General features: G+C 34.1%; 51 protein-coding genes and 1 pseudogene. 31 read left to right on the top strand and 21 right to left on the bottom strand.

From position 1 onward, the window contains the following. The 4 genes and pseudogenes from B0B05_RS10635 to aroC all read right to left on the bottom strand — a co-directional run. Positions 1-222, bottom strand: a pseudogene (locus B0B05_RS10635) (IS5/IS1182 family transposase); the annotation flags it as partial. A 232-nt stretch (positions 223-454) separates the two neighbouring features. Further along, on the bottom strand, positions 455-1,684 hold the full coding sequence (locus B0B05_RS10630; RefSeq protein ID WP_084173938.1) for a site-specific integrase: 1,230 nt from the start codon (positions 1,682-1,684) through the stop codon (positions 455-457). Positions 1,685-1,921: 237 nt separating this feature from the next. Beyond that, positions 1,922-2,752: a thioredoxin family protein gene (locus tag B0B05_RS10625; RefSeq protein ID WP_245799302.1), complete on the bottom strand. Its 831-nt coding sequence runs from the start codon at positions 2,750-2,752 to the stop codon at positions 1,922-1,924. Positions 2,753-2,754: 2 nt separating this feature from the next. Continuing rightward, a complete protein-coding gene (gene aroC / locus B0B05_RS10620; protein WP_076783624.1) occupies positions 2,755-3,816 on the bottom strand; it encodes a chorismate synthase in 1,062 nt (353 codons plus the stop codon). A 138-nt stretch (positions 3,817-3,954) separates the two neighbouring features. On the opposite strand from aroC, the gene B0B05_RS10615 reads away from it, so the two are divergent. After that, positions 3,955-4,683 carry an SDR family NAD(P)-dependent oxidoreductase gene (locus B0B05_RS10615; protein WP_076783623.1) on the top strand — a complete coding sequence of 243 codons (729 nt, stop codon included), beginning with the start codon at positions 3,955-3,957 and terminating at the stop codon, positions 4,681-4,683. A gap of 12 nt (positions 4,684-4,695) precedes the next feature. Beyond that, positions 4,696-5,169: a cupin-like domain-containing protein gene (locus tag B0B05_RS10610; RefSeq protein ID WP_076783622.1), complete on the top strand. Its 474-nt coding sequence runs from the start codon at positions 4,696-4,698 to the stop codon at positions 5,167-5,169. A 40-nt stretch (positions 5,170-5,209) separates the two neighbouring features. On the opposite strand, the gene B0B05_RS10605 is transcribed toward B0B05_RS10610, so the two are convergent. Beyond that, on the bottom strand, positions 5,210-6,169 hold the full coding sequence (locus tag B0B05_RS10605; RefSeq protein ID WP_076783621.1) for a Fic family protein: 960 nt from the start codon (positions 6,167-6,169) through the stop codon (positions 5,210-5,212). A 184-nt stretch (positions 6,170-6,353) separates the two neighbouring features. Beyond that, positions 6,354-8,528 carry a DNA helicase RecQ gene (gene recQ, locus B0B05_RS10600; protein ID WP_076783620.1) on the bottom strand — a complete coding sequence of 725 codons (2,175 nt, stop codon included), beginning with the start codon at positions 8,526-8,528 and terminating at the stop codon, positions 6,354-6,356. A gap of 141 nt (positions 8,529-8,669) precedes the next feature. On the opposite strand from recQ, the gene B0B05_RS10595 reads away from it, so the two are divergent. Genes B0B05_RS10595 through B0B05_RS10585 form a run of 3 tightly spaced genes read left to right on the top strand, consistent with a single transcriptional unit; the run spans position 8,670 to position 11,335 of the window. Continuing rightward, the gene (locus B0B05_RS10595; RefSeq protein WP_076783619.1) at positions 8,670-9,407 is read left to right on the top strand and encodes a CPBP family glutamic-type intramembrane protease; all 738 of its coding nucleotides are present in this window, start codon (positions 8,670-8,672) and stop codon (positions 9,405-9,407) included. 60 nt (positions 9,408-9,467) lie between these two features. Further along, complete coding sequence (locus B0B05_RS10590) at positions 9,468-10,631, top strand: sensor histidine kinase (RefSeq protein WP_173786367.1); 1,164 nt, start codon at positions 9,468-9,470, stop codon at positions 10,629-10,631. Continuing rightward, positions 10,631-11,335 (top strand): LytR/AlgR family response regulator transcription factor, encoded by a 705-nt coding sequence (locus tag B0B05_RS10585; protein WP_076783618.1) that lies wholly within the window; start codon positions 10,631-10,633, stop codon positions 11,333-11,335. The genes B0B05_RS10590 and B0B05_RS10585 overlap by 1 nt, the downstream gene beginning before the upstream one ends. 45 nt (positions 11,336-11,380) lie before the next feature. Here the strand turns inward: B0B05_RS10585 and aspS are convergent, their stop codons facing one another. Further along, positions 11,381-13,135 carry an aspartate--tRNA ligase gene (aspS, locus tag B0B05_RS10580; RefSeq protein WP_076783617.1) on the bottom strand — a complete coding sequence of 585 codons (1,755 nt, stop codon included), beginning with the start codon at positions 13,133-13,135 and terminating at the stop codon, positions 11,381-11,383. A 365-nt stretch (positions 13,136-13,500) separates the two neighbouring features. Here aspS and B0B05_RS17120 point away from each other — a divergent pair, with 365 nt between their 5' ends. Then, on the top strand, positions 13,501-13,719 hold the full coding sequence (locus B0B05_RS17120) for a 30S ribosomal protein THX (RefSeq protein WP_076783616.1): 219 nt from the start codon (positions 13,501-13,503) through the stop codon (positions 13,717-13,719). 74 nt (positions 13,720-13,793) lie between these two features. Here B0B05_RS17120 and B0B05_RS10570 read toward each other — a convergent pair whose 3' ends face one another. The 6 genes from B0B05_RS10570 to B0B05_RS10545 all read right to left on the bottom strand — a co-directional run bounded on the left by B0B05_RS10570 (position 13,794) and on the right by B0B05_RS10545 (position 17,103). Then, the gene (locus B0B05_RS10570; protein WP_076783615.1) at positions 13,794-14,447 is read right to left on the bottom strand and encodes a DUF937 domain-containing protein; all 654 of its coding nucleotides are present in this window, start codon (positions 14,445-14,447) and stop codon (positions 13,794-13,796) included. Between the two features lie 170 nt (positions 14,448-14,617). Continuing rightward, the gene (locus tag B0B05_RS10565; RefSeq protein WP_076783614.1) at positions 14,618-15,088 is read right to left on the bottom strand and encodes a nucleoside deaminase; all 471 of its coding nucleotides are present in this window, start codon (positions 15,086-15,088) and stop codon (positions 14,618-14,620) included. Between the two features lie 83 nt (positions 15,089-15,171). Further along, on the bottom strand, positions 15,172-15,681 hold the full coding sequence (locus B0B05_RS10560) for a DUF2480 family protein (protein ID WP_076783613.1): 510 nt from the start codon (positions 15,679-15,681) through the stop codon (positions 15,172-15,174). Continuing rightward, on the bottom strand, positions 15,666-16,472 hold the full coding sequence (locus B0B05_RS10555) for a hypothetical protein (protein WP_076783612.1): 807 nt from the start codon (positions 16,470-16,472) through the stop codon (positions 15,666-15,668). Before B0B05_RS10555 ends, B0B05_RS10560 begins: the two co-directional genes overlap by 16 nt. 79 nt (positions 16,473-16,551) lie before the next feature. Beyond that, positions 16,552-16,878, bottom strand: coding sequence for a hypothetical protein (locus tag B0B05_RS10550; protein ID WP_076783611.1), 327 nt, complete (start codon positions 16,876-16,878; stop codon positions 16,552-16,554). Positions 16,879-16,893: 15 nt separating this feature from the next. Beyond that, a complete protein-coding gene (locus B0B05_RS10545) occupies positions 16,894-17,103 on the bottom strand; it encodes a hypothetical protein (RefSeq protein ID WP_076783610.1) in 210 nt (69 codons plus the stop codon). Between the two features lie 146 nt (positions 17,104-17,249). Here B0B05_RS10545 and lpxB point away from each other — a divergent pair, with 146 nt between their 5' ends. The 5 genes from lpxB to B0B05_RS10520 all read left to right on the top strand — a co-directional run bounded on the left by lpxB (position 17,250) and on the right by B0B05_RS10520 (position 22,169). Then, positions 17,250-18,356, top strand: coding sequence for a lipid-A-disaccharide synthase (gene lpxB, locus B0B05_RS10540; protein ID WP_076783629.1), 1,107 nt, complete (start codon positions 17,250-17,252; stop codon positions 18,354-18,356). After that, entirely contained in the window at positions 18,356-18,811 is a 456-nt protein-coding gene (locus tag B0B05_RS10535; protein WP_076783609.1) for a hypothetical protein, read from the top strand. Before lpxB ends, B0B05_RS10535 begins: the two co-directional genes overlap by 1 nt. Before the next feature lie 88 nt (positions 18,812-18,899). After that, positions 18,900-19,316 (top strand): GxxExxY protein, encoded by a 417-nt coding sequence (locus tag B0B05_RS10530; RefSeq protein WP_076783608.1) that lies wholly within the window; start codon positions 18,900-18,902, stop codon positions 19,314-19,316. Positions 19,317-19,331: 15 nt separating this feature from the next. Continuing rightward, positions 19,332-20,270 carry an IS1595-like element ISCrsp1 family transposase gene (locus tag B0B05_RS10525; RefSeq protein ID WP_076783607.1) on the top strand — a complete coding sequence of 313 codons (939 nt, stop codon included), beginning with the start codon at positions 19,332-19,334 and terminating at the stop codon, positions 20,268-20,270. A 102-nt stretch (positions 20,271-20,372) separates the two neighbouring features. Further along, complete coding sequence (locus B0B05_RS10520; protein ID WP_076783628.1) at positions 20,373-22,169, top strand: ComEC/Rec2 family competence protein; 1,797 nt, start codon at positions 20,373-20,375, stop codon at positions 22,167-22,169. Positions 22,170-22,243: 74 nt separating this feature from the next. On the opposite strand, the gene B0B05_RS10515 is transcribed toward B0B05_RS10520, so the two are convergent. From B0B05_RS10515 to ppk1, 3 genes are all read right to left on the bottom strand, one after another. Continuing rightward, a complete protein-coding gene (locus tag B0B05_RS10515; RefSeq protein ID WP_076783606.1) occupies positions 22,244-23,263 on the bottom strand; it encodes an LLM class flavin-dependent oxidoreductase in 1,020 nt (339 codons plus the stop codon). A 266-nt stretch (positions 23,264-23,529) separates the two neighbouring features. Further along, the gene (locus B0B05_RS10510) at positions 23,530-24,417 is read right to left on the bottom strand and encodes a Ppx/GppA phosphatase family protein (RefSeq protein ID WP_076783605.1); all 888 of its coding nucleotides are present in this window, start codon (positions 24,415-24,417) and stop codon (positions 23,530-23,532) included. A gap of 42 nt (positions 24,418-24,459) precedes the next feature. Next, positions 24,460-26,529 carry a polyphosphate kinase 1 gene (ppk1, locus tag B0B05_RS10505; protein WP_076783627.1) on the bottom strand — a complete coding sequence of 690 codons (2,070 nt, stop codon included), beginning with the start codon at positions 26,527-26,529 and terminating at the stop codon, positions 24,460-24,462. Between the two features lie 212 nt (positions 26,530-26,741). Here ppk1 and dnaK point away from each other — a divergent pair, with 212 nt between their 5' ends. The 16 genes from dnaK to B0B05_RS10425 all read left to right on the top strand — a co-directional run bounded on the left by dnaK (position 26,742) and on the right by B0B05_RS10425 (position 44,897). After that, positions 26,742-28,634, top strand: a complete 1,893-nt coding sequence (gene dnaK / locus B0B05_RS10500) for a molecular chaperone DnaK (protein WP_076783626.1) — start codon at positions 26,742-26,744, stop codon at positions 28,632-28,634. A gap of 227 nt (positions 28,635-28,861) precedes the next feature. After that, entirely contained in the window at positions 28,862-29,428 is a 567-nt protein-coding gene (locus B0B05_RS10495; RefSeq protein ID WP_076783604.1) for a helix-turn-helix domain-containing protein, read from the top strand. Further along, entirely contained in the window at positions 29,425-30,672 is a 1,248-nt protein-coding gene (locus B0B05_RS10490; RefSeq protein WP_076783603.1) for a site-specific integrase, read from the top strand. Before B0B05_RS10495 ends, B0B05_RS10490 begins: the two co-directional genes overlap by 4 nt. Positions 30,673-30,674: 2 nt before the next feature. After that, positions 30,675-31,502: a hypothetical protein gene (locus tag B0B05_RS10485; RefSeq protein WP_076783602.1), complete on the top strand. Its 828-nt coding sequence runs from the start codon at positions 30,675-30,677 to the stop codon at positions 31,500-31,502. A gap of 130 nt (positions 31,503-31,632) precedes the next feature. After that, the gene (locus B0B05_RS10480; protein WP_076783601.1) at positions 31,633-31,971 is read left to right on the top strand and encodes a helix-turn-helix domain-containing protein; all 339 of its coding nucleotides are present in this window, start codon (positions 31,633-31,635) and stop codon (positions 31,969-31,971) included. A 5-nt stretch (positions 31,972-31,976) separates the two neighbouring features. Then, the gene (locus tag B0B05_RS10475; protein WP_076783600.1) at positions 31,977-33,149 is read left to right on the top strand and encodes a VapE domain-containing protein; all 1,173 of its coding nucleotides are present in this window, start codon (positions 31,977-31,979) and stop codon (positions 33,147-33,149) included. Positions 33,150-33,397: 248 nt separating this feature from the next. Continuing rightward, entirely contained in the window at positions 33,398-34,285 is an 888-nt protein-coding gene (locus B0B05_RS10470) for a toprim domain-containing protein (protein WP_076783599.1), read from the top strand. Between the two features lie 123 nt (positions 34,286-34,408). After that, positions 34,409-34,858, top strand: coding sequence for a plasmid mobilization protein (locus B0B05_RS10465; protein ID WP_076783625.1), 450 nt, complete (start codon positions 34,409-34,411; stop codon positions 34,856-34,858). After that, positions 34,851-35,756 (top strand): relaxase/mobilization nuclease domain-containing protein, encoded by a 906-nt coding sequence (locus B0B05_RS10460; protein WP_076783598.1) that lies wholly within the window; start codon positions 34,851-34,853, stop codon positions 35,754-35,756. The genes B0B05_RS10465 and B0B05_RS10460 overlap by 8 nt, the downstream gene beginning before the upstream one ends. Before the next feature lie 5 nt (positions 35,757-35,761). Then, the gene (locus B0B05_RS10455) at positions 35,762-36,355 is read left to right on the top strand and encodes a hypothetical protein (RefSeq protein ID WP_076783597.1); all 594 of its coding nucleotides are present in this window, start codon (positions 35,762-35,764) and stop codon (positions 36,353-36,355) included. 210 nt (positions 36,356-36,565) lie between these two features. Next, positions 36,566-39,574, top strand: a complete 3,009-nt coding sequence (locus tag B0B05_RS10450) for a type I restriction endonuclease subunit R (protein WP_245799298.1) — start codon at positions 36,566-36,568, stop codon at positions 39,572-39,574. Continuing rightward, entirely contained in the window at positions 39,567-40,691 is a 1,125-nt protein-coding gene (locus B0B05_RS10445) for an AAA family ATPase (protein ID WP_076783595.1), read from the top strand. The genes B0B05_RS10450 and B0B05_RS10445 overlap by 8 nt, the downstream gene beginning before the upstream one ends. Positions 40,692-40,693: 2 nt before the next feature. Next, on the top strand, positions 40,694-42,319 hold the full coding sequence (locus tag B0B05_RS10440) for a type I restriction-modification system subunit M (protein WP_076783594.1): 1,626 nt from the start codon (positions 40,694-40,696) through the stop codon (positions 42,317-42,319). 12 nt (positions 42,320-42,331) lie between these two features. Further along, complete coding sequence (locus B0B05_RS10435; protein WP_076783593.1) at positions 42,332-43,078, top strand: DUF3800 domain-containing protein; 747 nt, start codon at positions 42,332-42,334, stop codon at positions 43,076-43,078. Beyond that, complete coding sequence (locus tag B0B05_RS10430) at positions 43,075-43,560, top strand: hypothetical protein (RefSeq protein WP_076783592.1); 486 nt, start codon at positions 43,075-43,077, stop codon at positions 43,558-43,560. The genes B0B05_RS10435 and B0B05_RS10430 overlap by 4 nt, the downstream gene beginning before the upstream one ends. 137 nt (positions 43,561-43,697) lie before the next feature. Next, complete coding sequence (locus tag B0B05_RS10425) at positions 43,698-44,897, top strand: restriction endonuclease subunit S (protein ID WP_076783591.1); 1,200 nt, start codon at positions 43,698-43,700, stop codon at positions 44,895-44,897. On the opposite strand, the gene B0B05_RS10420 is transcribed toward B0B05_RS10425, so the two are convergent. Continuing rightward, positions 44,890-45,444 (bottom strand): restriction endonuclease subunit S, encoded by a 555-nt coding sequence (locus B0B05_RS10420; protein WP_076783590.1) that lies wholly within the window; start codon positions 45,442-45,444, stop codon positions 44,890-44,892. The two genes, B0B05_RS10425 and B0B05_RS10420, sit on opposite strands and share 8 nt — an antisense overlap. Positions 45,445-45,514: 70 nt before the next feature. Here B0B05_RS10420 and B0B05_RS10415 point away from each other — a divergent pair, with 70 nt between their 5' ends. Next, positions 45,515-46,000: a restriction endonuclease subunit S gene (locus B0B05_RS10415; RefSeq protein ID WP_221406972.1), complete on the top strand. Its 486-nt coding sequence runs from the start codon at positions 45,515-45,517 to the stop codon at positions 45,998-46,000. Here the strand turns inward: B0B05_RS10415 and B0B05_RS10410 are convergent. Further along, entirely contained in the window at positions 45,993-47,171 is a 1,179-nt protein-coding gene (locus B0B05_RS10410; RefSeq protein ID WP_262488151.1) for a restriction endonuclease subunit S, read from the bottom strand. The two genes, B0B05_RS10415 and B0B05_RS10410, sit on opposite strands and share 8 nt — an antisense overlap. Positions 47,172-47,311: 140 nt before the next feature. Here B0B05_RS10410 and B0B05_RS10405 point away from each other — a divergent pair, with 140 nt between their 5' ends. The 3 genes from B0B05_RS10405 (at position 47,312) to B0B05_RS10395 (ending at position 49,918) form a co-directional block, all read left to right on the top strand. Beyond that, positions 47,312-48,235, top strand: coding sequence for a tyrosine-type recombinase/integrase (locus B0B05_RS10405; RefSeq protein WP_076783587.1), 924 nt, complete (start codon positions 47,312-47,314; stop codon positions 48,233-48,235). Between the two features lie 146 nt (positions 48,236-48,381). Beyond that, positions 48,382-48,663, top strand: a complete 282-nt coding sequence (locus tag B0B05_RS10400; RefSeq protein WP_076783586.1) for a helix-turn-helix domain-containing protein — start codon at positions 48,382-48,384, stop codon at positions 48,661-48,663. A gap of 1 nt (position 48,664) precedes the next feature. Next, positions 48,665-49,918, top strand: coding sequence for a type II toxin-antitoxin system HipA family toxin (locus tag B0B05_RS10395; protein WP_076783585.1), 1,254 nt, complete (start codon positions 48,665-48,667; stop codon positions 49,916-49,918). Between the two features lie 431 nt (positions 49,919-50,349). Here the strand turns inward: B0B05_RS10395 and rpmA are convergent, their stop codons facing one another. The 3 genes from rpmA to B0B05_RS10380 all read right to left on the bottom strand — a co-directional run. Next, a complete protein-coding gene (gene rpmA, locus B0B05_RS10390) occupies positions 50,350-50,607 on the bottom strand; it encodes a 50S ribosomal protein L27 (protein ID WP_076783584.1) in 258 nt (85 codons plus the stop codon). Between the two features lie 28 nt (positions 50,608-50,635). Beyond that, positions 50,636-51,031 (bottom strand): 50S ribosomal protein L21, encoded by a 396-nt coding sequence (gene rplU, locus B0B05_RS10385; protein ID WP_076783583.1) that lies wholly within the window; start codon positions 51,029-51,031, stop codon positions 50,636-50,638. Positions 51,032-51,492: 461 nt separating this feature from the next. Then, positions 51,493-51,820, bottom strand: a 328-nt coding sequence (locus tag B0B05_RS10380; protein ID WP_143745997.1) for an IS1595 family transposase, incomplete at its 5' end; no start/stop codon positions are given.

Below are 51,820 nucleotides of genomic sequence, written 5' to 3'. Positions count from 1 at the left end.
ACTTTCTTTAAACATTTCCTTGAGCAAAAGCATTCCTGCTATTTTGCGAACCGCAATAGAGGGTCTTCCTTCTTTTGAAAATAAACCCTCGAACTCAGCTTCTATTTTATCCCAAGAAATCTCATGCGCTAATTTTACAAGTGGATGATCCATATTAATAAGCTCGGTAAGTCTGGTCTTGAATAAATTTTGCTGTAAATCCTGTTTTATTTTTCCTAACATTTTGCCACTTTTTATACCCTAAAAATACGATTTTCTGCAATTTTATACAACATTTTTAAGCGAAATTTGATAATAAAATATTGAATATCAAATCGTTGTATTTATTTTAAGGAATGACTAAATATATTCATCTAACTAATTAAATTATAAGTAAATATACGAAATTATGTGTAATTACGGATATTCATAAATCCTTTTACTGGATTTAACAAAACGAGAACTTCTAATCAATTTATCCCCACGCTTTATTCATTTGTTCGTCTGTAAATGCTTCCGTCACTTTCATATATTTGTCCAAAACTGCATCTTTTTTGATGTTTGCAATCTTCTTAATGGCTTTAGGTTCCATTCCCAAAAGTAGAGAATTGGTTATGAATGTTTTTCTTGCGGTGTGACTTGTAATAAACTTACATTTTGGTTGAGTTAAAGACTTTTTCTTGTTGCCAACAAACCAATGAATAGTAAATGGTTGTGTTATTTCTGCCAATTCGCAACATTCCTTGATGTATTCATTAAATTTTTGTGATGAAATTATAGGTAAAGGTTCATAGATTGTTCCTTTGTATTTTTCCAAAATAGCTTTTGCATATTTATTGAGTTTAATGGCGTGATTTTGGGTTTTAGTTTTTTGGATAGAAAGAACAATATGATCTTCAGAAATATTTGCTAAATGTAATTTCGACAAATCAGAAAATCTTAATCCAGTGAAACATCCCATACAATAGAAGTCTCGGACTTGAGATAGTCTATCATTATCAAAATCTTTTTCATAAAGTTTCATCAACTCATCAAATGATAGATAAACAATATCAATATCGTGTTCAGTTGCTCTGAATTTTTCAAACGCTCGATTCGTGTTATATCCTTTTTCAGTTGCCCAATTTAAAAATGACTTTAAAACCTTAATTACTTTAGCAAAATAATTTTGTTTCATTTTTTTGGTTTCGTAAGAGTAGTCTCTCAATTGTTCAAAAAAAGCATCGTCAATATTGTCAAATGAAAGCGAAAATCCATTTTCTTTACAAAAGAATTCCAAATAGTTTTTTATTGTGTTTTGTCCCTTAATTGTATTAGGGGTTTTAGTAAGTTTTCCTTTTTCGATGTACTCATTAAAGCAATTAAAAAAATCGAACTCATCAGATAGAGTAGTTTCATCTTCTGAATCAATCTTTTCAATAAACAAATCTTTAGTTGGTTCAATTTTATTAGCCCTGAAATAAAGAGATATATCCTGAATTTTACTCTCTATTTCCTGTAGTTTTTCATTTATTTCATCATAGCCGTAATACTTTTCTTTTTTAGAATTGGCTTTGACACGATTATTTTGCCAATCCTGAAGTTTGCAGCTCAATCCTGTATTTCTTTTAATTACAGAACTATTTATTCTAAACAAAATTCTAATAGGCATTAAACCTTCTTGATTTATTTTGTCTTTTCTTAATTCAAAAATATATTTTATCATCGGCTTAAATAAAATAAAAATTACAAAAGGGGGAACAAAAAGGGGGACAAATTTGAATTTAAAATCACGAAATTTTAAGAAACAAAAAATATAAAAACCTTTTATGAGCCAAATATACTGAATACAAACGGATTAAAAACAAGAAAAATTGAGAAAAGTATTGTGGTAGTCCCGTCTGGGGTACTTAAAAAGCTGTTAATCTTTTGATTAACAGCTTTTTTGTTTTTGATCTGTTCACTACAGTAATTCTAAAAGTTCCTCTATTGTGTCGAAACCTCGATTTTTTGCATAATAGGTCTGAAGTTCTACATAAAACTTCTCTTTTGGATAAAGTTCAGGATCAGCTTTATGCTTTTCAAGCAATTCCCTGCCATGCTGTGGGCGCGGTCCCCAATGTGCAATCTCATTAAAGTTTTCATCCATAAAAATCACAATAGGAATCGATTTTCCACCGTTTGTCAGGTAGCTATCAATAAGGGAGGGATCCTGGTCCCGGTATGTAATTCGTACTTCAAACTGCTCAAAGAACTTGACAACAACCGGTAAAACCTGGCTGGCATCGCCACACCACGGTTCTGAAATAATTAGGATTTTACCGTTAAAGTTTTTGTTGGCTAACTTTTTTACCTGATCAGAATTAGGAATATATTTTTCCCACATCCTGTTCATCCTTTGGATGCCTAAGCGGTAGTATTCTGCATATTCAGCCTCGTGTGTATTTTTTGGATTACCGAGCCTTTCCCCGGCATCCCGTAGGTACTCGGTGTATGATACGGCATTGTCCCAATAGTTTTTGATATCCATTTTATAAGTTATAGAATTAATGAAATACATGTGGCGAAGTTCATCCGTACTTCTGTAGTATTCGCTTAGTTTATTGTCAATCAGGTTTTTGATGAATGATTTTAGATCCTGATATTGAGAATCTTCGCTAAAATAATAGTGATTTTCGTAATGCCAAAAAAGGGCTTTAGGATTTGAAAAATTTAGCGAATTTTCATCTCTCCTACAATAAGGATTTTCTGACTCTCCTTTATAATAGCTAAATTCTGATAAGTCTAAGATCACAATTATATTTTCCTCGTTTTATTAATTAATAACATATCAGCCAAAACAAAAGCTGCCAAACTTTCTACAATAGGAACGGCTCTCGGAACTACACAAGGATCATGTCTTCCTTTGCCTTCTACAACTACAGTTTCGCCATCTTTATTAATGCTTTCTTGTGGTCTTAGAATAGTAGCAACTGGTTTGAAAGCCACCCGAAAGTAAATATCCATCCCGTTGGAAATGCCTCCTTGGATACCGCCGGAAAGATTGCTTTTCGTTGTTCCGTCTTGGTTGAATAGGTCGTTGTGCTCTTTACCTGTCATCTTTGCGCCACAAAATCCGCTGCCATATTCAAAACCTTTGCAGGCATTGATGTTCAGCATTGCTTTCCCTAATTCTGCGTGCAGTTTATTGAAGATCGGTTCTCCCAATCCGGCAGGGACATTTTTTATTGTGCAAGTCACTGTTCCGCCGATAGTATTGCCTTCTTTTTTGATTTCCTTGATCTTTTCGATCATTTTTTCAGCGGTTTCCTCATCCGGGCATCGGACGATATTGGTTTCGGTTTTAGAAAAATCCAGATCCTGATATGGTTTTTCACAAAAGATTTCTCCAACGGAAGAAACATACGCATTGATTTTGATCTCGGGAAGAAGCTGTTTGGCCAAAGCACCGGCAACAACCCAGTTCAGCGTTTCGCGGGCAGAAGATTTTCCACCACCACGATAATCGCGGATTCCGAATTTTTGATCATAAGTATAATCGGCATGGCTTGGCCTGTAGGCCTTAGCAATATGATCGTAATCTTTTGAGCGTTGATTTTCGTTTTCAACAATAAAACCAATCGGTGTCCCGGTAGACTGCCCGTCAAAGATACCTGATAAAAATCTCACTGTATCGCTTTCTTTACGTTGAGTGACAATGGATGATTGCCCCGGTTTTCTGCGGTCCAGCTCAAGCTGAACTTTCTCAAGATCTAGCGAAAGGCCAGCCGGGAAATTAGTAATCACACCACCATAGGCTTCTCCGTGGCTTTCACCAAAGGAAGACAGCGTCAGAAAGTTTCCTAAAACATTGTACATATATAGAAATTAAGGGTTAGAAACTGGACTTTTGGAATGCGTTTTTCCTCGGTTCAGGTTTCTTTAATAATTACAAATTTATGGATTTTATAATGCGCAAGTATCTTTATTCTGATTTCTAATATTTATTTTTACCAAATGGATGTTTGTAAAACTGTTCTTATACTTGGAGCCAATTCTGATGTTGCAAAGCAAGCAATTAAACTTTATCTGGAGAAAGGTTTTAGGGTTATCGCTGCTTCCCGAAACTTAAAGTCTCTGGAAGACTTTGTCGGCAAAAATCGTCTGGATCAATCTAGGATAGACATTCAATATTTTGATGCCAATGACTTTTCGTCCCATCAGGATTTTTATGATGGATTGGTTATACAGCCCAATATTGTTGTTTATGCCGCAGGATTTTTGGTTGAAAATAATACGGCCATGCAGGATTTTGATGCCAGTTTTGAAATGATGAAAACCAACTATATTGGTGCGGTTTCTATTCTCAATATTATTGCAACGGACAAATCAAACCAAAATTTAGAAAGAATAATCGGTTTGTCATCGTTGTCGGGCGTTCGCGGAAGGAAAAGTAATTTTGTTTATGGAAGTACTAAAGCTGCTTTTAATCAATATTTTGCAGGACTCCGTCAGGAATTGTCTCCTAGGAAAATTATAGTGAATGTTTTGGTCATTGGTTACATCAATACGAAAATCAACGCAGGGCTTGAACTGAACAAAAATCTGATTATGGAGCCGGACTATGTTGCTAAGTTTATCATCAATGCAGGAAACTCTTTTGAGATTGTGCCCAACTGGAAGTGGAAAATCATCTATTGGATTCTTAAATTATCACCCGAGTTTTTGGTTTCTAAATTACCTTAATATAAAATATTTATGTCTCACGTTTTTTTAACACAGTATCGTGGCATAAAACGGGTTTGGCTTTTTCCGCTTAGCCAGTCTGATTTGCTTTATAAACTGCCATACAATTTTCACAGTATTGCCAATCTTAAAACTTCCAGCCCGGAAGAATTCCCCGGACTGAAATATCTTAAAGGTTACGAAGCTGTTCTGGAACCGGGACAAACACTTTATATGCTTTCCGGCTGGTGGCATTTTATCCAATATGAGACCGAAGGCTATTCGATTTCTGTAAGGGCATTACCTTTTAGGTTAGTAGAAAGATGGCGGGGATTTAGAAACCTGGTCATCACACAACATTTTGATAATCTGATGCGAAAAATTTTTAAAGAAAAATGGTTTGCCTATAAAGTTTCTGTAGCAAAAAAGAGAGCCCAAAAAGCAATTGACAAAATAGAAGGGAAACATATTTTAGACGATATCCCTGATATTCCGATACATTTTTAAAACAAAAACGAGGGAATTTTTTCCTCGTTTTTGTTTAGAATTATTTCAATTTTCTTTTTCTGTCCCGGTTTTCTATATAATCCAAAACGGCATCTTTTGTTGTAAGCCAGTTTCGTCCTTCTTTGAAAGCGTCAATTTTGCCTTTTCTTGCCAACAGACTGATATATTCTTGCCCGTAAGGTAATTTTTCTTCTTCCACAATGTCGGAAATCGGCAGGTAATTATCATACGTGTTATTCAGCGAACCAAGATAAATATCCAGACTTCTTTCCAGAGCTTGCAAAATAAGCAATGCAAGTTTAGAGTAATTCCCATTATTGGCAAAGTTAAGTGCATCATAATATTTCTTTCTGTCATTTTTGAGGATAATAGCCGGCGGAAAACCTTCTTTCATTAATAAAAGATTAAAAAGCAAACGAACAGTTCTCCCGTTACCGTCAAAGAACGGATGGATCCAAACAAACCTGTGATGAAAGATGGTTGATTTTATGATAATATCCAAGTCAGAGGTATTGACCCAATCTACCAACTCGTTGATATATCCGTCAATTTTGAGTGCATTGGGCGGGACAAAATTAGCTCCTGAAATCCTGACGCCAGAAGTCCGGAAACGGCCTGCAAAATCTTTCTCTATTTTTTGAAGAACCAATTCGTGGATGTTCAGGATATCTCTTTCTTTTAGCAAATAATTATCAGAAACCAAGTTTTCAACAAATTCAATAGCTTCCTGGTGGTTAACAGCTTCGAAATGTTCTCGCAAAGATTTTCCCTTAATTGTAAAGCCTTCTTCAATGACCATTTTGGTTTCCTGAAGGGTCAAAGTATTCCCTTCAATACTGTTAGAATTGTAGGTCCATTCTATCATCAGGCTTTCTTTGATGCTTTTCAAAGCATAAGTGGGAATTGGGCGCAGTTTGTCCAACTCTGCCTTTTTTTCCAGAATTCTTTCAAGTTGTTTTTCTAAACCTTCAAACTGATATGGATAGTCTTGCCATTTCATTCAACAAATTTATGATTTTTATTTTAATATCGGATACACATAATTATAATTTTATCCGATATTAATGAAAATTTAATAGCATTATATTTTCCCAGATTTGGCAAATTGCGCAGATTTGTCGAAGCTTTTATAATAAGCTAAATTTGTATAATCAGCGAGAGATAAAGTATTGTAATTTAATTTCTTACTGCTGGGATTTATAATAAGCAACCGCAATATGAATTTCAAAATAAGAAAAACCTTCGCCTAATTCATCTTTAATGGCTTTTAATGATTGAATGCTTTGAGCTTTTGCAATTTCAATAATCGGTTCTATTTTGCTCATATCCATCAATTCGTCGGCTTCTATTTTTCCAATCGCAACAAAATTTGCCAAATGATTTTGAATGGTGTTGATAGACAGATTTCTGATTTTAGCGATTTCTTCAACATTGTTTCCATCTTTGTACAATTCAAAAGTCGTCGCAAAAGTTCCAGATGTCTTGGCGTTGTTCTTTTTGGGTTCTCTTTTCTTCTTCGGTTTTTTCTCGATGATTTTACTAGTCAAACTATGAATTTTGCAGTAATTTGTAATAGGAGTCAAAAATATCTCGCCATATTTTTCAATTTTAAAAGCACCAAAACCACTTATCTGATTCAATTCCTCTTTGGTATTCGGAAGGTAAGTTGACAATTCCATCAAAGTTGCATCAGAAAAAATAACATAAGGCGGAACACTTTCTCGTTCGGCAATTTCACGTCTTAAAGTTCTTAGTTCCGCAAATAAATCTTCATTTGCATCAAAGTCTGGTATTGAATAATCGTTCTCAACTTCAGCAACAATCACGGCTTTGGCTTGTTCTTTTACTTTTCGGAAGGTGACTTTTTTATCTTTAAATAAAACCAACTTGCTCTCTTCATTCAGTTTTAAAACAGAAAATTCTTCATTCGATTCACTCAAAAAACCATTAATCAATAATTGTCTTATCAAGTTTTGCCAATAATTTTTATCTTGATTATTTCCAATGCCATAAGTCGGCAAACTGCGCATCGAATCTGTAATTTTCAAACTTTTAGAACCTCGCAGAAAATCGATGATTAAGTTTTTTCCGTATCGTTCTTTCAACCTAAAAATCGCACTCAATAATTTTTGAGCATCAGTTGTGGCGTCCCAAGTTTCAAATTCACTCAAACAAAAATCGCAGGAATTGCAATTGCCATCGTGTTTTTCGCCGAAATATTCCATTAAATATTGTCGTCGGCATTTTTGCATTTCGGCAAAGTCGGACATTTGTTTTAGCTTTTGCAACATCAGTTCAGATTGCTCTTCGTTGCCTTCTATCATTGCAAATCTTCTCAATTTTATCACATCGGCAAATGAATAAAATAAAATCGCTTCACTCGGCAAACCGTCTCGTCCGGCTCTTCCCGTTTCCTGGTAGTAACTTTCAATATTTTTGGGCAAATCTGCGTGCATCACAAAACGGACATTGCTCTTGTCGATTCCCATTCCAAAGGCAATCGTCGCAACCATCACCCGGGTTTTATCCTTTAAAAAATCTTCCTGAACTTTCGCTCTTTCCACGGAAGAAATTCCAGCGTGATAAAAAGCGGAATTGACGCCATTTTCTCGCAGATTATTCGACATTTCTTCCGTTCCTTTTCTCGACAAGCAGTAGATGATTCCCGAATCATTCGGATGTTCATTGAGGTATTGAATGATGTTTTGGAAGACCGATTGTTTCGGCTGAACAAAATATTTGATATTCGCTCTGTCGAACGAAGAAATCAAAACCAGCGGATTTTGAAGATTCAATTGTTTGATAATATCTTTCCTCGTGATTTCGTCTGCACTTGCCGTCAGTGCGATGATTGGGACTTGTGGAAATTGCTTTTTAATGCCATTTAAAAATAAATAATCCGGACGGAAATCGTGACCCCAATGCGAAACACAATGCGCCTCATCTACCGCAAACAGGGAAATATCGACCTCATTCAGCAATTTTAAAAATGAACCATTATCGGCACTCAATTTTTCGGGCGCAACATATAAAAGTTTGAGCTGACCGTTTTTTAATTCATTAAAAGTCTCATTTTGCTTATAAACACTCATTGAAGAATTGATGTACGAAGCAGAAATTCCGTTGACACGCAAAGCATCAACTTGGTCTTTCATCAAAGCAATCAATGGAGAAATGACAATGGCTGTTCCTTCCAAAACCAATGCTGGAACATGATAGCAAAGCGATTTTCCACCTCCAGTTGGCATCAAAACAAAGGTGTCTCTTTTGGAAATTACGTTTTCTACTGCGTTCGCTTGCTTGAGACGAAAGTTGTCGTAGCCAAAATATTGTTGTAAGATTTGTGATGGAGATTTCATAGAATTTGTGTTTTAGTAAAAATAAGGAATTGTGATTAAATTTAAAAGTGGTTTTTATTTCGTCGGCAAAAAAAGTGTTTCTATCGGTAAAGTTTTCAAAGCGTAGCAACGTACAATAATTTTGACAAAAAATTAAAAAATATGTCACTATTTACACCACTTATTTGGATTCTCATTGTCGTTCCATTCATTGTTTTGGCTGTTTTCAGGTCAGAAAAAGTCAATCTAAAATATTTAGGATTGTTCGTCCTTTATTTTTTAACGGATTCTTACATTCAGCATTTGTCGAAGCTCTATTTTGATTTGGAGTTTATAGGATTGAAATTCGCTTGGATTGGTAAAATTTTGAGTTTGTGTTTTGCTTTGATTGTTATTTTTTCTGTTTCAAAAAAAGATAGGGAAGAAATTGGATTTACGACAAAAACAAATTCAAAAAGTCAGTTGAAATCTGGAATTTTAATTTTTCTTGGATTTTTGGCTTTCGATTTAATATTCAAACTAATTTTGTTTCCGAAAAGCGGTGATTTCGATTTAGAAACTTTTGCTTTTCAGATGACTATGCCCGGTCTAACGGAAGAATTGGTTTTCAGAGGAATTTTATTTTGGCTTTTAGACAAAGCTTTCGCACCGAAATGGAATTTTAAAGGCATCAAATTCGGTTGGGGATTTGTCATTATCACGATACTTTTTGCGGAAGCTCACGGCGTGATGCTTACAGAAAATTATGAATTCAAGTTTGACATTATCACCATTGTTTATTTAACCATTATTTCTTCTCTCAGTGTCGGGATTTTGCGTAAACTTTCGGGGAATCTTATTTTTCCAATTTTGGGACATAATATGATTAATACGATAAACGCCATCATTAGAATTTTGTAGAAACCACCAATCAAACAGCTTCAAAAAGCTATCTTTGGAGCTGTTTTTCAATTAAAAATTATGCAAAAAATATCTTCAAATTATTTTACCAAACGCGTTGGTGAATTTGATTTTGAGCAATTTTACACCCAACAAAAAAGAGTGATTTTCCATTCTTTAATGTGGTTGAGTTTTGCTTTTTTGTTATTTTTAAGTTACAGATTGGCTTATCAGCTCACGTATTTCAACAGTTTCATCCTGACACTTCGGATGTGCGTTGTCAATATGATTGTTTTCTATATTTTCTTCTATTTGCTTCTTCCAAAAGTTCTAAAATTATCATTCGGATTTGCAGTATTTTATTTGATTGTAAGCTTTCCTGTTCTTATAATTATTTGGTTATTATCAACTTATCTTTTTTCTATTACTTATCATCATTTAGGATTTGAAATTTTAGAAGGCGAATTGAAAGGTGCGATTACGGCAAGTGCAAATCAAACTTTTTGGGAAGCTATCTCTTTGAATAGGATAATTTCTCAGGCGATTATCTTCATTTCGCTTTTATCGCCTTTCTTTTTTGTTAAAATCTTATTTGAAATATCTAAACTTTACAGCCGAACGATTAAGATTCAAAACCAAAAAAATCTCCTCGAAATCCAAAACATCAATATTGAAAAAGACTTTTTGAAATCTCAGCTTAATCCCCATTTTCTATTTAATACTTTGAATAATTTATATAGTTTAAGTCTTAAAAAAGATAACGCGGTTCCCGAAGTGATTCTCAATCTTTCCGACACAATGAGTTATACTTTATACGAATCGAACAGCGAAAAACTAGAATTATGGAAAGAAATAGAATTTGTTAAAAACTATTTCGAGCTCGAAAAAATGCGTTATTCTGCCGATAGAAAAATTCATTATGAATTTCCTACTGAAAGAGATTGTATGGGTTTAAAGATTGCGCCACTTCTGAGTTTCACGTTCATAGAAAATGCTTTTAAATATGGTTTAAAATCAAAAGAATCAGGTTTTTTAAATCTTAATATAAAAATTGAAAACGGAAATTTTATTTTTGTGATAGAGAATGATTTTGAAGAAATTAAAAACGAAAACAGTCACGGCGGAATCGGAATTGAAAATGTGAAGAAACGGCTCCAGCTCATCTATCCGAACAATTTTAAATTAGAAATTTTTAGCTCGCAGAATATTTTTAAAGTGAAGTTAACCATCAATTTAATCAAATAATGGAAAAAATAAATTGCATCATTATCGATGACGAACCACTTGGCAGAGACCTCGTAGAATCTTTCGCAAAAGAAGTTTCATACCTCAATATTCTGGGGATTTTTGAAAACCCTGTGACGGCTTTATCTTTTCTGGAAGAAAATCCTGTAGACCTTGTTTTCAGTGATATTGAAATGCCAAAAATAAATGGTCTGGATTTCTTGCGGACATTAGAAAATCCGCCAGTTTTTATTTTTATTACCGCTTATCGTGAGTTCGCTTTGGACGGTTTTGATACAGGAGCGACAGATTATTTGGTAAAACCGGTTCGTTTTGACCGATTTTTGAAAGCTATTCAAAAAGCTAAAAATCACATTGATTTAAAAAGGGATTCTACTAATTCACAAAATGAAAATGACAAAATCTTTATTAAATCTGAAGGGAAAATTATCAAAATCTTATTATCAGAAATTTTATACATCGAAGCTCAAGGTGACTATTTGAATGTAGTGACGACATCGGAAATCTATTCGACCCAAATGACGCTCACTGCAATGGAAGAGAATTTGCAAAACAAAAAATTCTTTAGAATTCAGCGTTCATTTATCCTTAATCTTGATTTTGTAAGAAGTATCCACGGAAATATGGTGGAATTACTGAACGGAAAATCTATTTCTGTTTCCGTGAATAAAAAGGATGAGCTTCGTAAATTATTGGGAATGTGATTTCTTAAAAATAAAAAAGCGAAGAAAAATTTCCTCGCTTTTATTTTATGATTTTAAATCTAATTTCAGTTCCAATTCGTTGAGTTGTTCCTGATGGATGGGTGCCGGCGCATCGATCATCACATCTCTACCGGAATTATTTTTTGGGAAAGCGATATAATCCCGTATTACCTCATTTCCATCTAAAATAGCAACCAATCGGTCAAATCCGAAAGCCAAACCTCCGTGAGGCGGAGCGCCATATTTGAACGCGTTCATCAGGAATCCGAACTGCGCTTCTGCATCTTCTTTGGTAAAACCTAGCAAATCAAACATTTTTGATTGCAAATTTTTATCAAAAATACGGATAGAACCTCCTCCAATTTCGTTACCATTAAGGACTAAATCGTAAGCATTGGCTCTTACTTTCCCAGGATCAGTTTCCAGTAAACTAAAGTCTTCGGTTTTAGGCGATGTAAATGGATGGTGCATTGCGTGGTATCTGCCGGTTTCCTCATCCCATTCCAAGAGAGGAAAATCCACAACCCAAAGTGGTGCAAATTCGTTTCCTTTTCTCAGGCCAAGTCTATTTCCAAGTTCCATTCTTAAGGCAGAAAGCTGAGGTCTTACTTTATCGGCATTTCCGCTCATGACCAATATAAGGTCTCCTGCTTTTGCTCCGAATTTTTCAGCTATTTTCCTCAGGTCTTCTTCTGAATAAAATTTATTAACCGATGAAGTGATAACACCATCGTTTTGGAATTTGATCCAAACCATTCCTGTTGCGCCAATCTGCGGCCGTTTTACCCAATCGATCAGTTCATCAATTTGTTTTCTTGTGTAATCTGCGCAACCTTCTACATTGATGCCGACAACCAATTCTGCTTCATCAAATATCTTGAAGTCTTTTCCTTTTACCAGTTCATTAAGTTCTGTGAATTCCATTCCAAAGCGGATATCGGGTTTATCGTTCCCGTATTTTTGCATAGCATCGGCAAATGTCATTCTTGGGAAATCTCCGAATTGTTTTCCTGTGATATCTTCCAAAAGGTTTTTTGCCAAACCTTCGAAAACATTCATAATATCTTCCTGTTCAACAAAAGACATTTCGCAATCGATCTGGGTAAATTCGGGCTGTCTGTCGGCACGCAAATCCTCGTCACGGAAACATTTTACAATCTGGAAATAACGGTCCATCCCGCCAATCATTAGTAATTGTTTGAAAGTCTGTGGTGATTGTGGCAAAGCATAAAACTGCCCCGGATTCATTCTGCTTGGAACCACGAAATCTCTTGCACCTTCTGGTGTAGATTTGATCAATACGGGCGTTTCTACCTCAATAAAACCTTCGCTAGACAAATAGTTTCTCACTTTTTGCGCCATCTTGTGGCGGAAAATTAGTTTGTCTTTTACAGGATTTCTTCGGATGTCAAGATATCTGTATTTCATTCTCAGCTCTTCACCGCCATCTGTCTCATCTTCTATGGTAAAAGGTGGTAACTGAGCTTCATTAAGGATGGTTAGTTTTTCAACCAAAATCTCGATGTCGCCGGTTGGGATTTTTGGATTTTTAGACGCCCTTTCGATGACAGTGCCTTCTGCCTGAATCACAAATTCGCGGCCTAAGTTTTTTACTGAATCCAGCAGTTCTCGGGAAGTTCTTTCCTCATCTAATACCAATTGTGTAATGCCATAACGGTCCCGCAAATCAATCCAAATTACAAAACCTTTGTCCCGGATGGTTTGCACCCAGCCGGAAAGTGTTACTTTTTCATTAAGATTGGCCAGCGATAATTCGCCGTTGGTATGTGTACGGAACATTTTTTTAGATGTTAGATGTTAGACTTTAGATATTAGACTTTTAGTTGCCCAATTTCCGAATGCAAAGATAAGATTTTGTGAGGAATTAATTTTTCTAAGTACGAAAACTTTGTCGAAGATTTAAACTTTATCAAAGTGAACAATCCTGGCGAAGCACGTAAGGGATGGAAGTGGATATCCTTTTTTGTTATTGCGATTTCTGAAAAGTTCAACAGATTGCTTCACTTCGTGCGCAATGACAAAAAAGATAGAAACGGACAGCCCGACCCGAGCGGCTGCCCAACGCGTTGGCGAGGGATACGCCCAGATAATTGGCGGTTTAAAAATTAATTCATAAATTCGTAATAATCAAATACTTAATTATTATGGGAAAAGGTGATCAAAAATCTACCAAGGGCAAAAGGGTGCGCGGAAGCTACGGCAAAACAAGACCCAGAAAATCTTCCAAACCGATAGCTGTCGTGGAGAAACCTGTAAAGGATGTTGCAACACCTAAAACTAAAGTTGCAAAGCCTAAAGCCGAAAAACCTTCTGAAAAAGAAGAAAAACCTAAAGTAAAACAAACCAAAAAAGCCGAAGAATAACCTTCGGCTTTTATATTGTTCATAATCTCAGTAATAAACGGGTTATGTTTACCAGCGAGATCTTTTAATTATCATTATTTTCCAAAAATGCTGCCCAAAAGGCCGCCAATACCGCCCTGTTGTTGAGATTGCTGCTGGTTTCCGCCACCTAACACACTTCCCAGGATATCGCCTAATCCTCCACCTGAAGATTGAGCTGCTCCACCAAGAACGCTACCTAGAATATTGCTTAAAGGATTATCTGAAGCTTGTGTCTGCTGAGAAGAGCTACCAAGAATACCACTTAATAAATCTCCCAGTCCTCCTGATGAAGTAACATTGTTGGCCTGTTTTTGCTGGCCAATATAGCCCATGATGACCGGTGCTAACATTGCCAAAACCGGCCCGATTTTATCCGAAGATATGCCGGTGTTTTGAGAAAGTTGGTTTTCAACTGTGGTTTTTTGTCCTCCAAAAATATGGTCAAGAATAGAATTGCCTTCTTGTTCTCTGTTAAGTGCTTGTGAAGGATCTGTAAGAATGCTGCCGTTGTGGTCTTTGTCCAAAGCATTGTTAAGCGCATCGGCTTCTTTTGGGTCTTCTGATTTTTTTCTAAGATAGCTGATAACCAGTGGTGCAGCTACTGCCAGCAAAGCAATAATCTGGTTTTTGCTGATCCCGAATTTGTTCTCTGCCTGTTGTGCCACCTGATTCCCGGTGCTGCCTGTGATAAGGTCTAGTAAACTCATAATTTATGTTTTTTAAATGTTATCAAAGATAAACAATATGCAGCTAATAGCAATTAGCTTATGGCTATAGGCTTTAAAACCGCAAACTGTATATTTAACTTATTATAACTGCTTAAGATTAAAAGTGTTAAATTTTTGACTAACTGATTGTTACCATTATTTGGATTTTATCAATATTCGGTTTTGTCTTCTTTTTGTTCCCATTGTTTGAAGGCTTGTAGCCCTTCTTCCCGCAATAGCTGGGTGATAGGAATGGCTCTTTCCTCCAGAGGTAATTTTACTTCGTCATAGATAAATGAATCATCAAAACCGATATTTTTTGCATCAGTTTTGGTATTGGCATACCATATTTTATCAATTCTTGCCCAGTAAATGGCGCTCAAACACATCGGACAAGGCTCACAGGAAGTGTAAATTTCGCAACCGGAGAGATTAAAATCGTTGAGGTTTTTGGCAGCATTTCGGATGGCCATTACTTCTGCATGTGCCGTTGGATCATTATTAATGGTTACCTTATTAGCACCTTCGGCAACAATTTTACCGTCCTTTACAATCACCGCACCAAATGGCCCGCCGCCCAGTTTTATATTTTCGCAGGAGCAGGCAATCGCCCGTCTCATAAATTCTTCCTGAAATGACATATGTACTTGGAAATTAATTAAACAAAAAAAACTGCTTTGGAAAAAAAGCAGAAATTGAAGTTACAAAAAATTATCCTTCACACCTAATTTTTAAAAATAGGAACATTGCTGCAGGCCTCACCAAACATGAGAGACTTTACCAGCGGTTTCAGTTGCTCTACCAGTTCTACATAGGCATTGTTAGGGATCAGTTCGTCACTGCAGCCCTTTACCAGAACACGTTTATCCCTCATTTCAGAAAAATCGTATGTTTGGATTGCGTTATGCATCAGCAAAACTTCCAGGTCTTCGCGGTTTCCAAAAACTATTTTTTTTGCCACATCTGTAATTTGCGCTGTAATGAGGAAATACGCCCAGAGAGGGATGATGACATCCGCAGAACAATAGATGTAAACATAGGCGTCCTGATAGATCTGTACATCAATATTTTTAATTTTTTCGCGGAAGTCTTTTTCTTTCAGGATCATACCTTCCCAAAGAAAATCTTTGATGTCAATTCCCAAGCGTTTTCCCTTCGGAACCAGATCGGAAATATCGAAATTGATGAGTCCGCTTTCTGCAACTTTGTTTTTTATTTCTAAATCTTGGGACATTTTTTTATTCTTTCGTTTTTCTCTGTTATCGGGTCAAACAAGGCGAGTATTTTAAGTTTCAATATTTCTGTAATCTGTTCAGGTATTTTCAGCCCAAAATCTTCTGAATAAATTTTAGTTCTTATTTTCCCATATTGTAGTTCAACTCTATCAACAATTCTAGACTCCTTAATAATCTGAATAAATAATGATATTAAATATTGACTTTTAGGGAGATCATCAATTATATACTCTTGACACACTAAATCATCACTCTTAAATCTATAAATCCTTTCGGATTTCCATTCAAAATTAAGGGAATTTATTATTTCCGCTAAATCATATAATTCTAATTTTTTTATTGTAAATTTATTTTGAAAATAACTTTCGTCTAAATCAAAAATATTATTTTCATAAGAAGCATATTCATTGATTGTATTAACTATATTATTAATGTCCATTATGTCTACTGGGCGAAAACTATTTTTAGACTTTAATTTAACATTTATTTTTCTATGTTCAGAAAAATCTTTGGAAAAAATTATTAATTCAGCTTCTAATATTTTTTCATCGACTGTTTTATACTCCACAATATAATTTATTTGTACAAAATTTGAAGTGATTGGACACCGATGAAATTTATTATTATAGGTTTTGTATCCGGGAATATAATAATTATTATTTTTGCGTTTTAAAAATTTAAAAACGGCTCTTTTTAATGAATCATTTGGGTGGTCATATATACTACCATAATGAACGTAAAATTTACCAATCTTATCAATATTATTTATTAGAAAATATTCTCTATTCATTTTTAAAATTGTAGTTAAAGATATATAAAAATTGAATACGAAGTTATTGCTCAATTTTATTAATACCTATACTATTATGTTATTCATTTACTGCTGTCCGCCTAAGTTCTTGTTCTTTCATTTTAACTACCAGTTGTTCAATTTTTTCTTTTGTTAGACCGAGTTTATCAGTATATTTTGTATAATATTCTTTCAATCGTTCATCTAATAGTTCGGTGTCGTCTATGAAATCACAGAAATACTTAATCATTTCAATCTGCCCAATTTCAGAATAGAATTTTTCAATATGTAGTTTGAAGTATTTATGTGCCAAATAATTCCTTATGCAAAGGATCTTGTTAAGTTGGTCAACTATCTCACTGTTCAAACTATAGTTTTGCTTGACCTCATTAATGAAATTGCCCATTGTTTTTTTAGAGTTCTAAACCTCATCAATAATATTGTTAATTTCTTTGTTGGTCTTGATTTTTTTATTGAATATTTTACTTGTCCAAAGCATAATTGATAATGTTTCTTCTAAACATTGTCCAAAATAAATGGCAACCCCAAAATATGCATAAATTAGCCGATGCCTTCCACTATCGTCTTCTCTTTCATATTCGTCTTTAGCTATGTCAAATTGTTTTTTCATCAGACTTTCAAAGATACAAAACTTTCAAAAACGCATTGCCCGAAAATTCATTAACTTTGAATCCGTTGAGATTTCTACGAAATGACAAAAAACCGAAAAAACTTCCACCTTCCGACATCCATCTTCCAGCCAATAAATCAACATCTATGAAATACTACATAATTGCAGGTGAAGCTTCCGGTGATCTGCACGCTTCCAACCTGATGAAAGCTATTAAACAGAAAGACCAAAATGCAGAATTTCGTTTTTGGGGTGGTGACCTCATGCAGAAACAGGGTGGGACGCTGGTCAAACATTACCGTGATCTGGCTTTTATGGGATTTCTGGAAGTTGTTCAGAATCTGAAAACCATTCTCAATAATATCAAATTTTGCAAAAAAGACATTCAGGCATATAAACCTGATGTTTTGATTTTGGTAGATTACCCGGGATTTAACCTAAGGATTGCCAAGTTTGCTAAAGAATTGGGAATCAAAGTTGTTTATTATATTTCGCCTCAGCTTTGGGCCTGGAAAGAAGGCCGTGTGGAAACGATTAAAAAATATGTCGATGAGATGTTGGTGATCCTTCCTTTCGAGAAAGATTTTTATAAAAAACATCAGGTCGAAGCCCATTTTGTAGGACATCCTTTGCTGGACGCGATCGAAGGATTGCCACCGATTGACAGTCAAACATTCAAAAAAGAAAACCATCTTAACGATAAAGAGATTATTGCGCTTTTGCCCGGATCCAGAAAACAGGAAATATCAAAAATGTTGCAAATAATGTTATCAGTCAGAGATCATTTCCCGGATTATCAATTTGTAATTGCCGGTGCGCCAAGCCTTGATAAAGATTTCTATGAACAATTTGTGGATGATGATGTGCATTTCGTTTCCAACAGGACTTACGATCTGCTCAGATGTTCCAAAGCGGCTCTGGTAACTTCGGGAACGGCAACTCTGGAAACCGCTTTGCTCAATATCCCGGAAGTGGTCTGCTACAAAGGAAGCCGAATCTCTTACGAAATCGGGAAACGATTGATCAGGAATATCAAATATATTTCCTTGGTCAACCTGATTATGGACAAAGAAGTAGTAACAGAACTGATCCAAAATGATCTGAATACTAAGAATCTGGTTGAAGAACTTGACAAGATTCTCAATACCAAAAAAAGAGATGAGGTTCTGACAGATTATGAAATCCTGAGAACCAAATTAGGCGGAAACGGTGCAAGCGAAAATGCTGCGAAAATCATTGTAAATCTGAAATAATGGAATTAGAAAAATTATTACAAAAAATAGAATCTCTCATACCGCAAATTGATCAAGTGAATTTGCGAGTTTCCAAGGCTTCCGTTGGCTGGCATCTGGAGCATTCTCTATTGATTATCAACAGTAGTCTGAAAGGTTTGACGATGACCAATCCTAACGATTATAAGCCGAAATTCAGTATCAAGAAGTTTGTGTTTCTCAACTTTGGAGTCATTCCGCGAGGGAAAATCAAAGCACCAACACAGTTTGTTCCTCTGGAAACGCCGATAAAAGAAAGCATTGGGAAGCTAATCACTATGGCAAAAGAACGATTATCAGGTATTGAGGTTTTGCCGGAAAAAGCCTTTATCACACATCCGTTTCTTGGTGATTTTGATAAGAAAACGACACTCAAATTTTTAGGCCTTCATACCAATCATCATCTGAAAATTATTGATGACATTCTGAAACGTTAAAAAAAAAACTCGCTTTTTCTTGCTAACTCATTGTGTTTTAATAAATAAGTTTTAATTTTATTAATAATAACACAAATGAGAATCAAAAATGACCGGAAACGAAATATCTTACATTGTAAGAAAGGCAATTTTCAATGTCTATAATGGCTTAGGGCCTGGTTTATTGGAATCTGTTTATCACAAAATTTTAATCTATGAACTTGAGGACTTAGGTTTGGAAGTTAAGTCAGAAGTTTCTGTACCTGTAATTTATAATGGTATCACTTTCAGTTGTGAGTTTAGGATTGATGTTTTGGTTGAAAATAAAGTGATTGTTGAAGTCAAATCTGTTAAAGAATTAGAGAATGTTCATTACAAGCAGTTATCAACCTATCTCAAATTGTCTGATAAAAAATTAGGGATTTTGGTTAATTTTAATTCTGATAATATTTTGAATTCTATTAAAAGAGTTGTGAATAATTTAAAATATGAATCCTCGATATATTACCTAAATTTTGTAACTTAGTATCAAATAGTTATCATGAACCTACTCAATTTCGTAGAGCAATATCCTGATGAGGCAAGTTGCAAATCAAAATGGAAAGAATTTCGGGACAAGCAAGGCGTAGAATGTCCCAAATGCGGCGGAAAGGAGCATTACTGGAAGCAAGACAAAGAGCAGTATGAGTGTAAAAACTGCAAATACCGGCAAAGTTTGCGCAGTAACACAGTGATGCACGGCAGCCAGCTGCCTTTCCGCTACTGGTTTATTGCGATGCATCTGCTTACCTCGACCAAAAAAAGTTTTTCGGCACTTGAGCTGCAACGGCAATTGGGACACAAATATTACAATCCTATATGGGAATTGCTGCATAAATTACGCGCTGCGATGGGCAACCGGGATGCCAATTATACGTTGTCTGATGTAATCGAATTGGATGAGGGCTTTTTTTCGACAGAAATTCCCGATGAGGAAAAAGAAAAACCGTTAAAAAGAGGACGTGGAAGCCAAAAGAAAAGCAAGGTTCTGGTGATGGTGGAAAGCCGTCCCGTAGAAGAAAAAACCAGGAAAAAAGGAAAATCCAGACAAGTAGGATACCTGAAAATGAAAGTGATAAACGACTTGAAATCAGAAACGATAACTCCGTTGGTAAAAGAAAATGTGGAAGAAACTGCAACGATAGATTCGGACGATTCCACCTCATATACCAGATTGGGAGAAGTTGTGAAAGAGCATCGCCCAAAAGTAATTCCAAAGAAAGAGATTGGAAAAATGTTACCTTGGGTGCATATTGCAATCAGCAATGCCAAACGTATGCTGTTAGATGTTTTCCACGACATCAAACCGGAATATTTGCAAAGCTACCTCAATGAGTACTGCTACAAGTTCAACCGAAGATACTTTGGAGAATCCCTGTTCGACAGGCTTGTGGTAGCTTCTGTATCTCAAAAAAATAGTTTTAGGCATAATATCAAGTAGTCATTATTTAAAATAATATTCTCGCAAATTTAGCGAATTATGCAGATGATTGAACCGCAATTAATCTGCTATATCTGTATAATCTGCGAGAAATTTTTAAGGATGCAAAAACAACCACTATTAATATTGTTGCTCTGTTTCATTCTTGGAATTCTTTTTCAGGAGTACCTGGTTATGAGTCCGATGGCCGTTTATTCATTTGTAGTAATTTCAGCAGCTTCTCTTTTTTCATTATTAATCAGAAATAGATTTTTCCAGCTTATTAAATATTATTTGCTGGGATTTTTCTTTTTTGCAATTGGAGTTTTCGTTCATTTTCAAAATTCTCAACAACCGAAACTTCCATCCCTGAGAGAAAAAGAAACCATTGTTTTTCAGTTGAATAAAAAATTGAATTCTAATGAGAAAAACAGACGGTATGTTGTAGAGGTTATTGCTGTACCGGATTTAAGATCAAAAGAAAATATTCCTGTAAAAACAGTTCTCAGCATTCCGAAAAGTCAGGAATTGCTTGATTTTAACCATTATTATAAAGCCAAAGCCTACATTCATCAGCCGGAAGAAATCAAAAATAATTTCCAGTTCGATTACAAAAAATATCTGGCAAGGCAGTCTATTTATTTCCAGGCCTATCTTCCGAACGATCTTCTGAAAGCGGAAAAGCAATCAGTAACATTTGGTGATAAGATTAGGCAAAAGCGGTTGGATATCCTCGGTGAAATCAATCATTCTTCACTTTCTCCGAAGATTCAGGAATTTTTGAAAGGCATTATTCTCGCAGACCGAACAGAGATGGATGCTGAAACCGTGAAAGATTTTAATCAGACGGGATTGGTTCATCTTTTGGCGATTTCCGGGTCACATATGGTGATAATTTTCTGGATAACACTTCTGGTTTTTAATCAGATTATTCCTGTCCAATTCAGAAAATTTTCTATTATTTTAAGTGTTCTTTTGATTTGGTTTTTTGCAATTTTCATCGATTATGGCAGTTCTGTAATGCGCAGTTGCCTGATGATTACTTGTTATTATATAATGGTTTTACTCCAGCGGAAGTCGGATTTGCTGCATTCTTTGGCTTTGTCCGCATTTTTGATCTTGATGTTTGATTCGCAACAGCTATTTGATGTCGGATTCCAACTGAGTTATGTCGCAGTTTTGGGAATTTGGTGGTTGACAATCCCGATAAAGAAACTTTTCAGGAAACCGAAATATAAAGCAGAAAAATTCTTTTACGAAATTACGGCAATGACTTTCGCAGCGCAGATCGCAACTTTGCCATTAGCCATTTATTATTTTCATCAGTTCTCTTTTATTTCGATTATTGCAAACCTATTGATTATTCCGTTATCAGAAATTATCATTGTTTCATCTTTGCTGATCGTTATTTTGATTGCCCTTGGATTTGGTAATATTCCTTTTTTATATCTAATCTTCGATGGTTTTGTGGCGTATATTTTAGAAATTATTCATTGGTTTTCGGACTCCGAATCATTGATGACGAGAAATATTCCACTCAATATTTTAGAATTAAGCATTCTTTTGTTAGCCATCTACTTTCTGAAATTTATAATTCAGGATATCCTCAATCCAAAAAATATACTGAGGTTTGGCTTTTGCCTGCTCGCGTTTTTTGGTGTGAAAATTTCGTTTAATATCTATAATTTCAACAAAAACGAAATGTTGGTTCACAGTTTTTACAAAGAGAAATTTGTAAGTATAAAAAATAGAGGGCAAGTCGTTTTTTGGCTAAAAGGCAATAAGAATCAAGAAAAGATTAAGGATTTTGTCATCAAACCGTACCTGACATCACGGCGTGTCCAAGATTATAAAGTGGAATATATTCCTGATAATACAGAAGCTTTTGTATATGACGGAAAAGCCTATCAATTGCGTTAATTAAAACCTTTTCAGAATTTAAAATTGACTTGGTCGAATTTTCGATTTCTGAAAGGGTTATTATAGTAAAAATGCTATTTCACTTGCGGAGCGACTTTTTCTCCAAATAATTCGATGGACTTCATCATCACATCGTGAGAAGGATCACCCACATCCATATGCCCGATAAATCTCGTCAAACCAAAAAATTCCTTCACATCATTGATTTTGTCAGCAACTTCATTGGCACTTCCGATAAATAAAGCGCCTTCTTTGCTTCGTCCGCCGTCATATTGCTCTTTGGTATATGGTGCCCATCCACGGCTCGTACCTATCCTGTCCATCTGTGATTTGTAATTGTAAAAATAATCGTCAATCACCTTCTCATCATCACTTACAAAGGTGTGAGAATGGACAGCGATTTGCATCTGGCTTTCGTCGTGCCCTGCTCTCAGAAATTCCTGCTTGTAAAACTCGATGAGGTTTTTGAACTGTTTTGGCATTCCGCCGATAATTGCGACAATCAAAGGTAATCCGAGTTTGGCTGCTCTCAGGACAGATTCGGGAGTGCCGCCAACAGCTATCCAGATTGGCAGTTTACCGTCATTATAAGCTCTCGGATAAACCGTCTGGTTTTCCATAGGGCGACGAAGGATTCCGCTCCAGCTTACATTTTCTTCATTGTTGATTTTCAGTAACAGATCCAGTTTCTCTTCAAAAAGCTGATTGTAATCTGACAGGTCATAACCATACAAAGGAAAAGATTCTATGAAGCTTCCTCGTCCAACGAAAATCTCTGCCCGACCTTTGGAAATCAAATCAATGGTAGCAAAATCTTCATACACTTTTACAGGTTCTGATGAGCTGAGTACGGTTACGCCACTTGCCAACTTTATATTTTTGGTAATGCTGGCAGCGGCGGCCAAAAGTATCTCGGGAGAAGATACGGCATAATCTGCGCGGTGATGTTCGCCCATTGCAAAAACATCCAGGCCAACCTGATCCATCAGTTTTACCTGCTCCAGTATTTCGTTTAGTTTTACGCTAGCGTCTCTATATTTTCCGGTTTTGGTGTCTAGAGAAACATCTCCGAACATCCCTATTCCTAATTCCATAATAGTCTCATTTTTATAGTACAAAATTAGGATTTAAGATTTTGATTGACATTGATGTAGGGTAATTATGATTGGTATTGATATGCCTGTCCCGCTAAAATAGTTGTATTCCGCAATAGGGATGGGAGTGGCATCCTTTTGCTTTTTTGGCTAAGGAAATGGGTTGGGCAAAAGGAAAAGATATAACGGACAGCCCGACCCGAGAAGTTGCTGAGGTGGTGGCGAGGGATTGCCCCAATCAGATATTAGGATGGAGATGAAGGAAATTAAACTTTTTTCTTTTTGAGGTTGTAATAGATGCTTTTTACCAATCCGTCTGCCACAGAGATTTTTGGGACATAGATGTGTTTGATCTCGGCCCAGGTCATGACGTTGTTGAAGATTTGCAAAGCCGGAACTAGGACGTCGGCCCGGTCTTCGCGCATCTGGTAGAGCTGCATCCTTTCTTCTACCGAGAGCAGCTGCATCTCTTTCAGGTATTTTTTGATGACAGAAACCGGCATTGGTTTGCCGTCTTTGGTCTTGCTAAGCGAAAATATCTTGTTGATATTGCCACCGGAACCAATCGCTACAATCGGTTTTTTGCTTTTTATCTTATCCTTGATTTCATTTTTCATCTCTTCCCAGGACGTCTCCGGAACAAGGCCGTTCATCAAGCGGATTGTCCCAATATTGAAGGAATGCTCATACTTCATCTTGTTGTTTTCGTAAAATGTAAGCTCGGTAGACCCGCCGCCAACATCTACATAAAGATAGGCGAAATCTTTGTCCAGGCCTTCTGCTACGTGATTTTCGTAGATTAAGGTGGCTTCTTCGTCACCGGTTATGATCTCTATATCGATATCAGCCTGATCTTTTACAATATCAATAATTTCCTGTCCGTTTTTGGCATCCCGCATGGCGCTGGTAGCGCAAGCTCTGTAATGTTCTACTTTGTAAACTTCCATCAGCTGGCGGAAAATCTTCATAGAACTGATGACCATTTCTTTTCTTTCGGCGCCAATTTCGCCTTTGCTAAAAACATCGATGCCAAGTCTCAAAGGGATTCTGAGTAAATTCAGTTTTGTAAATTCGGGCTTTTCTTTGCCCGGTTTTACTTCGTTGATGAGCAATCTTGCGGCATTACTTCCTATATCTATAGCGGCGATTATCATTGGCTTAATGAGAAATTAAATGATAAAATTATATAAAAAAAATTAATATTTCTGATTTTTGAGGTAATGATAGGTTTCTATCTGGGAGCGGATTTTTTCTTTTGTATTGTTTTGGACATACTCGTTTCGCATATTTTTGTCCAGAATCCTGGCTTTTACATTATCACGGAGCTGAATTTCCAAGATCTCCTTGAGTTCTTTTTTAAGGTTTTTTTGTAATATGGGCACAGCAGCTTCTATCCGATAGTCGAGGTTTCTGGTCATCCAGTCGGCAGATGAGATATACATGTTCTCAGCGCCACGGTTGTAAAAATACATAACTCTTGCGTGCTCCAGATATTCATCCACAATGCTGATGGCATATATTTTTTTCTTAAATTCTTTTTGATTAATCGCACAATAGATACCACGGACAATCATTTTTGTATCAACTCCTGCTTCGGCAGCTTCGTAAAGTTTAAGAATCAGTGTTTTATCACTTAGAGAATTAACCTTGATGATCATTTCAGCTCTTCTGCCAGCCTTAGCTTCTTCAATCTCTTTATCAATATGTGAAATTATTTTTTCCCGCATAAACTGTGGGCATACCATCAGGTTTTTGCAGCTTTTAAGGACGGGAAGCGGATCCGCCTTCGGTTTGTTAAGGGCATTGAAGACTTTGTTAATGTCTGCCATTATTGCCCGGTTGGATGTCATGAGTAAATGGTCACCATAGATTTTGGCAGTTTTCTCATTAAAATTTCCGGTGCTTACAAAGCCAAACTGAATGGTTTTGTTATTAACTCTTTTCTTGATAACGCATAATTTGGCGTGTACCTTTTTATTAGGAATGCCCAGCAGAACTTTCACGCCTTCCAGCTCCAGTTTATCTTTCCATTGCAGATTGTTTTCTTCGTCAAATCTGGCGCGCAGCTCCAGCATCACGGTAACATCTTTCCCGTTGCGTACCGCATTGATTAATGCATTCACAATTTTGGAGCTGGAAGCCAGGCGATAAGCGGTAATCTGTATCGATTTTACGTCCGGATCCATCGCAGATTCTCTCAGGAGATCTATCACAGAGTCGTAGGAATGGTATGGGAAAGTCAGCAAAACATCCTTTTTAATAATTACATCGGTCACTCTTTGTTTATTCGCGAATTCCGGATGGATAAAGGAAGTGCGTTCTACCGGTTTTTGATAGGTTTTGAAAACGTCAGGAAAATCCATAAAGTGCCGGAAGTTGTGAATCTTTTGGCCAGGGATAATACTGTCCTTTTTGGTGAGATTTAATTTTTTGATGAGAAATTCCAACAGTGCTTTATCAATCTCTTTATCGAAGACAAAACGCGTTGGTTTGCCTTTCCTACGGCTTTTTATCCCTTTTTCAATTTTATCTGCCAGCGTGGTTTTGATATCATTGTCAAGGTCAAACTCAGCATCTTTTGTTACTTTAAAACAATGCGCCGTAAAATCATCATAGCCAAAATAAGAGAAAATATGCGGTAGATTATAAATGATGACATCTTCCAAAAGCATCACATCTTTCTGCTCTTTATCTTCCGTGGGCAACAAAACAAATCTTCCGTTTGCAGTTACAGGAACTTCGATAAAAGCATATTGACTTTCGTACTGCCATTCTTTTCTGCGCATTGCAATGCCAATGAAAAGGCTTTTTTCACGAATATAAGGCAAAGGTTTGTTGTCGTGAAGCAAAATCGGAATCACGTTGGATTCTACTTCTTCATCAAAATATTTTACAACGAATTCTTTTTGTTCCTCGGTAAGATGTTTGTGGTCTTTGATAAAAACCTTTTCCTTCGCCATTTCGCGTTGAACATCTTTCCAAGTTTTGTCAAAATCTTCTTGTTGATGGATGACAAGCTTATTGATTTTCTGCAAAATTTTGGAAGGTGCATCATAAAAAGACTCTGCCAAAACTTTTTGTTTGAAGTCCATTGCACGTTTCAATCCTGCCACTCTTACTCGGAAAAACTCGTCCAGATTATTAGAAAAAATCCCAAGAAATCTGATTCTGAGATGTATAGGAACGCTTTTGTCCATAGCTTCCTGCAAAACTCTAGCGTTGAAGCCTAACCAAGTGATGTCGCGCGGATTAAATTCTTGTGCCATTATAGGGTTTTTAATAATCTCAAAATTAGTAAAATCCATTGGAATAATTTGTGGTGCGCAAACTACAAAGTTCCCAATCTGTCTTATGTTTCTGAATTATCAACTATTTTTTAATATTTATAAATGACAATTTGTCACAGTTTTTGTAGTGGTACAGATATTGAAAATAGGTGGATATAACAATTATTAATAACAAAAAAATAATATATAATATGAGTAAAATTATTGGAATCGACTTAGGAACAACCAACTCTTGTGTTGCCGTAATGGAGGGTAAAGACCCGGTTGTTATCCCTAACGCAGAAGGAAAAAGAACAACGCCATCTGTTGTGGCATTCACGAAAGACGGAGAAAGATTGGTAGGAGATCCTGCAAAAAGACAGGCGATAACCAATCCTCAAAATACGGTATATTCTATCAAAAGATTTATTGGAACGCACTTTAAAGACGATGCTTCTGAAATCGGAAGAGTAGCCTACAAAGTAGTTTCCGGACCGAACGATACGGTAAAAGTAAAAATTGACGACAGAGAATACACGCCGCAAGAAATATCTGCAATGATTTTGCAAAAAATGAAAAAAACGGCAGAAGATTATCTTGGTCAGGAAGTAACAAGAGCGGTAATTACAGTTCCAGCTTACTTCAACGACAGCCAAAGACAAGCCACCAAAGAAGCCGGAGAAATCGCAGGTTTGAAAGTTGAAAGAATTATCAACGAACCAACGGCTGCAGCATTGGCTTATGGTTTGGATAAAGGACATAAAGACCAAAAAATTGCGGTGTACGATTTAGGTGGTGGAACTTTTGACATCTCAATCCTTGATTTGGGTGACGGTGTTTTCGAAGTTTTGTCTACAAATGGTGACACACATTTAGGAGGTGACGATTTTGACGATGTCATTATCAACTGGTTGGTTGACGAATTTAAAAATGAAGAAGGCGTAGATTTGAAAGCGGATCCAATCGCGCTTCAGCGTTTGAAAGAAGCGGCTGAAAAAGCAAAAATTGAACTTTCTGCAACTACGCAAACAGAAATCAACCTTCCTTATATCACAGCGACTGCAACCGGTCCAAAACACTTGGTAAAAACGTTGACGAGAGCGAAATTTGAGCAACTTTCCGAAGATTTGGTAAGACGTTCAATGGAGCCTTGTAAAAAAGCGTTATCTGATGCAGGTTTGCAAACTTCTGACATTGATGAGGTAATTTTAGTGGGTGGTTCTACAAGAATTCCAATCATCCAAGAACAGGTTGAAAAATTCTTCGGTAAAAAACCGTCAAAAGGCGTAAATCCTGACGAAGTTGTGGCTATTGGTGCCGCAATTCAGGGGGGAGTTTTAACCGGTGATGTGAAAGACGTTCTTTTATTAGACGTTACACCACTTTCATTGGGTATTGAAACGATGGGTTCTGTTTTCACCAAATTAATTGAAGCGAACACGACTATTCCTACTAAAAAATCTGAAGTGTTCTCTACAGCGTCTGACAACCAGCCAGCTGTAAGTATCAGAGTAGGGCAAGGTGAGAGACCGATGTTCAATGATAACAAAGAAATTGGTAAATTTGATTTAACAGATATTCCGCCAGCACCAAGAGGTGTTCCTCAGATCGAAGTAACATTTGATATTGATGCCAATGGTATCCTGAGTGTTTCTGCAAAAGATAAAGGAACCGGTAAAGAGCAGTCTATCAAAATCCAGGCTTCATCTGGTCTTTCTGAAGAAGAAATCGAAAGAATGAAAAAAGAAGCTCAGGAAAACTCTGCAGCCGATGCTAAGAAAAAAGAAGAAGTAGAAATCTTCAACAAAGCAGACGGATTGATCTTCCAAACAGAGAAACAATTAAAAGAGTTTGGTGATAAATTATCTGCTGATAAAAAAGCAGCGATTGAATCTGCTCATGATGCGCTTAAAGCAGCTTATGAAGCTAAAAATGCTGATGATATCAAAGCTAAGACAGAAGCCTTGGATGCGGCTTGGACTGCCGCTTCAGAAGAGATGTATGCAGCAGGACAAGGTGCTCAAGGTGCAGATGCAGGAGCTCAGAATGCTGGAAATGCAGGAGGTGATGATGTACAGGATGCAGACTTTGAAGAAGTCAAGTAATGATTGATTAACATCAATTATTTATAATCACTAAACCGCTGTAAACGTAATGTTTGCAGCGGTTTTTGTTTTTTGATCATTTTTTATTTTGCTTGTTTTTGATTGATTTTTATCCTATTTTTGTATCATATTTGTACCGAGCGTTATTTGGATGTAATGTGCGTCTTATGCGTCTTATTTTATTTCAGAACTCAAAAAACTGACAATGTTCAGGATGTTATTTCAGAATGGGATTTAGTAAATTAAAAATACCGAGAGTATGTGAGCATTGCTCAAAATCATTTGAAGCAAAGACAGTTACAACTCGTTTTTGTAGTGTTTCTTGTGCTAATAAAGCAGGAAAAGAACGCAAAAAATTGGAAAAAAAACAAAAAGAGAAGGAAACTCTTCTTAAAAAATACTCAAATAAAATTGCTGAAGTTCAAACAAGGGAATTTATTTCCGTAGCTGAAGCAACAATAATGTTTGGAATTTCAAAAGATACTTTGCATAGATTAATAAAAAGAGGAATGATAACGAGTGTCAATTTAGGTGTAAGGTTGACTAGAATTAGAAGGTCAGATTTGGAAGCTTTATTTACTTCGGTAGAACTTCCACCGAAAAAAGAAGAGAAATCAAAACCTAATTTTGAAGTTGGGAATTGCTACACGATTACGGAAATCAGTGAGAAATTTCATGCTGATCCTGGAACTGTAAACAATGTAATTAGGAGAAACAAAATTCCGACAAAAAAAGTGGGCAGTTTTGTTTACGTTCCAAAAGATGAAATCGATAAAATATTCGCAAACAGATGAAAGAATTAACCAAAACAAAGGTCACAGTTCGCCTTCGAAAAGCAGAAGATAGAAAGGAATGGTATATTTACTTGGAAAGTTATCCGGTTCAGGTTATCGGAAAGAAGTCGCCTCAGCGAATTAGAGAATATCTCAACAGAAGCGTAACAACCGTTGATTTTGATAAAAAAAGAGTAGCAAGAACTACAGAAACTTCTGTTTCTTACAAACCAAAAAGAAATGATAATGGAATCATTATTTGTAAGAGTGATCATGATATTGAAACGATGTTGTATGCCGATGCAATAAGGAAATTACGGCAAAAAGAATACGACAACGCTGAACTTTATAGTGAATTAGATACTATTCAAGCGGAACAGAAAGAAAAGTCTCAGGAAAATTTTATCAAGTATTTTGAAGCTGTAGTAAAGAAGCGACATAAAAACAGTTCAACTTCAATTATTATAAATTGGGAAAGATCAATCGAATTTTTGAAAGATTTTGCTGGAGAAACGATAGTGTTTTCTCAAATTGACTTTAAATTTTGTGAGGATTTTAAATCGTTTCTATTGACCGCTAAAAGAGGAGGAAACAAAGATGGAATACTTTCGCAAAATACAGCCTCCACGTATTTTTCTGTTTTCAAAGCCGCATTAAAACAAGCTTTTATTGATGGCTATTTTACCACAGATATTTCTGCAAAAATCAAAAGCATTCCTTCTCAGGAAACAAGAAGAGAATATTTAACTATCGAAGAACTAAATTCTTTAGTGGAAACACCTTGCGAAAATGATGTTTTGAAACGTGCCGCTCTTTTTTCTGCATTGACAGGTTTACGTCATTCCGATATTCAGAAATTGAAGTGGAATGAAATAAGTTATGAAGGTAATCAGCCAAGGATCAATTTTACTCAGAAAAAGACAAAAGGAGTGGAATATATGCCGATTTCTCAGCAAGCTTTAGAGATTTGTGGAGAACCAAAATCTCCCAAAGATTTGGTTTTTGAGAATCTAACGAATCCATCGTGGATTAATCGTCCATTGAAAAATTGGGTAGCAAAAGCAGGAATCAATAAAAATATTACATTCCATTGTTTTCGTCACACATTTGCAACGCTTCAATTATCCAATGGAACGGACATTTATACCGTAAGTAAAATGCTTGGTCACACGAATGTAAAAACGACACAAGTTTATGCAAAAGTGATAGATGAAAAGAAAAACAAAGCAGCAGAAGCAATACAATTGAAATCTTTAAAGAATTAAAAATGAAACAGAATTATCGAGATATTTTAATTCAAAATCTTGCTATTATTATTGGTGGAGTAATTACAGGTTTAGGAGTAAGGTTAATAGTGCTTGAAAAAGGAGCTGATGAATTTACTGCAAATAGTATTTTTTGGGTTATCAATTTTGTATTCATTTTATTGTATTTGGCTTTTGTTACTTTTGGGATTTCTCTTATAGAAATATTCAAACAAATAAAAAAGAAATTTTATAATAAGAATAATGTTGAAAAACAAGAAGCTGTTCCAAATGATGTTAGTATAGATAATTTTGAGAAATTAGAATTGAATGAAGAACCTTTACAAAATCTCCCAACTATTATTGAAGAAGAAAAACTAACTTCTGAAGTTGAAAATGAAATTTCAAATACATTATTGGAAGCTGAAAAGCCAGTTGAACTTTCTGATATTGAAAAAATAAGAATTCAAGCGAAATCTGACAACGAAAAGATCCTTCAGGGAAAGTTAGATTTTATTGTCCAATACACAAAACAAAAATTTGCACCGTACGCTTCTGATGAAGAAATTCTTAGATTTTGCACGTATCTTGTAAATTTCCTTAAGGATGGTAAAATTGAGAATGTAAATCCAATTAAGGTAGAAGTTCTTGGTACTATTGATTTAAAGCATTTCGGATGGAATGTCTGGAATCATTACAAGGGAAAAAATGAAAGAAAAGATGTTGCGAAGTTTTTAAAGACAGTATTCCCCTATACTTTTAATGATACGGTGCTGCCAACAATAGAAAAACAACTTACTTCAAGAAAAAATGAAGGATTAATAAAAATTGAAGATAACCTGCTTCAATAAAGGAAAATACAATTAATATTGAGTAGTAAACCTCCTATGATATCAGTATGATTTAAACATTCTTTATCATACAAAAAACATACACAGAACATAAATTATCATTGCACCATAACAATCATAAACGATACATATGGATGCAAACGAAATCAACTTTGAAAACCTGCCAAAAGCAGTCGCACATTTGGCAAATGAAATTGCCGAAATCAAATCAATTGTAGAGCAAAAACAAGTTCCCACAATTTCTACAAAGAAAATTCCTATTGACATTTCCGAAGCTTGTAAAATAATTGGAAAAGCAAAACCGACTATTTATACGCTTGTTCGGGAGCGGAAAATCCCTTGTTACAAAAGCGGAAAGAAACTCTATTTTTTTGAAGACGAACTTTTAGATTGGATTTCTAAAGGTAGAAAGAAGACCCTTCAAGAGATAGAAGCTGAAGCAAAAGCGAATTACAAGAATCTAAAATAATTCTGATGCATTCGCCACAAAAACGGTATCAAACCGATTCAGGTTCTGTTACGGTATTTGATAAAGTGATTAAATATCTGAATCACAAATATCAAGTCCGATACAACGAAATTGCTTTGGAATTTGAAATCCGAACCGAAGATGAAGATTGGGAAGAATTGAATATTAATTCCTTGTTTATTGAATTGATTCAATCGGGAATTAACGTCACTATAAATAAGTTGGAAATTTTACTGAAAAGTCATTGGATAGAGAAATACAATCCTATTCAAAATTACTTTGAAAATCTCCCAAAATGGAACGGTGAATATCATATTCAAAAATTAGCAAATTACATTAACACAACCGACAATCCATCTTTCTACAAACACTTTGAAAAATGGTTAACAAGGGCGGTTTTGTGTTCATTGAAGAAAGGTTACGTCAACAAACAATGCTTGGTGTTGTTCAATACCAAACAAAATTCTGGAAAAACCAGCTTTTTGAGATTCCTGATTCCTGCTGAATTAGAAAAATACTACACCGAAGATATTGGAATTGATAAAGACGGATTGATTTCGCTTTGTAAATCACTAATAATTAATATAGATGAACTATCCGTCATGTCAAAAATTGATGTGAATACGCTGAAATCTTTCATTTCAAAAAATACGATTAATGCAAGATTGCCTTATGATAGAAAATCTTCATTAATGCACAGAACCGCTTCATTTTGTGGTTCAACCAACCGTTCTGATTTTCTGACGGATGAAACAGGAAGCGTGCGTTGGCAAATATTTGAAGTGTTGGAAATCAATTTCAATTATACAAAGGAAATCAATATCAATCAAGTTTGGGCTCAGGCATATTTCAATGCTTTTGAAAGGAAAAATTACAATCCGGAACTCACAGCTGAAGATATTTTGGAAAATGAAAAGCGGAATGAAAAATACAAGCAAGTCAGTTTGGAACAGGAAATTATTCTCACCCATTTTGAAAAAGCGGAGAAAAAAAATGATTTCCTAACCGCTACAGATATTATGTTGGCGATGAATAATGCTTTAGGAGTTCGGTTGAACATTATAAAAATCGGAAAAGCATTAACGATTTTGAATTACGAACGAATTAAACATTCCAAAAGACAAGTCTATGGTTATTTAATCAAACGAAAAATTGAGGAATCAAAAAACGAAAATTAGAGAATCAACTTACCTAAGTTACTAGCTTACCTAAAATCTTTGAAGACTACTATCAATAAAGGTTTTTCTACTAAGGTAACATGATAATTACTTCTTACCTAAGTTACCAATAAATGAAAAAAAAGAAAAGGTAAATAGGTAGAGAAAGGTAATAATTAAAAATCGACGAAAATGGCTTCTAACAAAGACTTTGGTAAAAAGGTAAGAAGATTCAGTAAAAACTTACAAAACTTTAAAGCATTAAAAAAATGAACTGTAAAACAGCAAACGAAAATATTAATATCAGAGAGATTCTGGATAGTTTTTCTCTTTTACCAAGCAAAGAAAATTTGAAATCAGCATTTTATTTCGCTTTTGATCGAAAAGAACGGACACCAAGTGTAATTGTCAATTTTGGAAAAAACACCGCCTTCGATTTTGGAACTGGCAAGCAATACGACAATGTTTCTTTGGTCCAAGAAATCAAAAAATGCAGTGTTTCCGAAGCATTGGAGTATCTAAAGCAATTTAAATTTTCAAGTTTTGAAAAGAATCAAAATAAGAAAAATGAACAAAATTTTGATAAAGAATTAAAACCCAATTATGAGATTTTGGAAATTAAAAATGTAGAACATTTTTCACTTTTGAATTATTTAAAATCCAGAAATCTGGAAAATCAAAAATCAGAACTCAAGGAAATTCATTACGAGCTCAGCGGAAGAAAATATTTTGGATTGGCTTTTCAAAATGATTCGGGTGGATACGAAATTAGAAATCCATTGATTAAAATGTGTCTTGGGAAAAAGGATATTTCCACAGTAAAAAATGAAAGTAAAACATTGAAAATTTTTGAAGGATTCACCGATTACTTATCATTCAAAAAATTAGAAAAATCACTCGAAAAAGAACCTTCAGATTATATGATTTTAAATTCCGTTTCTATGCTTTTCAAAGCCAAAAACGAACTCGAAAACTATCAAAAAATTGAACTCTATTTTGATAATGATGAAGCAGGAAATTTGGCAACAGAACAATTAATGAATCTTCACGAAAACATTTCAGACGAAAGAATTTTATTCAAAAATCACAGAGATTTGAATGAGTTTTTAATGAATAATGAAATTAAAGAACATCGACGTGCAAAATTCGGCAGATAGATAGTGCAAAAAGTACCCAAAGTTTACAATAAGCGTATCCGCTGATTGAAACCTTTCGGCTTTTTGGTTTTTTCCTATCGTCAAAAACAGATTTTAAAACCAACAATTAAAGACAAAAAACAAATGGAGAATGATTTTTTAAAAACGTTTGTTCAGCAAATTTCTAAAGAGGAAGAACAAAAAAATGCAGTTCAAAAAAAGCGAAAATACTTCCAAGAATTGGGAAGAAAAGGCGGATTGAAAAAGAAAACTTCCCAGCAGTTTTCTAAAGTTATTTCTGTACGATTTACAGAGAAAGAATTTGAGGAAATCAGAAAAGAATCGGGAAAATTTAAGCTCACTTTTTCAAAATATTTACGGTTGATATTCACAGAAAAAGAATTGAAAATAAATGAATTTGGGACGGATGAAATTCTGTTGAAATATGGTGACAATTTTATCAAAATCCGAAATCTTTTGAGAAATGCAGAATGGACTGCTTTTGAAAATAAAAAAGAAATCTTGACCGAAATAGAATTGGTTTTGAGTTTAATTAAAAACTATCTCTATCAAAAAAATCTTCAAAATGAATAATTCTGCAACCACAAGAAGAATCTCAAAAATCGCTTTGGAATATAACGGAAACGACAAAGGAAAAGCGGAAATGGTTTTCAGTCAAAATCTACTGAATGATAATCCTGAAAAACAATTTCTAGAGATGAAAACAATCGCTGACAGAAATTCTAATGTCAAAAAATGGGCTTTCACAGGATATATTTCTCCCGAAAAATCGATTGGAGATCAATTATCAAATGAAGAATTGGTGAAATTAACGTTGAAAGCATTAAAAAAAGTGGGTGTGACGGAACAAAACCAAATTCGGTTGGATATTCATTCTTCTACGAAGCAAAAACATATTCATTTTGTGGTCAACAGAATTGCTATTCAAGGAAATAATACCATAAAAGCCCATAAAATAGGCGATAATTTCGGAAAAGCAGTTCGTGAAGTTTGCAAAGAAATGAATCTGAAAACAGATGTTGAAATTGGTATTGAAAAGAAAAAGCAAATGCTAAACGATTTGAAATTCTGTCTGAAAACCGCTGAAAATTTTGATGAACTCATTCAGAAAATGCACCAGCTAAACTATAGAGTTACACTTTCAGAAAATATAAAAGTTGGCGTATCGGGAATGCGAATTGTTCGGAATGAAGATATTAATAATGAAACACAGCGTCAATACAAACCAGGTTATAAATTATCAGAAATCACCACGAAACTGAAAATTGTGGATATTAAAAATATACTCGATGCCAATCATGAACGGGAATCTTTAAAAAGTGAGTTTTCTCAAAATTCAGATTCGCAATCGTTTGAAAATAATGCGACAACATTTTTAAGCGAAATTGGAAAATTCGCAGAGAACTTATTGAAACCAACTTTCACCACACCAGATGATGAATTATTAAAGAAAAAACGAAGAAAATTTTAAATACAATGGAAAATAACAACAATCAAGACAACGGTTTAGAACTATTAAAAAAAGTAATTGAAACCAACGAAAGAAGCATTGAACAAGGGATAAAAACAGAATTTCTTTACCAAGATTTATTGTTTTTGAAAGGAGAAACAGAATCTACGATGCGAGGATTAAACTCTATCATTTCAGATGTAAATAAAAATCAAGAAAAAGAAAATGCAGCAAGAAATCAATTTATAGAAAAGATCCCGAAAACTATTGAAGTAAAAATTTCCGATGATTCCTTAAATCAAATCCATGAATTTGAAAAGAAAGCCAAGGGTGCAAAATATTTAATTTTTGGTAGCATTGGTATTTTGATACTTTCAATTATTTTCATAATTACCATTGGAAAACTTGCCATGAACTGGTATTCCGAAAGCGTAAGAACCAAGAGCGAAATTCGTCAAGAAATCTTTACCGAAATCGAAAAAGAAGGAAAAAGTATTTATTCAACCTCCGACTTGGAGCAATTGAAACAAAATACAATCTTGATGAATAAATGGATACAGAAAAAACCGAAGGATTCTGAAAGTTTTTTGAGGTTTAAGGAAGGGTTTGAAAGTAGATAATGTAATTTAAATATGTATTTATGTCATCAAAGAGTTTGTCTCTATGAAAGATAGAACCAAAACAAGAATGATAAAAAACACCAAGAATTCAAAAAAATAGAAGAGCTAATTCAAACACAGATAGAAAAATCATTGAATATCCAAACTCTTTTATACATAAATATTGGTATCTTTGATAACTATTGTAAAAACTAATTTTCGCTAAGAAATATGATGACCAAAGAAGCACAAATTGAAGATCTCTTTATAAAAAAATTAGAAGATCTTAAATATACATATCGGAAAGACATCCATGATAAAGATACCTTAGAGAAAAATTTTAGGGAAAAATTTGAAACTCTTAACAGAGTAAAATTGTCGAATAGTGAATTTGAACGTTTGAAAAGTGATATTATAAATCCTGATGTTTTCAATGCTTCCAAATTGCTACGTGCAAGAAACTATTTTCAACGTGAAGACGGAACTCCTTTGCATTACACTTTGGTAAATATCAAAGATTGGTGTAAAAACGAATATGAGGTCATCAACCAGTTGAGGATAAATACGCAAAACAGTAATCACCGATATGATGTAATAATTCTCATCAATGGGATTCCTATTGTTCAAGTTGAATTGAAAACATTGGAAATTTCGCCGCGTAAAGCCATGCAACAGATCGTAGATTATAAAAATGATTCAGGTAATGGATACACTAATTCTCTGCTTTGTTTTGTGCAATTATTCATCGTAAGTAATAAAACAAACACCTATTACTTTGCAAATAATAGAAATCAACATTTTAGTTTTAATGCTGATGAGCAATTTTTGCCTGTCTATCAATATGCTGATGAACAAAATAAAAAAATTACCCATATAGATTCTTTTGCTGAAAAGTTCCTTCCAAAATGTACACTGGGAGAATTAATCAGCAAGTATATGGTTCTTGTAGAGAGTGAGCAGAAAATGCTAATTATGCGTCCATATCAAATTTATGCAGTAAAAGCCATTGTTGACTGTATTCAGCAAAATCGTGGAAACGGGTATATTTGGCATACAACAGGAAGTGGAAAAACATTGACATCTTTCAAGGCTTCCACATTATTGAAAGACAATCCTGATATTGAAAAATGTTTATTTGTAGTCGATCGTAAAGATTTGGACAGACAAACTAGAGAAGAATTTAATAAATTTCAAGAAGGAAGTGTTGAAGAAAATACCAATACCGAAACTCTTGTGAATAGATTGCTTTCTACCGATTATGCGGATAAAGTAATTGTTACCACTATACAGAAATTAGGTTTGGCATTAGATGAAAGTAATCGTAAGAATTACAAAGAACGTTTGCTGTCATTAAGTAAAAAGCGAATCGTTTTCATTTTTGATGAATGTCACCGCTCGCAATTTGGGGAAAATCATAAAGCTATAAAAGAATTCTTTCCAAATGCACAACTCTTCGGATTTACCGGAACGCCTATTTTTCCTGATAATTCCAGTTATACCATTCGAGAAGGAGAACAGGCTTTCAATAAAACAACCGATGATATTTTTGAAAAACAACTACACGCATATACAATTACTCACGCTATTGATGACAGAAATGTACTACGTTTTCATATCGATTATTTTAAAGGAAAAGGAAACGTACAGCTTAAACCTGGCGAAACCTTAGCCCAACAAGCCGTGGCAGAGGCGATTATAGAAAAACACGATGTAGCAACCAATAGTAGACGTTTTAATGCTGTTCTTGCAACTGCATCTATCAATAACGCTATAGAATATTATCGCCTTTTCAAAGAAATACAGCAAAAGAAGAAAGCAGAGAATGAGGATTATGAACAGCTTAATATTGCCTGTGTATTTTCTCCGCCGGCACAACTCATTGCAAAAAATGGAGACAAACAAAGCCAGAAGAATGCAGAAGATATTAAACAATTACAAGAGGATTTAGTACAAGAAAGTTTAGACAATCAAATTAACCCGGAAGAAAAGAAAAAAGCTTTAATAGAAATAATTGCCGATTACAATAAGCAATACAATACTAATCACAATATCAATGAATTTGATTCATATTATCAAAATGTACAAAAACGCATAAAGGATCATAAGTATAGTAATAAAGATTATCCACACAAAAATAAGATTGACATTACCATTGTGGTAGATATGTTACTTACAGGATTTGATTCAAAATACCTTAACACTTTATACGTGGATAAGAATCTGAAATTTCACGGATTGATACAGGCATTTTCCCGAACCAATCGTGTGTTGAATGACACTAAACCCTATGGGAATATTTTGGATTTTCGTCATCAGCAAGATGCTGTAAATGCTGCTATAACATTGTTTTCTGGTGAAAAATCTGACGAAGAAGCCAAAGAAATTTGGTTAGTTGAACCAGCTCCTGTGGTGATTGAAAAATATAAAGAAGCAGTTGCACAATTAGGTGATTTTATGGCGAAAAACAATTTGGTTTGTGAACCCCAAGAAGTATATAATTTGAGAGGTGATGCTGCTAAAATTGCCTTTGTGAAAAATTTTAAAGAAGTACAACGGTTAAAAACTCAGCTCGACCAATATACAGATTTAGACATTGAGCAGAAAGAAATCATTGAAACCATTTTGCCTGAAGATACTTTGCGTTCCTTCAAAAGTTCGTATATAGAAACAGCTAAACAGTTCAAAAAAATACAGCAAGACGAAGGTCGTAATGCTCCCGATGATATACAGCAACTCGATTTTGAATTTGTTCTTTTTGCTTCTACACTGATTGACTATGATTACATAATGTCATTGATTGCTGATAATATGCAAAAGAAACCGGCTAAACAAAAAATGACAAAATCACAGGTGATAAGTTTACTTACGTCAAGTTCGAATATGATGGAAGAACAAGAAGATTTGACCGAGTATATAAATAGTTTAGACTGGAATAGCGGGCAAGACGAACAAGCACTAAAAAAAGGTTATGAAATTTTTAAAATTGAAAAAAATAACAAAGAATTGTTAGCAATTGCTGATAAACATAATTTACCTGTAACAATATTAAAGGATTTTATTAGCCAAGTATTGAATCGGATGATTTTTGATGGAGAGAAATTAACCGACCTTCTAGAACCTTTGGAACTGAGTTGGAAGGAGAGAAAAACAAAAGAGCTTTCATTAATGGAAGATTTGGTTCCGATTTTAAAAAAACAAGCACAAGGTCGTGAAATATCTGGATTAGCAGCTTATGAGTAATAAGCCGAAAATATACAAATACAAAACTTTACCACGTTTGGTAACCAGACTGCGAGATGATTTAAACAATTCAGATTTTGTATTGCTTTATGCATATAATGGAACGGGAAAAACTCGTATATCAATGGCTTTTAAGGATAAAGGTAAACAGTTAGGAAATTCTGATACACTTTATTTTAATGCTTTTACAGAGGACCTTTTTTATTGGGATAATGACTTAGATAATGACAGAGACCGAACGCTTAAAATAAACTCTAAATCAAATTTTTTTAATGGTTTCAGAGAATTAGCTTTAGAAGAAAAAATCTTTGCGTATCTAGAACGCTATGCTGAATTTGACTTTAAAATTGATTATGAAAAATGGCAAGTAGTATTCAGTAAAAACATTAAAAATCCAAAATATAAAACAAACACAGAAGAACCAGAATATATTATTCAGGATAATATTAAAATATCTCGTGGAGAGGAAAATATTTTCATTTGGTGTATTTTCCTGGTAATTTGTGAATTGACTATAGATGGTGACGAAGCTTACAATTGGGTTAAATATATTTATATTGATGACCCCATTTCTTCTTTAGATGATAATAATACAATTGCTGTAGCAAGTGATTTAGTTAAGATATTGAAAAAAGGAGTTGGTAAAGTTAAAATGATTCTGTCTTCTCATCATAATCTTTTTTTTAATGTGATGTGTAATGAATTGAAAAAGAATAATCATAAACGATATTTTCTACACAAAAATGGAACAGAAGGACATACGTTGAGAGCAACTGATGACACTCCATTTTTTCACCATGTAGCTCTTTTGAGTGAGTTGAAGCGTGTTGCAGAATCAAATAAAATCAGCACTTATCATTTTAATATGTTAAGGAGTACTTTGGAAAAGACAGCAACTTTTTTTGGGTTTGACGATTTTTCTAAGTGTATACATGGTATAAATGATGAAGTATTATATGCACGTGCCCTCAATCTTTTGAGCCATGGCAAATATTCTATATATGAACCAGTAGAGATGGGTGTTGATAATAAAGAACTTTTCAAAAATATATTAAACGAGTTTCTTGTAAAATATGAATTTTATTTACCGGAAGTACTCGATGAAGAAATAAAATAATCATGACATTAAAGCAACAACAGCAATTGGGTAAAACCCTTTGGGAAATAGCCGATCAACTACGCGGAGCAATGAACGCAGATGATTTCCGAGATTATATGCTTTCGTTTTTATTCCTTCGTTATCTGTCTGATAATTATGAAGAAGCGGCAAAGAAAGAATTAGGGAAAGATTATCCCCAATTAAAAGAAGGAGATAAGTCTACTGCCTTAAAAATTTGGTATAAAGCAAACGAAGCAGATGTACTTGATTTCGAAAAGCAGATGCGTCGGAAAATCCATTATGTCATCAAACCAGAACATCTGTGGAGTAACATTTCTGAACTTGCCCGAACACAAAACGGTGATTTACTAGTAACACTGGAAGCAGGATTCCGCTATATCGAAAATGAATCGTTTGAAAGTGCGTTTCAGGGATTATTTTCGGAAATCAATCTCAATTCCGAAAAATTGGGTAAAACAGCTCCTGAAAGAAACAAAAAGCTTTGTACTATCATTCAGAAAATTGCAGAAGGAATTGCTGTTTTTTCTACTGATACAGATATTTTAGGAGATGCTTACGAATATCTTATCGGACAGTTTGCAGCTGGTTCTGGAAAAAAGGCAGGCGAATTTTATACTCCGCAACAGATGTCTACCATTTTATCTAAAATTGTAATTTTAGATAGTCAGAACCCCGCATTGGGAGAAAAGAAAAAATTAGATAAAGTATTTGATTTCGCTTGTGGTTCAGGTTCTTTACTATTAAATGTACGTAGACAATTAAAAGAAAGCGGAGGGCATATTGGAAAAATATACGGACAGGAAAAAAATATCACTACCTATAACCTTGCCCGTATGAATATGCTCTTACATGGGGTAAAAGACACAGAATTTGAGATTCACCATGGTGATACCCTTTCCAATGATTGGGATATGTTGAACGAAATGAATCCTGCGAAAAAAATTGAATTTGACGGAATTGTAGCCAATCCTCCTTTTAGCTTAAAGTGGGAACCAAACGACAGTTTAGCTGACGATTTTCGTTTCAAAAGCTATGGTTTAGCCCCTAAATCCGCTGCTGATTTTGCCTTTTTAATTCACGGTTTCCATTATCTTTCTAACGAAGGAACAATGGCAATTATTCTTCCACACGGTGTATTGTTCCGAAGTGGTGCCGAGGAACGTATCCGAACCAAATTATTAAGAGATAACCATATAGATACCGTAATCGGATTGCCTTCAAATTTATTTTTCTCAACGGGTATTCCTGTTTGTATTTTGATTTTGAAAAAATGCAAAAGATTTGATGATGTACTATTCATCAATGCCAGCGAATGTTATAAAAAAGACAAACGACAAAATCGTTTACGTGAAGGTGAAAATGGCGAGCCAAATGATATAGACAAAATTGTAGAAACCTATCAGTTTAGAAACGAAGAAGAACGCTATTCTCGTAGAGTTCCAATAAGTGAAATAGAAGAAAATGGATATAATCTTAATATTTCCCGATATGTAAGCACGCAGGTTGAAGAAGAGCCTGTTGATATTCACACTGTAATGCAAGAAATCAAATCTTTAGAAGCGAAACGTGCAGAATTGGATATTGAAATTCAAAAATATTTTAAAGAATTGGGGCTTGTTTTTTAATTTTTTTTAGTGATGAAACCAACAATCAATATATATTGCGACGAAAGTTGTCATTTGCTGAATGACAAAGAACCTATAATGGTTTTAGGTGCTGTTTATTGCCCAATTGAAAAGAAAGAAGAAATTTTTGAAAGATTATATAGTTTTAAAATCAAGCATAATCTTATTCCTAAAAATAAAAAGAATGATAAGGATAATCGTACTTACTATGAGTTGAAATGGAACAAGGTTTCAAAATCAAAAATTGAATATTATAAAGATGTCATCAATTATTTTTTTGATGATGATGATTTACAGTTTCGAACTCTTGTAGTATCAGATAAATCCGCTATTAATTACGAAAAATTTAATCATACACACGATACATTTTACTACAAAATGTATTTTGGAATGTTAAAAGCCATTCTAAATCCTGAAAATTCACATCATATCTATATTGATATTAAGGATACCAGAAGTAAGGAAAAAGTTCATAAGCTTGAGCAGGTTCTGAGGAATGATAAATATGATTATTCCAAAGAAATAATCAAAAAAGTACAACAAGTGCGGTCGCACGAAGTAGAGATATTACAACTCGCCGATTTATTAATTGGTGCTACGGCTTATGTAAACAGAGGATTAAACAATAATAAGGCGAAGAATGAATTAATCAATCTTATTAAACATCGCTCTAAATATTCGCTTACAAAATCCACATTATTAAAAGAACGGAAGTTCAATGTTTTTATTTGGGAACCTCAAAAACCATATTTTGTATGAGTTTAGTTTTTCCCCAATTAATACCGTTTAGTGATTTTGGCGGTGATTTTACATCATATTTTGAAGCCATTTATTTGGTTTTTCATAATGATTTTATTAAAACACAGCCAATTTACGAAGGCATGAAAGTGTCAGCACAAAAGCATCCGGAAGTAGATGGACTACATCGTACTTTTTATCATATCACACATGAGGGTGAGGATGAACAAAACCGTACACCTGATATGAGAAGAATGGAACGAATACGTTTTCCTAAATTCATTATATCAAATTGTCCACATAAAGAACTATTAATTTGGGAGAAAGTACTTGGAAGAGATACTCGGATTCATATATTGAATGAATCTGAAAGATATTTGGTAGTATTAACCAAAAGAAATGGCTATTTATTGTTTTGGACTGCTTTTTATATAGCCGACAACCATACTTTAAAAAAGAAATTAAAAGAGTATGAAACTTATATAAAAGCCAAAACCGCTTAGTGGAACTAAACGGTTTCTAAACTCCTTTAACACTTACATTCAATAAAGAAATGGTCACTGAGCTGTTGCAAAGATACAAAATAAAAATATAAAAGCAAATAGATTAAATCCTTAATGCTGAATAAGAAGATAATACTATGACCGAGATACAAAAAGATAATAAAAATATCGCTAATGTTCCCCATTTACGATTTCCGGGGTTTACTGATGAGTGGGAACTTACTTCAGTAGATGAAAATTGCTTACTAAAAGGAAGAATAGGATATAGAGGATACACTACTGGAGATTTGGTTGAAGAAGGCAAAGGAGCATTTGTATTGGGAGGCAAGCATATAAAAAATCAAACGATTGATTTGTCTGAACCCACTTTTTTGAGTTGGGATAAATATTATGAATCACCTGAAATTATGGTTAAAGTTGGTGACATCATTTTTTCTCAACGAGGCACATTGGGAGATTGTGCAATAATCGAAAAGGAAATTGGTTTTGCAACAATTAACCCAAGTATGGTCTTGTTGAAAGATATAACTTGTAATCCGAAATTTCTGTACTATATTTTAATTGGGGAGAATATCCAAAATGAGGTTCAAAAAAATAAAGCTTTAGGGGCAATTCCAATGCTTTCGCAAAAACAAATCAAAAATTTCCCCTTTCTTATTCCAAAGAATCCTAATGAACAACAAAAAATATCTTCATTCCTGTCTCTGATAGACGAAAAAATCCAAACCCAAATTAAAATAATTGAGGAACTTAAATTGTTAAAGAATACGCTTAGCAAGAAAATATTCTCTCGTCAATTGACGTTTAAAGATGACAATGGGAATGATTTTCCAGAATGGCAACATAAAAAACTCGGTGAACTAGCTACAATAACAACAGGCTCTTCTAATAGAGAAGATTCAATTTTAGATGGAGAATATACGTTTTTTGATAGATCTCAAGATGTTAGAACAAGTAAACGATATTTATTCAACAAAGAAGCAGTAATAGTACCAGGAGAAGGACAGAAATTTACACCTAAATATTTTATGGGAAAATTTGACTTACATCAACGAACGTATGCAATTTTTGATTTCATTGAATTAAGTGGAAAATATTTATACTATCATATAGATATTGATGAGAAGTATTTACAATCTCAAGCTGTAGGTTCAACTGTAAAATCTTTGAGATTACCAATGTTTCAGTCTATGCCGATTAAATTTCCACCTCTTGAAGAACAAATGAAAATAGCTAATTTTCTTTCATCAATCGACACAAAAATTGATATCGAAACAGAACTCTTAGAAAAATTAGAAGAACAGAAAAAATATTTATTACAAAACCTATTTATATAAACAGGTTTTGTAATAAATAGAGCTTTTGCTTAGTCAGTAACGTATAGATATCGAATTCCATTTTTACCTTTTTATCAATTCCTAACAATATATTTGCAATCTGATTTTGTTTATGATGATTAGGTAATGAAATTTCTATTGGCTCAATTTCAGAAATATAATGTCGTTTGTGTTCAGCAGATGATAATCCTAAAAAAGACAAATACTCAAACATAAATTTCAGATTTACATTAGATTTGGCAGTTAATATTTTAATCGCTGATGATTTTACTTTAAAAGGAAAATTTACAAATTTGGTATCCATTGTAAAATCATCAAAAATGATACACTCACCTTTATCATAAATCCCGAAATCTTCAGCTGTATATCCTAGTACAAACGCTTTATTTGCCGTCAAAACAGGAATCAAAGAATTATCTGAAGAGTAATCTGTATTTGATGCTAAATATTTAGTTGGTTGTTCGTAGTTTAAAACCTCCTTAATCTGTACTATTTCATTTTCTTGATTAAGAATTTGTTCATATAGTTGATAGCGAAGCGTATTCAAACAGGATATTAAATCTTCAATTAAAGGACTTCATCAAAAGTTAATTCTTACACAAACTCCAAATGTAAAATTGAAAGATTGTGTTTCTTGCCATTCATCATCATTGACTGAAGCGGAAATATTAAATGAAAGAGGAGTTTTTCCAATTTTTGGTGCAACAGGTATTATTTCTTATTCAGAAAATTATCTAATTGATGAAGATGCAATTATGATAATCAAAGATGGTTCTGGAGTTGGAAAAGTCCAGTATGGAACAGGAAAATTTTCAGTTATTGGAACATTGAACTACCTGACAATAAAATCTTATGTTAATTTGAAATATATTTTCTTCTGTTTGAAATTCTTTAACTTTAACACGTATAAAGTTGGTTCTGGTATTCCTCATATTTATTTCAAAGATTATGGAGAGGCTCTTATCTATTGCCCTTGTTTGGATGAACAAAATAAAATAGAAAAATTACTTTCGTCTATCGATGAAAAAATAAATCTTGAAAATACTTTGTTAAAAAAATTAAAAGATCAGAAAAAACACCTACTGCAAAATCTGTTTATATAAATAGGTTTTGCAATAGATATTGTTTTTGAGATTGATACTTCTCCAAAATATTTTTTTCTGTTTGAATTTTTGTATCAATAGCAGAAAGAAAGTTGGCAATGATAGTTTGTTCTTCAAGAGGTGGAATGGGTAATTCTATCTGCTTCACAATGTCTGCAGATAAATTTCCTTGACCACCTTGTAAGTACTTATTTATAATGTGTTCTTTTTTATGAAAGAGATAAGAGTAAATGAAATAATGATTTTGTTGAGATTTTATACAAAGCACTGCTTGGTTTATTGCTCCATTAATCTTACTAATTGCTACTTCACCACTTGTTGCGCCATATAAGGCATATAAAATATCACCAACTTCAACCATTTTAGCAGATGAATTTTTTAAACCTAATTCATTAATAAATTGCTCTGTTACATTAGAATTTATTTCACCTGATCGGATAAAAGGTATATTTCCATCAAAATACTCTTTTTTAGATGTCAGCGGAGTTCCACCTGAATAAAAAGTTGCTAATTTACCAAGTTTTTTTTCTGTCCATTTTTCTGTGAATCCTTTGAATCTGATTTCTTGTGAAAACAGTTTTTCACTTAGTCCTTTAATTAAGGTTTCTAATTGTTCAATTATTTTAATTTGAGTTTGGATTCGCTCATCGATTAGGGACAGAAATGAGGCAATTTTTTGTTGTTCTTTTACAGCAGGAAATGACAACTCAATTTTTGAAATCCGTCCAACATTAATACTAAGAACTTTTGTTCCTTGTGATTCTCTTTGGATTTGCGTTCTAACACGATTGGATTTAAATAAGTAAGCATTAAATCCTAAATGGAAAACATTTTCCTTAGGTCTTGCTAATAGTGTGTGTAATCCAGATAGCAATCTTACATCATTTAGATTTATAACTTCAATGCTTTTACCAACATCTTCTAAATCTTCAGACGCATCTGCAAAAATTATATCTCCCTCTTTACAAAAATTATCCTCTGAAATCCTACGAATATTTATATCTTCATTGATAAAAGGAACAACTTCATTTCTAATATCAAATAATGCCTGAAATTTAGTATGAATATCTCCATAATGAATGTTTTTTACTGTTCCATTTTCATAATTCAAATTTTCTCTTGAAAAAGAGTTAGTAATTTTAAAATCCATTATCTCCCCCAACTTCTTCACTTCCCACTCACCAGTAAACCCCGGAAATCGTAAATGGGGAACATTTAGATTAAAGATTCTTGAAGCTCAATGCAAAAGATTTAAAATCCTCAATCCTTTATTTTCTTCCTTTGTTCTTTTTAATCTTTAATTCAAATAAAATGAACAAAAAGCAATTGTCAGAAGTAATCGATCTATGGAAAATAGACAAAAAGCAGTATGTAAAAAAGTCAAGTTTTTCGGCTTATACGCTCCTTATTGAAAATCATCTACTACCAGCATTTGGTGATAAATATGAACTTGAAGAAATTGATGTACAAAATTTTGTTTTCCAAAAATTAGAATCCGGCTTAAGTCATAAAACAATCAAGGATATTTTAATCGTACTGAAAATGATCCTCAAATTTGGAGCAAAGCACAAATGGCTAAATTATACTCCTTTTGACATACAGTTTCCCACAGAACGTGAAAAACATAGCATCGAAGTTCTTAGTAAAACCGATCAAAAGAAAATTATGAATTATATACAAGAACACTTTACATTTCGGAACTTAGGTGTATATATCTGCTTGAGTGCAGGTATGCGTATCGGCGAAATATGTGCATTGACTTGGGAAGATGTGGATACAGACAACGGAATAATTAGTGTTAACAGAACGATTCAGAGGATATATGTTATTGAAGATGGAAATAGAAAAACTGAACTTATTTTAGACACACCCAAAACAAAAAATTCTATTCGGGAAATTCCAATAAGCAAAGATTTATTGAAAATACTTAAGCCTTTTAAAAAAATTGTAAACCCTTCATTTTTTGTTATAACCAATGATGCAAAACCAACAGAACCCCGAACTTATCGCAGTTATTATAAAAATTTGATGAAGGAATTGAATATGCCTAAATTAAAATTCCACGGACTGAGACATAGCTTTGCAACAAGATGTATTGAAAGTAATTGTGATTACAAAACGGTAAGTGTCTTATTGGGACATTCTAACATTAGTACAACGCTTAATCTCTACGTACACCCAAATATGGAACAAAAGAAAAAAGCCATAGAACAGATGTTTAAAGCGTTGAGGTGAATATCAGTCTTAATTTAATATTATATTTTGTCACAAATAGTTACTGTTTTTGTGACAGAATGTAATGATTAAAAAACATCACCAATTTAAATGATTGTTATTTCAATCGTTTTATTTATTTTTGTATGAAATAGCAATCATTTAAAATGAAAAAGCAAATCCTTTTACCCAAATACGCTGCTCTTTTAGAGCAAATGGGTGAGAACATAAAATTAGCTCGGAAGCGTAGAAAGCTTACGGCAATACAAGTTGCCGAGCGTGCAGGTATTGCTCGTTCTACCTTATATTTAGTAGAAAAAGGAGATAGTAGTGTGGCAATGGGTGCTTATTTTAATGTGTTGCGTGTATTGGGCTTGCAAAACGATTTCTTAAAGTTGGCAGCTGATGATGAAATGGGCAGAAAACTACAAGATTTAGATCTCTTATAAAATGGCAACAAATAAAACCGACATCTATGTTTATGCACATTGGCTTGGATTAGCCGAACCAGTGTTGTTGGGTATTTTGTCTGCACATCAAGCCAAAGGACGAAAGGCTTTTAGTTTTGAATATGACAAAAATTGGTTGAAATCCAATGCTCAACGGTTGATAGATCCGGATATTCAATTTTATTCCGGGCAACAATTTCCAAATAATAAAGAGAATTTCGGAATTTTCTTAGACAGTATGCCCGATACTTGGGGACGAACATTAATGAAACGTCGTGAAATTCAGTTAGCCAAAACGAAAGGCGAAAATCCTAAAACATTGTATGATATTGATTATTTATTGGGCGTTTTTGATGAAACAAGAATGGGTGCTTTTCGATTTAAATTGGATCCTAACGGTGATTTTTTAGATAATGATTCCGAAAAATCTACACCGCCTTGGTCAACGGTTCGGGAATTGCAGCAAGCCGTTGTTCATTATGAAAATGATACGGATAACGAAGCCATAAACAAATGGTTGAAAGTGCTAATTGTGCCAGGATCTTCCTTGGGAGGTGCAAGACCCAAAGCCAATGTTTTAGACGAAAAAAATCAACTTTGGATTGCGAAATTCCCTTCCAAATATGATACAATTGATAAAGCCGCTTGGGAATATTTAACCTACCAATTAGCGATAAAAGCAGGAATCGAAATGGCAGAATGTAAAATGGAGAAAGTAAGTGGAACTTATCACACCTTTTTCACCAAACGCTTTGATCGAATGGGTAAGGAAAGAATTCATTTTTCATCGGCAATGACGATGACTGGAAACAATGAAGACACGATTAAAAATCAACCTGCGAGTTATTTGGATATAGTGGAATTTATTCAGAATTATGGTTGTAAGGTTAATGAAAATCTACACCAGTTATGGCGAAGAATTGTTTTTAATATTGCTGTTTCCAATACGGACGACCATCTTCGCAATCATGGATTTATTTTGACTGACGAAGGTTGGGTGTTATCTCCGGCTTATGATTTAAATCCTTCCATTGATAAAGATGGTTTGGCTTTAAATATTGATATGGATAATAATGCTTTAGATTTTGAATTGGCTAAAAGCGTAGGCGATTTTTTTCGATTAAATCATTCTGAAATGGACAACATATTGAACGAAGTTTTCAATTCAGTAAACCAGTGGAAAGAAATTGCTCATCAAATTGGTATTTCACGATCAGAACAAGAATTAATGCAGGCAGCTTTCAGATTTAATTAAGTACATTGAACAGATTTAGATTGCTGCTCAACACTTGATCGTATAAAAAAAACGCCATTTCTGTATCGCATTTGTACCATAAAACTATAACTAATTGATTTTCATATATGGTTATTTTTGAAGAAGTTAAATAAAAGTCATAGACTTATTAAAATACAGAATCCCCAAGTGAAAACTTGGGGATTTTTGTTTTTTTAAAATATATCCTGATTAGCCAAAAGAATATATTATCACAGTAAGGTTTAGATTTTATTTTATATATAATTAATCAGTACGACTAAAAACTTTATTTAATTACAATTTTTGATGGCTATCAGATGGTCAAGATAATACCAACAATGATCATAAATTTAAAAAAAACAACTGTTGACAAATAAAAAAATTCCGAAGCTATAAGCTCCGGAATTTTTGTTTTATAAAACGCTGATTAATTAAGCGTTTGGTTCAATAGATACAAAAGATCTGTTGTTTGCTTTCTTTCTGAAAACTACTTTACCGTCTACCAAAGCAAACAAAGTATGGTCTTTACCAATACCAACATTTTCACCTGGGTGATGTTGAGTACCTCTTTGTCTGATAATGATATTTCCAGCAATAGCCTCTTGACCTCCGAAAATCTTAACACCTAATCTTTTAGAGTGAGATTCTCTACCGTTTTTGGAACTACCAACTCCTTTCTTGTGTGCCATTTTATTCTAAGCTTTTTTGGATTAAAAATTATTCAGCAGATTCGCTGGTTTCTGTTACTTCAGCTTTAGCAGCTTTTTTTGGAGCAGCTTTTTTAGCTTCTTTTTTCGCACCGTCAAAACCAGTGATAGAAACAATCTGGATTTGAGTTAACTGTTGTCTGTGACCATTTTTCTTAGCATAACCTTTTCTTCTTTTCTTTTTGAAAACGATTACTTTGTCAGCCTGAACATGATCAAGAATTTCTACTTCTACAGCGATACCGCTTACAGCCGGGGCACCTACAGTTACTGCGCCGTTTACAGTAAGAAGAACTTTATCAAAAGAAACTTTTGCTCCTTTATCTCCTTTCAAACGGTTCACAAACAACTTTTGGTTTTGCTCAACTTTGTATTGAAGCCCTGCTATTTCTACAATTGCAAACATTGTTTATAAATTTTTATAATTATTCGAGGTGCAAAAGTAAACATTTTCTCGGAAAATCACAACATTAATTCTAAAATTTTAATTATTTGAATCTAAGAATTTTTTAGTTTTATTTGTGCAGCATAATCCGCCTATAGTTTATCCTGAGCTTGTCGAAGGACTCCCAATCTTTTCACTCCACTACGTTGCGTAAAAAGGATTTCCGCTCAAGTCGGGCTGCAAATTCTACATAAAAACAAACTTTCAATATAAAAAACACTTTTGTCATTCCGTAGAAAACCGAACGAAATGGTTCGACGGAACCAGTCCCAGCAGGTTAGATTCCTACGGAATGACAAAGATTATGGATAATCCTTTGCTAAGTTTTACGGCTTTGCGACCTTAAAAATGTTTTCAATAATAATAAATAAAAATCTTTGCGCACTTTGCGTTTAAAAAACATTATGTATATCCGTTTTTAATCATACTGCTGTAATATTAGCAATAATGAGCCTTTCGAATAGTTTGTCTCCGAAATATCTTCGATTTAGTTTGTAAATAAATTCGTTGAGATACAATTGAAGATATTTTCTTTTGATTTTATGATAATTTCCCAATAGATTTCTTTTAGCATTGCTGATGGTGATGTGAACCCATTTTAAGGTTTCGTTGGTAGTTTCTTTATCAGATTTTTCGGTGATATGAAGTTCAACAAAATCTGAAATATCAACGTATGATGTGCTTTTATCCGTGAAAACAATGCTTTGATTATCAATCGATTCTTTTATGGTTTCATTAATTTCCAGAGAA

This window comes from Epilithonimonas bovis DSM 19482, from assembly GCF_900108115.1.
In the GTDB taxonomy this organism is placed as follows: domain Bacteria; phylum Bacteroidota; class Bacteroidia; order Flavobacteriales; family Weeksellaceae; genus Epilithonimonas; species Epilithonimonas bovis.
The sequence above is the reverse complement of the archived record's forward strand: the minus strand, read 5'-3'. Positions and strand labels throughout refer to the sequence as shown.

Bases quoted from the DNA above. Each gene is read 5' to 3' on its own strand.
- B0B05_RS10630 (WP_084173938.1), bottom strand. From the start codon at position 1,684: ATGATAAAATATATTTTTGAATTAAGAAAAGACAAAATAAATCAAGAA.
- aroC (WP_076783624.1), bottom strand. From the start codon at position 3,816: ATGTACAATGTTTTAGGAAACTTTCTGACGCTGTCTTCCTTTGGTGAA.
- B0B05_RS10615 (WP_076783623.1), top strand. From the start codon at position 3,955: ATGGATGTTTGTAAAACTGTTCTTATACTTGGAGCCAATTCTGATGTT.
- B0B05_RS10610 (WP_076783622.1), top strand. From the start codon at position 4,696: ATGTCTCACGTTTTTTTAACACAGTATCGTGGCATAAAACGGGTTTGG.
- B0B05_RS10605 (WP_076783621.1), bottom strand. From the start codon at position 6,169: ATGAAATGGCAAGACTATCCATATCAGTTTGAAGGTTTAGAAAAACAA.
- recQ (WP_076783620.1), bottom strand. From the start codon at position 8,528: ATGAAATCTCCATCACAAATCTTACAACAATATTTTGGCTACGACAAC.
- B0B05_RS10595 (WP_076783619.1), top strand. From the start codon at position 8,670: ATGTCACTATTTACACCACTTATTTGGATTCTCATTGTCGTTCCATTC.
- B0B05_RS10590 (WP_173786367.1), top strand. From the start codon at position 9,468: ATGCAAAAAATATCTTCAAATTATTTTACCAAACGCGTTGGTGAATTT.
- B0B05_RS10585 (WP_076783618.1), top strand. From the start codon at position 10,631: ATGGAAAAAATAAATTGCATCATTATCGATGACGAACCACTTGGCAGA.
- aspS (WP_076783617.1), bottom strand. From the start codon at position 13,135: ATGTTCCGTACACATACCAACGGCGAATTATCGCTGGCCAATCTTAAT.
- B0B05_RS17120 (WP_076783616.1), top strand. From the start codon at position 13,501: ATGGGAAAAGGTGATCAAAAATCTACCAAGGGCAAAAGGGTGCGCGGA.
- B0B05_RS10570 (WP_076783615.1), bottom strand. From the start codon at position 14,447: ATGAGTTTACTAGACCTTATCACAGGCAGCACCGGGAATCAGGTGGCA.
- B0B05_RS10565 (WP_076783614.1), bottom strand. From the start codon at position 15,088: ATGTCATTTCAGGAAGAATTTATGAGACGGGCGATTGCCTGCTCCTGC.
- B0B05_RS10560 (WP_076783613.1), bottom strand. From the start codon at position 15,681: ATGTCCCAAGATTTAGAAATAAAAAACAAAGTTGCAGAAAGCGGACTC.
- B0B05_RS10555 (WP_076783612.1), bottom strand. From the start codon at position 16,472: ATGAATAGAGAATATTTTCTAATAAATAATATTGATAAGATTGGTAAA.
- B0B05_RS10550 (WP_076783611.1), bottom strand. From the start codon at position 16,878: ATGGGCAATTTCATTAATGAGGTCAAGCAAAACTATAGTTTGAACAGT.
- B0B05_RS10545 (WP_076783610.1), bottom strand. From the start codon at position 17,103: ATGAAAAAACAATTTGACATAGCTAAAGACGAATATGAAAGAGAAGAC.
- lpxB (WP_076783629.1), top strand. From the start codon at position 17,250: ATGAAATACTACATAATTGCAGGTGAAGCTTCCGGTGATCTGCACGCT.
- B0B05_RS10535 (WP_076783609.1), top strand. From the start codon at position 18,356: ATGGAATTAGAAAAATTATTACAAAAAATAGAATCTCTCATACCGCAA.
- B0B05_RS10530 (WP_076783608.1), top strand. From the start codon at position 18,900: ATGACCGGAAACGAAATATCTTACATTGTAAGAAAGGCAATTTTCAAT.
- B0B05_RS10525 (WP_076783607.1), top strand. From the start codon at position 19,332: ATGAACCTACTCAATTTCGTAGAGCAATATCCTGATGAGGCAAGTTGC.
- B0B05_RS10520 (WP_076783628.1), top strand. From the start codon at position 20,373: ATGCAAAAACAACCACTATTAATATTGTTGCTCTGTTTCATTCTTGGA.
- B0B05_RS10515 (WP_076783606.1), bottom strand. From the start codon at position 23,263: ATGGAATTAGGAATAGGGATGTTCGGAGATGTTTCTCTAGACACCAAA.
- B0B05_RS10510 (WP_076783605.1), bottom strand. From the start codon at position 24,417: ATGATAATCGCCGCTATAGATATAGGAAGTAATGCCGCAAGATTGCTC.
- ppk1 (WP_076783627.1), bottom strand. From the start codon at position 26,529: ATGGCACAAGAATTTAATCCGCGCGACATCACTTGGTTAGGCTTCAAC.
- dnaK (WP_076783626.1), top strand. From the start codon at position 26,742: ATGAGTAAAATTATTGGAATCGACTTAGGAACAACCAACTCTTGTGTT.
- B0B05_RS10495 (WP_076783604.1), top strand. From the start codon at position 28,862: ATGGGATTTAGTAAATTAAAAATACCGAGAGTATGTGAGCATTGCTCA.
- B0B05_RS10490 (WP_076783603.1), top strand. From the start codon at position 29,425: ATGAAAGAATTAACCAAAACAAAGGTCACAGTTCGCCTTCGAAAAGCA.
- B0B05_RS10485 (WP_076783602.1), top strand. From the start codon at position 30,675: ATGAAACAGAATTATCGAGATATTTTAATTCAAAATCTTGCTATTATT.
- B0B05_RS10480 (WP_076783601.1), top strand. From the start codon at position 31,633: ATGGATGCAAACGAAATCAACTTTGAAAACCTGCCAAAAGCAGTCGCA.
- B0B05_RS10475 (WP_076783600.1), top strand. From the start codon at position 31,977: ATGCATTCGCCACAAAAACGGTATCAAACCGATTCAGGTTCTGTTACG.
- B0B05_RS10470 (WP_076783599.1), top strand. From the start codon at position 33,398: ATGAACTGTAAAACAGCAAACGAAAATATTAATATCAGAGAGATTCTG.
- B0B05_RS10465 (WP_076783625.1), top strand. From the start codon at position 34,409: ATGGAGAATGATTTTTTAAAAACGTTTGTTCAGCAAATTTCTAAAGAG.
- B0B05_RS10460 (WP_076783598.1), top strand. From the start codon at position 34,851: ATGAATAATTCTGCAACCACAAGAAGAATCTCAAAAATCGCTTTGGAA.
- B0B05_RS10455 (WP_076783597.1), top strand. From the start codon at position 35,762: ATGGAAAATAACAACAATCAAGACAACGGTTTAGAACTATTAAAAAAA.
- B0B05_RS10450 (WP_245799298.1), top strand. From the start codon at position 36,566: ATGATGACCAAAGAAGCACAAATTGAAGATCTCTTTATAAAAAAATTA.
- B0B05_RS10445 (WP_076783595.1), top strand. From the start codon at position 39,567: ATGAGTAATAAGCCGAAAATATACAAATACAAAACTTTACCACGTTTG.
- B0B05_RS10440 (WP_076783594.1), top strand. From the start codon at position 40,694: ATGACATTAAAGCAACAACAGCAATTGGGTAAAACCCTTTGGGAAATA.
- B0B05_RS10435 (WP_076783593.1), top strand. From the start codon at position 42,332: ATGAAACCAACAATCAATATATATTGCGACGAAAGTTGTCATTTGCTG.
- B0B05_RS10430 (WP_076783592.1), top strand. From the start codon at position 43,075: ATGAGTTTAGTTTTTCCCCAATTAATACCGTTTAGTGATTTTGGCGGT.
- B0B05_RS10425 (WP_076783591.1), top strand. From the start codon at position 43,698: ATGACCGAGATACAAAAAGATAATAAAAATATCGCTAATGTTCCCCAT.
- B0B05_RS10405 (WP_076783587.1), top strand. From the start codon at position 47,312: ATGAACAAAAAGCAATTGTCAGAAGTAATCGATCTATGGAAAATAGAC.
- B0B05_RS10400 (WP_076783586.1), top strand. From the start codon at position 48,382: ATGAAAAAGCAAATCCTTTTACCCAAATACGCTGCTCTTTTAGAGCAA.
- B0B05_RS10395 (WP_076783585.1), top strand. From the start codon at position 48,665: ATGGCAACAAATAAAACCGACATCTATGTTTATGCACATTGGCTTGGA.
- rpmA (WP_076783584.1), bottom strand. From the start codon at position 50,607: ATGGCACACAAGAAAGGAGTTGGTAGTTCCAAAAACGGTAGAGAATCT.
- rplU (WP_076783583.1), bottom strand. From the start codon at position 51,031: ATGTTTGCAATTGTAGAAATAGCAGGGCTTCAATACAAAGTTGAGCAA.